Origin of the sequence: Nitrospira sp. (assembly GCA_029194665.1) — a bacterium.
Classification (GTDB): domain Bacteria; phylum Nitrospirota; class Nitrospiria; order Nitrospirales; family Nitrospiraceae; genus Nitrospira_D.
The window spans coordinates 455,578-513,248 of the sequence record JARFXO010000004.1; the positions used below are offsets into that span (position 1 = coordinate 455,578).

51 protein-coding genes, 1 tRNA gene, 1 other RNA gene and 2 pseudogenes (2 of these 55 only partly in view) are annotated in these 57,671 nt (G+C 56.1%); 44 read left to right on the forward strand and 11 right to left on the reverse strand.

The features are described 5' to 3' along the window. From hisB to P0119_15635, 13 genes and pseudogenes are all read left to right on the forward strand, one after another. Nucleotides 1–235: the 3' end of an imidazoleglycerol-phosphate dehydratase HisB gene (gene hisB, locus P0119_15575; protein MDF0667477.1), read on the forward strand. Its footprint begins 374 nt before the window's first position; the window shows 235 of its 609 coding nt (coding positions 375–609); its start codon lies beyond the left edge, outside the window; its stop codon occupies nt 233–235. Between the two features lie 565 nt (nt 236–800). Next, the gene (locus P0119_15580) at nt 801–1,886 is read left to right on the forward strand and encodes an acyltransferase (GenBank protein MDF0667478.1); all 1,086 of its coding nucleotides are present in this window, start codon (nt 801–803) and stop codon (nt 1,884–1,886) included. 300 nt (nt 1,887–2,186) lie between these two features. After that, nucleotides 2,187–2,795, forward strand: coding sequence for an imidazole glycerol phosphate synthase subunit HisH (gene hisH, locus P0119_15585; GenBank protein MDF0667479.1), 609 nt, complete (start codon nt 2,187–2,189; stop codon nt 2,793–2,795). Further along, entirely contained in the window at nt 2,792–3,544 is a 753-nt protein-coding gene (locus tag P0119_15590; GenBank protein ID MDF0667480.1) for a hypothetical protein, read from the forward strand. The genes hisH and P0119_15590 overlap by 4 nt, the downstream gene beginning before the upstream one ends. Before the next feature lie 29 nt (nt 3,545–3,573). Continuing rightward, nucleotides 3,574–4,296, forward strand: a complete 723-nt coding sequence (gene hisA / locus P0119_15595) for a 1-(5-phosphoribosyl)-5-[(5-phosphoribosylamino)methylideneamino]imidazole-4-carboxamide isomerase (GenBank protein MDF0667481.1) — start codon at nt 3,574–3,576, stop codon at nt 4,294–4,296. After that, entirely contained in the window at nt 4,232–5,086 is an 855-nt protein-coding gene (gene hisF / locus P0119_15600; GenBank protein ID MDF0667482.1) for an imidazole glycerol phosphate synthase subunit HisF, read from the forward strand. Before hisA ends, hisF begins: the two co-directional genes overlap by 65 nt. A gap of 4 nt (nt 5,087–5,090) precedes the next feature. Continuing rightward, on the forward strand, nt 5,091–5,759 hold the full coding sequence (gene hisIE, locus P0119_15605; GenBank protein ID MDF0667483.1) for a bifunctional phosphoribosyl-AMP cyclohydrolase/phosphoribosyl-ATP diphosphatase HisIE: 669 nt from the start codon (nt 5,091–5,093) through the stop codon (nt 5,757–5,759). Nucleotides 5,760–5,769: 10 nt separating this feature from the next. Beyond that, nucleotides 5,770–6,114 carry a histidine triad nucleotide-binding protein gene (locus tag P0119_15610; GenBank protein MDF0667484.1) on the forward strand — a complete coding sequence of 115 codons (345 nt, stop codon included), beginning with the start codon at nt 5,770–5,772 and terminating at the stop codon, nt 6,112–6,114. A 121-nt stretch (nt 6,115–6,235) separates the two neighbouring features. Next, nucleotides 6,236–8,059 carry a DNA primase gene (dnaG, locus tag P0119_15615; GenBank protein MDF0667485.1) on the forward strand — a complete coding sequence of 608 codons (1,824 nt, stop codon included), beginning with the start codon at nt 6,236–6,238 and terminating at the stop codon, nt 8,057–8,059. Between the two features lie 2 nt (nt 8,060–8,061). Further along, nucleotides 8,062–9,876, forward strand: coding sequence for an RNA polymerase sigma factor RpoD (gene rpoD, locus P0119_15620; protein ID MDF0667486.1), 1,815 nt, complete (start codon nt 8,062–8,064; stop codon nt 9,874–9,876). A 157-nt stretch (nt 9,877–10,033) separates the two neighbouring features. Further along, a tRNA-Ile gene (locus tag P0119_15625) sits at nt 10,034–10,110 on the forward strand. A 54-nt stretch (nt 10,111–10,164) separates the two neighbouring features. After that, nucleotides 10,165–10,938 (forward strand): C4-type zinc ribbon domain-containing protein, encoded by a 774-nt coding sequence (locus tag P0119_15630; GenBank protein ID MDF0667487.1) that lies wholly within the window; start codon nt 10,165–10,167, stop codon nt 10,936–10,938. A gap of 165 nt (nt 10,939–11,103) precedes the next feature. Next, a pseudogene (locus P0119_15635) lies at nt 11,104–11,286 on the forward strand (IS5/IS1182 family transposase). A gap of 114 nt (nt 11,287–11,400) precedes the next feature. On the opposite strand, the gene rnhC reads toward P0119_15635, so the two are convergent. Continuing rightward, complete coding sequence (rnhC, locus tag P0119_15640) at nt 11,401–12,069, reverse strand: ribonuclease HIII (protein ID MDF0667488.1); 669 nt, start codon at nt 12,067–12,069, stop codon at nt 11,401–11,403. Between the two features lie 111 nt (nt 12,070–12,180). On the opposite strand from rnhC, the gene P0119_15645 reads away from it, so the two are divergent. The 15 genes from P0119_15645 (at nt 12,181) to queA (ending at nt 27,371) form a co-directional block, all read left to right on the forward strand. Then, on the forward strand, nt 12,181–13,050 hold the full coding sequence (locus tag P0119_15645) for a M48 family metallopeptidase (GenBank protein ID MDF0667489.1): 870 nt from the start codon (nt 12,181–12,183) through the stop codon (nt 13,048–13,050). 91 nt (nt 13,051–13,141) lie between these two features. Beyond that, an RNA gene (gene rnpB, locus P0119_15650) (RNase P RNA component class A) lies at nt 13,142–13,568 on the forward strand. A gap of 225 nt (nt 13,569–13,793) precedes the next feature. After that, nucleotides 13,794–15,569: a biosynthetic-type acetolactate synthase large subunit gene (gene ilvB / locus P0119_15655; protein ID MDF0667490.1), complete on the forward strand. Its 1,776-nt coding sequence runs from the start codon at nt 13,794–13,796 to the stop codon at nt 15,567–15,569. Between the two features lie 78 nt (nt 15,570–15,647). Beyond that, nucleotides 15,648–16,166: an acetolactate synthase small subunit gene (gene ilvN / locus P0119_15660; protein ID MDF0667491.1), complete on the forward strand. Its 519-nt coding sequence runs from the start codon at nt 15,648–15,650 to the stop codon at nt 16,164–16,166. A 59-nt stretch (nt 16,167–16,225) separates the two neighbouring features. Beyond that, nucleotides 16,226–17,239, forward strand: a complete 1,014-nt coding sequence (gene ilvC, locus P0119_15665) for a ketol-acid reductoisomerase (GenBank protein ID MDF0667492.1) — start codon at nt 16,226–16,228, stop codon at nt 17,237–17,239. A gap of 191 nt (nt 17,240–17,430) precedes the next feature. Continuing rightward, complete coding sequence (locus P0119_15670; GenBank protein ID MDF0667493.1) at nt 17,431–18,081, forward strand: phosphatidylserine decarboxylase family protein; 651 nt, start codon at nt 17,431–17,433, stop codon at nt 18,079–18,081. Continuing rightward, nucleotides 18,078–18,884, forward strand: a complete 807-nt coding sequence (gene pssA, locus P0119_15675) for a CDP-diacylglycerol--serine O-phosphatidyltransferase (protein ID MDF0667494.1) — start codon at nt 18,078–18,080, stop codon at nt 18,882–18,884. The genes P0119_15670 and pssA overlap by 4 nt, the downstream gene beginning before the upstream one ends. A gap of 444 nt (nt 18,885–19,328) precedes the next feature. Further along, nucleotides 19,329–20,876 (forward strand): 2-isopropylmalate synthase, encoded by a 1,548-nt coding sequence (locus P0119_15680; GenBank protein MDF0667495.1) that lies wholly within the window; start codon nt 19,329–19,331, stop codon nt 20,874–20,876. A 59-nt stretch (nt 20,877–20,935) separates the two neighbouring features. Continuing rightward, the gene (locus tag P0119_15685; protein ID MDF0667496.1) at nt 20,936–21,304 is read left to right on the forward strand and encodes a cupin domain-containing protein; all 369 of its coding nucleotides are present in this window, start codon (nt 20,936–20,938) and stop codon (nt 21,302–21,304) included. A 35-nt stretch (nt 21,305–21,339) separates the two neighbouring features. Then, entirely contained in the window at nt 21,340–22,413 is a 1,074-nt protein-coding gene (gene leuB / locus P0119_15690; protein MDF0667497.1) for a 3-isopropylmalate dehydrogenase, read from the forward strand. 202 nt (nt 22,414–22,615) lie between these two features. Beyond that, nucleotides 22,616–23,800: an SMP-30/gluconolactonase/LRE family protein gene (locus P0119_15695; protein MDF0667498.1), complete on the forward strand. Its 1,185-nt coding sequence runs from the start codon at nt 22,616–22,618 to the stop codon at nt 23,798–23,800. 7 nt (nt 23,801–23,807) lie between these two features. Continuing rightward, nucleotides 23,808–24,830 carry an aspartate-semialdehyde dehydrogenase gene (locus P0119_15700; protein MDF0667499.1) on the forward strand — a complete coding sequence of 341 codons (1,023 nt, stop codon included), beginning with the start codon at nt 23,808–23,810 and terminating at the stop codon, nt 24,828–24,830. A gap of 56 nt (nt 24,831–24,886) precedes the next feature. Continuing rightward, entirely contained in the window at nt 24,887–25,141 is a 255-nt protein-coding gene (locus P0119_15705; protein MDF0667500.1) for a DUF2905 domain-containing protein, read from the forward strand. Next, nucleotides 25,138–26,352: a SpoIID/LytB domain-containing protein gene (locus tag P0119_15710; protein MDF0667501.1), complete on the forward strand. Its 1,215-nt coding sequence runs from the start codon at nt 25,138–25,140 to the stop codon at nt 26,350–26,352. Before P0119_15705 ends, P0119_15710 begins: the two co-directional genes overlap by 4 nt. Then, entirely contained in the window at nt 26,352–27,371 is a 1,020-nt protein-coding gene (queA, locus tag P0119_15715; protein MDF0667502.1) for a tRNA preQ1(34) S-adenosylmethionine ribosyltransferase-isomerase QueA, read from the forward strand. Before P0119_15710 ends, queA begins: the two co-directional genes overlap by 1 nt. Before the next feature lie 161 nt (nt 27,372–27,532). On the opposite strand, the gene P0119_15720 is transcribed toward queA, so the two are convergent. Next, nucleotides 27,533–28,066 (reverse strand): DUF6036 family nucleotidyltransferase, encoded by a 534-nt coding sequence (locus P0119_15720; protein ID MDF0667503.1) that lies wholly within the window; start codon nt 28,064–28,066, stop codon nt 27,533–27,535. A gap of 404 nt (nt 28,067–28,470) precedes the next feature. Beyond that, nucleotides 28,471–29,169 (reverse strand): SurA N-terminal domain-containing protein, encoded by a 699-nt coding sequence (locus P0119_15725; protein MDF0667504.1) that lies wholly within the window; start codon nt 29,167–29,169, stop codon nt 28,471–28,473. Between the two features lie 268 nt (nt 29,170–29,437). Between P0119_15725 and P0119_15730 the strand changes: the two genes are divergently transcribed. The 10 genes from P0119_15730 (at nt 29,438) to P0119_15775 (ending at nt 41,622) form a co-directional block, all read left to right on the forward strand. Beyond that, nucleotides 29,438–29,893, forward strand: a complete 456-nt coding sequence (locus tag P0119_15730) for an RDD family protein (GenBank protein ID MDF0667505.1) — start codon at nt 29,438–29,440, stop codon at nt 29,891–29,893. Between the two features lie 67 nt (nt 29,894–29,960). After that, nucleotides 29,961–31,010: a rod shape-determining protein gene (locus P0119_15735; GenBank protein MDF0667506.1), complete on the forward strand. Its 1,050-nt coding sequence runs from the start codon at nt 29,961–29,963 to the stop codon at nt 31,008–31,010. 13 nt (nt 31,011–31,023) lie between these two features. Next, on the forward strand, nt 31,024–31,896 hold the full coding sequence (mreC, locus tag P0119_15740) for a rod shape-determining protein MreC (GenBank protein ID MDF0667507.1): 873 nt from the start codon (nt 31,024–31,026) through the stop codon (nt 31,894–31,896). Beyond that, a complete protein-coding gene (locus P0119_15745; protein ID MDF0667508.1) occupies nt 31,893–32,393 on the forward strand; it encodes a hypothetical protein in 501 nt (166 codons plus the stop codon). Before mreC ends, P0119_15745 begins: the two co-directional genes overlap by 4 nt. Nucleotides 32,394–32,402: 9 nt before the next feature. Next, nucleotides 32,403–34,274 carry a penicillin-binding protein 2 gene (gene mrdA, locus P0119_15750; GenBank protein MDF0667509.1) on the forward strand — a complete coding sequence of 624 codons (1,872 nt, stop codon included), beginning with the start codon at nt 32,403–32,405 and terminating at the stop codon, nt 34,272–34,274. Beyond that, complete coding sequence (gene rodA / locus P0119_15755; GenBank protein ID MDF0667510.1) at nt 34,271–35,392, forward strand: rod shape-determining protein RodA; 1,122 nt, start codon at nt 34,271–34,273, stop codon at nt 35,390–35,392. Before mrdA ends, rodA begins: the two co-directional genes overlap by 4 nt. A 160-nt stretch (nt 35,393–35,552) precedes the next feature. Beyond that, entirely contained in the window at nt 35,553–37,061 is a 1,509-nt protein-coding gene (locus P0119_15760; GenBank protein MDF0667511.1) for an Rne/Rng family ribonuclease, read from the forward strand. A gap of 97 nt (nt 37,062–37,158) precedes the next feature. Then, a complete protein-coding gene (gene dprA / locus P0119_15765; protein ID MDF0667512.1) occupies nt 37,159–38,277 on the forward strand; it encodes a DNA-processing protein DprA in 1,119 nt (372 codons plus the stop codon). Nucleotides 38,278–38,585: 308 nt separating this feature from the next. Continuing rightward, a complete protein-coding gene (gene topA, locus P0119_15770) occupies nt 38,586–40,925 on the forward strand; it encodes a type I DNA topoisomerase (GenBank protein ID MDF0667513.1) in 2,340 nt (779 codons plus the stop codon). 91 nt (nt 40,926–41,016) lie between these two features. After that, complete coding sequence (locus tag P0119_15775) at nt 41,017–41,622, forward strand: acyloxyacyl hydrolase (protein ID MDF0667514.1); 606 nt, start codon at nt 41,017–41,019, stop codon at nt 41,620–41,622. A 227-nt stretch (nt 41,623–41,849) separates the two neighbouring features. Here P0119_15775 and P0119_15780 read toward each other — a convergent pair whose 3' ends face one another. The 4 genes from P0119_15780 to P0119_15795 form a co-directional block, all read right to left on the reverse strand. Continuing rightward, nucleotides 41,850–42,416 (reverse strand): Slp family lipoprotein, encoded by a 567-nt coding sequence (locus tag P0119_15780; protein ID MDF0667515.1) that lies wholly within the window; start codon nt 42,414–42,416, stop codon nt 41,850–41,852. 136 nt (nt 42,417–42,552) lie between these two features. After that, nucleotides 42,553–43,152, reverse strand: coding sequence for a Slp family lipoprotein (locus tag P0119_15785; GenBank protein MDF0667516.1), 600 nt, complete (start codon nt 43,150–43,152; stop codon nt 42,553–42,555). Nucleotides 43,153–43,410: 258 nt separating this feature from the next. Continuing rightward, entirely contained in the window at nt 43,411–43,986 is a 576-nt protein-coding gene (locus tag P0119_15790; GenBank protein MDF0667517.1) for a Slp family lipoprotein, read from the reverse strand. 223 nt (nt 43,987–44,209) lie between these two features. Beyond that, the gene (locus P0119_15795) at nt 44,210–44,902 is read right to left on the reverse strand and encodes a hypothetical protein (GenBank protein ID MDF0667518.1); all 693 of its coding nucleotides are present in this window, start codon (nt 44,900–44,902) and stop codon (nt 44,210–44,212) included. Nucleotides 44,903–45,224: 322 nt separating this feature from the next. On the opposite strand from P0119_15795, the gene P0119_15800 reads away from it, so the two are divergent. Continuing rightward, nucleotides 45,225–46,514, forward strand: a complete 1,290-nt coding sequence (locus tag P0119_15800; GenBank protein MDF0667519.1) for an MFS transporter — start codon at nt 45,225–45,227, stop codon at nt 46,512–46,514. Between the two features lies 1 nt (nt 46,515). Here the strand turns inward: P0119_15800 and P0119_15805 are convergent. Further along, nucleotides 46,516–46,760, reverse strand: a pseudogene (locus P0119_15805) (transposase). A 386-nt stretch (nt 46,761–47,146) separates the two neighbouring features. On the opposite strand from P0119_15805, the gene P0119_15810 reads away from it, so the two are divergent. Beyond that, complete coding sequence (locus tag P0119_15810) at nt 47,147–48,412, forward strand: hemolysin family protein (GenBank protein MDF0667520.1); 1,266 nt, start codon at nt 47,147–47,149, stop codon at nt 48,410–48,412. Here the strand turns inward: P0119_15810 and ligA are convergent, their stop codons facing one another. After that, nucleotides 48,413–50,473, reverse strand: a complete 2,061-nt coding sequence (ligA, locus tag P0119_15815; protein MDF0667521.1) for an NAD-dependent DNA ligase LigA — start codon at nt 50,471–50,473, stop codon at nt 48,413–48,415. Between the two features lie 332 nt (nt 50,474–50,805). After that, nucleotides 50,806–52,101: a hypothetical protein gene (locus tag P0119_15820; protein MDF0667522.1), complete on the reverse strand. Its 1,296-nt coding sequence runs from the start codon at nt 52,099–52,101 to the stop codon at nt 50,806–50,808. Between the two features lie 190 nt (nt 52,102–52,291). Between P0119_15820 and P0119_15825 the strand changes: the two genes are divergently transcribed. Continuing rightward, nucleotides 52,292–52,936: a LysM peptidoglycan-binding domain-containing protein gene (locus tag P0119_15825; GenBank protein MDF0667523.1), complete on the forward strand. Its 645-nt coding sequence runs from the start codon at nt 52,292–52,294 to the stop codon at nt 52,934–52,936. A 10-nt stretch (nt 52,937–52,946) separates the two neighbouring features. Further along, nucleotides 52,947–54,443 (forward strand): anthranilate synthase component I, encoded by a 1,497-nt coding sequence (gene trpE / locus P0119_15830; protein ID MDF0667524.1) that lies wholly within the window; start codon nt 52,947–52,949, stop codon nt 54,441–54,443. Nucleotides 54,444–54,607: 164 nt separating this feature from the next. Here trpE and P0119_15835 read toward each other — a convergent pair whose 3' ends face one another. After that, a complete protein-coding gene (locus P0119_15835; GenBank protein ID MDF0667525.1) occupies nt 54,608–55,660 on the reverse strand; it encodes an isocitrate/isopropylmalate family dehydrogenase in 1,053 nt (350 codons plus the stop codon). Nucleotides 55,661–56,135: 475 nt separating this feature from the next. Between P0119_15835 and P0119_15840 the strand changes: the two genes are divergently transcribed. Next, on the forward strand, nt 56,136–56,699 hold the full coding sequence (locus P0119_15840) for an aminodeoxychorismate/anthranilate synthase component II (protein MDF0667526.1): 564 nt from the start codon (nt 56,136–56,138) through the stop codon (nt 56,697–56,699). A gap of 21 nt (nt 56,700–56,720) precedes the next feature. Continuing rightward, a protein-coding gene (trpD, locus tag P0119_15845) for an anthranilate phosphoribosyltransferase (GenBank protein MDF0667527.1) crosses the window boundary here: on the forward strand, nt 56,721–57,671 show its 5' portion. 63 nt of this gene lie beyond the right edge of the window; 951 of the gene's 1,014 nt are visible here — the first part of the coding sequence; it begins with the start codon at nt 56,721–56,723; its stop codon lies beyond the right edge, outside the window.

Sequence of the window (57,671 nt, forward strand, 5' to 3'; positions counted from 1 at the left end):
CGTGGTGCTGCCGGATCGAAAGATCAAATCGTTCGATCTCGGTCTGTTCGAAGATTTCTTCCAAGCCTTTGTCACCCACGGAGGCCTCAACCTGCATGTGAACCTACTCTATGGCCGGAACCCCCACCACATCATGGAAGCCATCTTCAAAGGATTCGCCAAGGCACTCGATCAAGCGACGATGCTGGAAGAGCGGCTGGCGGGAAAGGTCCTTTCGACGAAGGGGATGCTGTAGACGCGGCAGGTTCTCCCTCGATCCAATTGAACCAAGCGCCTTCGTCAGGGGTTGACCCCAACGATTGGTCGATGCGGAGAGTTGCGTTTCTTCTTCCTTTCCCGTGAAGAATCCCGTATCCATATCCATGTGCATTGCGAGCGCGGTGAAGGAAGTTCTGATTGGAACCGGGTATCGAATTGGCAAAAATTCCGGTCTGTATGCCAGGAAGGTCGAGTCATGCCCAGATTGATCGAGGAGCACGAAGATGAAATCCGCCGCGCTTGGCAAACGCACTTGGGACGTCGAGGTTTCGAACATTCGAAGCATGGATTTTGACTGCTCCCGGGTAATGATGAGGTTTTCGTTCCCTTCAAAGGTTTCCCTTGGTTCAACGAGGCGCCATCAGCCGAAATTCTAAAGGTTGAGTGGCCGGGATCAAATCACCTCTATTGGCTTGTGGATCTTGCCGTGGAGTCCATCAAGCATCCAGAGAATTTCCCGCTGATCTTAAGACTGTCTCGCGAATGCAGACGTCGGTGGGCCTGTTCGAATGCCTCGTTCAGTCTGGCGAGAGAGGTATGAGATGACCACACGTATAGCCAGTATTGAAAGTTTCCGGGTGCTTGCCATCTTCGCAGTGATCCTTTGGCATACCGGCTTTGTCTCAGGTCTCTCTCGGCTGGCGGGTGAGAGCCTTCCCGTTGTTCTCACTGGTTATCTGGTTTGGTGGGTGGGGGTGCCGTACTTCTTTATCACGGCAGGATATTTTTTCCATCGATCTGTACTGGCACACGGAAATCCCATTGCTCAATTTCGTCGGCATGTTTTTCCTCTGGTATGGGTATTCCTCGGGTGGATGTGTATCTACATTATGGTCCCGCCAGGTTGGCCCGCCGAGGTCCTTCGAAACGGCTTATGGCAGCCGTTTTACTTGACGGCTCTGAAAAACGTAGACCTACTGGCGACCCAACATATCAGCCTCTTCCTTAAGGGGCATGTTCCCGTTTTTCACCTGTGGTTTCTCCCTGCGCTGATGTTCAGCCTTGCCGTCCTGGCTTTCGTGGCGATCTGCCGGTTGCAGAGATATTTAATCTTCTTAATTATATGTCTATGCGTATTGGCTTTTACTGAAAAAACGGTTGGTAGATTGTTCTCCAACACCGATCTTCCCCTTGGAATGTGGTCAATAGCGATTCTCCTCACCGCCATGGGGTGGTTGGCTGCAGAACGTGAACAGCCCTCGGCGACTGTGGCCTGGAGTTTGATTGTTAGTGGGTATGCCTTCGCATTAATGGAAGGGGGGGTCATGAATGTCGTTTTTCACATTTCACTCCAGGACCTCAAGTGGCACTATTTCCTGGGAGGGATTATCCTAGGGTTGGGGGTTTTTCTGCTCGCACTTGCGAAGCCGACGCTTGGCCAATCAACTCCCTTCCCCTTCCTAGCCCAATTCACTCTGGGCGTCTATGTATCCCATATTCTCGTGCTGTATACGCTTAGTCCACTGAGCTGGAGGGTACAAGGCCATGTTCCATTGTGGGGAGCTTTTATGGGCATCATCGTGTACGTCTTTTCCGTGTTGTTAACGATTGCCCTGGCGCGGATACCCATGGTTAGGCACTTAGTGGTGAGGCCCGGCTGGATGAGATATCAATCAAAAGGTGCCTAGGTTGGACAACTGACCAATCCTCAGAATCAAGTCAGTGGCCCACGCTTCGTAATGCTCTTGACGGTTTCACTTCGATCCTCATTCAGCCTGACAAAATCCGCATAGGGAGTACGTTCAAACCCTTGACGCGCTCCCTCTCGCCGGTGGTCAAGCCGGCACTAGTGAAGAGGACCTGTCTCCGTATGAATGTGGTTTACGTAGATCCACAAGGTCACGCCGCCGCTTGAAAGATGGAGATCGCTAGTGGCAGGATCATCCCAGTTGCGGTATGGTTACGACTTCCTAAATCTGGAAGGATGCATGATTGCTATTATCGACTACGGCATGGGAAACCTACGTAGTGTCTCCAAGGCCTTCGAGGTGATGGGGCATCAGGCCATTGTCACACGCGATGCAGCCTCACTTCAGAATGCGAGTCATGTCGTCTTGCCGGGAGTCGGAGCGTTCGGCGACTGCATGTCGAACTTGAGGCAGTATGGGTTGATCGAGCCCATCAGAACCGCGATCCAATCGGGAAAGCCCTTCCTGGGGATTTGCTTGGGTTTTCAACTACTGTTTACCGAAAGTGAAGAGTTCGGGCGGCATCAAGGGCTCGATATCTTTCCCGGGAAAGTTCGCGCTTTCTCAAAGGATCAGCCGTTGAAGGTTCCGCACATGGGATGGAACCAGGTCCACATCCAACGGCCTTGCCCGCTGTTCGATGGGATTGCCGATGGAGCCCATTGGTATTTCGTTCATTCTTTTTTCGTGGATCCAGGTGACAAGCAGGTGACGGCCACGACGACGACGTACGGCATTCCTTTCGCGTCGAGCATCTGGAAAGACAATGTGGTAGCGTGCCAGTTTCATCCGGAAAAAAGCCAGAGATCTGGTTTGCGATTGATGAAGAATTTCGGTAATTGGAAATGATCAGGACATCGAAGCTCTATTATTACGGACGTGTTCCTTTACTCACTTCGATCATCGCGCTTATTGTTTTGCAGGGGTGCAGCGGCCCCAAGGTGTCGACGAAGACGTCGGCCCAGCTCGATCGGTATACGATTACTTCGCTCGTGGTGGTTCCTTTTACCGCTATTGAGTCGCCACAGCTCATTGAGTCGGCCGATCCATACATGGGAGTACCGGAAGGGGCCAAGAGGTCGGATATCTCGCCGACGGGCATCGCTCCTCCCAGGGGACGATTGGCGCAAACCACATCCTCCATTCCCCCTCATGTCCCGGAGCGGATCACCGAATTGGTTTGGAATCGCCTGCGCAACAAACAGGGCATCAGGGTCATCGCTCCTCGTGAAGCGATGAAAACCGCCGAAGCCTCGTCAGGCGAAAGCGAAGCGATGACGGAGGAAACGGCTGCGTCGCGCGCGGCGAAAAGGCTGGTCGTCGATGCTGCCCTGATCGGCAGGGTGCTCGTGTATCAAGAACGAGTCGGAGGTCCTCTCGGTGCGAGTCCGCCCGCTGCGGTTGGATTTGAAGTGAAAGTCATCTCTGCCGATGGGGCGGTCCTCTGGGAAGGTGGGTATTATGAACGGCAGAGACCGATGAATGAAGATTTCATTGACGCCATACATCGACGCGGACGTTATGTCACGGCCGATGAGCTGGCTCAATTTGGCGCGGAAAAACTCGTCAAGGCGATGCCGTTTGGGACGAGCCGATAGGTCGACAGTCAAGGGGAACTGCGGAGATCATGATCATCATTCCGGCAATTGATCTGAAGGATGGGCGCTGCGTTCGGTTGCGTCAAGGCGATATGGCTGCAGAAACCGTCTATGCTTATGACGTTGCCGAGGTTGCCCGTAAGTGGCAACAGAGTGGAGCCAGTCTGATCCATGTGGTCGATCTGAACGGAGCGGTTGACGGCGAACCCAAAAACTTAGGGCAGATCCAGTCCATCATAAAATCGGTCACTGCGCTTGTTCAGGTCGGTGGCGGCATCAGAACCGTTGAGACAGTTCGGCAGTATCTGCATGCCGGTGTCTCCCGCGTGGTGCTCGGCACGGCTGCACTCACCAATCGGGCGCTCCTCGATCAAGCTTGCCGGGAATTTCCTCGGCGGATCGTGCTCGGCCTCGATGCGCGCGAGGGACGAGTTGCCGTCAAGGGCTGGACCGCGGTGTCGGATATCAAAGCGATGGATCTGTTGAAAGAACTAGCGGGCTGTCCGATTGCTGCCGTCATCTATACGGATATCGCGCGTGATGGAATGCTGAATGGCCCCAACCTTTCCACGCTGAAAGAAATCGTTGAATTCTCCTCGTTTCCGGTGATTGCATCGGGAGGGATCACGTCTCTGGATGATCTGAAAGCTGTACGATCGATCGGCCCTAAAATCGAGGGAGCGATCATTGGCAAAGCACTCTATGACGGCAAACTGGATTACCAAGCCGCTGTGGCGGCGCTTTCTCGCTAACCAGCGCCACATGCTGACCAAGCGCATCATTCCCTGTCTGGACGTCAAAGAGGGCCGCGTAGTCAAGGGTGTCAGTTTTGTGAATCTTCGCGATGCCGGCGATCCGGTCGAAGCGGCAGCGGGGTATGATCATGAAGGAGCGGACGAACTCTGTTTTCTCGATATTACAGCCTCACATGAAAATCGGAAGACGATCATCGACGTCGTCGAACGCACGGCTGCGCGGGTCTTTATGCCGGTGACGGTCGGTGGGGGCGTGGGAACCCTCGACGATATTCGGGCCTTGTTGAACGCCGGAGCAGATAAGGTCAGCATCAATACCGCGGCAGTTCGACGGCCCGAGTTTGTCAGGGAAGCCGCTCAACGTTTCGGGACGCAATGCATCGTCGTTGCCATCGACGCCAAGCGTGTAGCGAGTGATCGCTGGGAGGTCTTCACGCACGGCGGTCGCCATGCGACGGGACTTGATGCGGTCGAGTGGGCAAAGCGGATGGACCAATACGGGGCTGGAGAGATCTTATTGACCAGCATGGATCAGGATGGCCGGCAAACCGGGTACGATTTGGACCTGACGGCTGCCGTGTCCGGCGCTCTGTCCATTCCTGTCATCGCATCGGGCGGAGTCGGGACGCTCGACCACCTCTACGATGGTTTTGTGAAAGGGAAAGCGGACGCAGTCCTGGCCGCTTCGATTTTTCATTTTCGGACCTATACGATCTCCCAGGCGAAAGCGTATCTACGGGAACGTGGTGTCCCCGTCCGATCAGATCATCTTCCTCGAGAGGCATGACACGATGGGGCAGGGAATGGCAGGTCAGTTCCAGTTCGACAGCGAGAGTCTTCTCCCGGCCGTCATTCAGGATTGGCTCGACGGGACAGTGCTGATGCTCGGGTACATGAACCAAGAAGCTCTCGCGAAGACGGTTGCGACCAGGAGGGTGCACTTCTGGAGTCGGTCTCGAAACAAACTCTGGGAAAAAGGCGAAACATCCGGTCATACGCTACACGTGAAAGAACTCTTTATTGACTGCGATTGCGATACCATTTTGGTGAAGGCCCAACCAGCTGGGCCCACTTGTCATACAGGCGAGCGAGCCTGCTTCTTCTCTGGAATAGACGAACAAGGCCACGTTGTTCATCGAACGGCGCAAGATGCGCAGGGTGGAATTCTTGAAAGTGTCCTGCGGACGATACGGGAGCGCCGCGCCGCCCCTCAGACCGGTTCCTATACCTCAAAGCTATTCGAGGGAGGGCATGACAAGATTCTGAAAAAGGTGGCGGAGGAGGCGGGCGAGGTGCTATTGGCCTCGAAAGGCGGCAAGAAAGAAGAAGTCGTCTATGAGGTGGCGGATCTGTTTTTCCATATCCTGATGGTACTGGGGTATCATGATCTGGCGCTACCAGATGTCTATCAAGAGTTAGGGAAGCGATTCGGCAAGTCCGGGTTGAGGACGGAGAAGTGAGGAACCGGCTATGAGCGACTGTTTGTTCTGCAGGGTTGTGGCGAAGACCATCCCGGCCAAGGTTGTTCATGAGGACGACCAGACCCTGGCCTTTGACGACATCCATCCCCAGGCACCGGTGCATACCCTGGTGATTCCCAAACGACATGTGGCCTCTATTCAAGACCTGGGCGAGTCAGATCAGGCGCTGCTGGCACAATTGCTGCTCGCCTGTAGGAAAGTCGCGAATGACAAAGGGTTAGCCGACTCGGGGTTCCGTCTCGTAGCGAACACCGGACGAAATGGAGGTCAAACCGTCTTCCATCTGCATTTCCACGTGATGGGCGGCCGTCATATGGCCTGGCCTCCAGGGTGACAGAATTCTCTGAATTGACAGATTTTGAGCCCGTCTGTTAATCTGACCGGTCAATATTCCTATTACTTATCAACCGACTCGTCCGGTCGTGCACGACGGGAATGTAGGAGCTGCGACTCTGGTGGGCCGAGGCTTGATTGCGGACGAGATCAAGAATCGAATAAAAGATCGGGTAGATATTGCGGATGTCGTCGGGCGCCATATCTCGCTGAGGAGGGCAGGTCAGAACCTCGTGGGGTTGTGCCCGTTTCATCAGGAAAAGAGCCCCTCTTTCTCCGTTAGTCCATCCAAACAAATGTTTTACTGTTTCGGCTGCAAGGCTGGGGGAGATGTCTTTGCCTTTCTGACCAAAATTACCGGGGCAACCTTTCCGGAGGTGCTTCGGGAGCTTGGAGACAAGGTGGGCATCGTGTTGGAAGAGTCTCCTGCGGAACGAATGCAACGTGGGCAGACCCATCGCATTGAAGAAATGAACCGCGCTTCCATGACGTGGTTTCAAGACAATCTTCGCGATCCGCAAATCGGTGCCACGGCTCGTGAATACCTGAACAGACGAGGCATCCTACAATCGACCGTGGAGTCGTTCCAACTTGGAGTGTCGTCCGCAGAGTGGGACGGGTTGTTCAAGTCCCTTACTCGAAAAGGATTCTCTCACAGCGAGATCATGACGGCTGGGCTCGGAAGCCCGAGATCAAACGGTAACGGCTATTACGACAAGTTTCATGGGCGGCTCATGTTCACAATCACCGATCTGCGCAAGCGCGTGGTGGGATTCGGCGGCCGTGTGTTGGACGACCGCACGCCCAAGTACCTCAATTCGCCCGATACGCCGTTGTTTAAGAAGGGCCAGACCCTCTTCGCCTTCGATCAGGCGCGTGAGGCGATCGGGCGGACCAAGACGGTGATCGTCGTCGAAGGGTATTTCGACGCGATCGCGCTCCACCAGGCTGGGCTCACCCATACCGTCGCCACGCTGGGGACGGCCTTGACGGCTGAACATATTCATGCCCTGCGGCGGTTTGCCGACAAGGTTGTGTTGCTCTTTGACCCTGATGCAGCCGGTGTGCGAGCCGCCTTGAGAGGATTGGATCTTTTCGTCAACAGCGGATTGGGCGTCAAAGTCGTCACCCTTCCGGTTGGTGAGGACCCTGATACGTTTGTGCACAAGGAAGGTGCCGGGGCGTTTACCCAGCTGGAAGCGGCAGCTCCGAGTCTCTTGGACTATGCGCTGAATCACAGAATCAAGGAGGCCGACGATGGCTCGCTGGAAAGCCGCATCCGAAGCGTCGATGAGGTGCTGCGAATTCTGCAGAAGAGCGAGCATCCGATCGAGCGGCAGGAGCGCATCAAAATCGTGTCGGAACGACTGAGGATCAGCGAGGCCCGGCTGATCGAGCGCTATCCGGCGCTGCTGGCTCAGCCCAAAGGAGGCGCGGAAGCGCCGCGCGCGCAGCCCGCACGGGGAACTCCGCACAATGCCCTATTCAAAGGGCTCCCTGAAGAGCGGGATCTGCTCTTACTGTTGCTGCACGGAAAACTAGCGCCTGCCGATGTCCGTCGCCTGCGGCCGGAGTCCTTTACCGTCGCGCCTTGCCGCAAGCTCGTCGAGATCGCGCTCGCCCATGTGGATCGTGACGGGCGTATTCAGGTCCAGCCGGTATTGGATGAGTCGGTGGCCGATCTCGATTGTGGTGCTCTGGCGACGGAATTGTCGATGCGCGAAGATCATTTCGACGATGTGCCGGCGCACATTGCGGCTTGTTTTGACCGTCTGGACCGAAAGCGATCGGAGCAGGTCATGGGCGAGCTCATTGCCAGACTGAAAACGGCTGAACGCGAAGGCCGGGTTGACGAGGCGCGCCTACTGAATATGCAGATCAATGAGGTACGGATGCGGAAAGCCGGCACGCCGACCGCCGGTGTGGTTTCATTGGTGAAGGAGTAGTCATGTCGAAACAAGAGTTGCTCGGTGAGGTGAAGAAGCTGATCACGATGGGAAAGGAAAAGGGGTTTCTGACGTATGACGAGCTCAACAGCACCTTGCCCGCTGAAGTTGTGTCGTCTGATCAGTTCGGCAGCATAATGGCGATGTTCGGTGAAATGGATATCGAGATCATCGAGGCGGGCGATGGGGATCGGTCTCAGAAACGATCCGATGGCGAAGTGGGCGAAGATGTGGAAGATGTCGAATCGGATTCCGAGGAGGAAAACGATAAGGCAATTGATCTGACGCCTGGCGCCCTCAGTCGCACCGACGATCCCGTGCGGCTTTATCTCAAGGAAATGGGGAGTGTGGCTCTCCTCAGCCGCGAAGGCGAGATCGAAATCGCAAAGCGGATTGAAGAGGGGAAAAACGATATTGCTTCGGTGATCTATGGCATGCCGATGACCATCGAATTCGTCTTGGCTCTTCGGGATCAGCTCAAGAACGCCAAAATCGACGTGCGCGAGATCGTGCCGGTCCAGGAGACCGAAGAGGATTTTGAGGAAGACCAGCCACCGGTGGAGCGGGATTATGAGGAATTGCGAGTCAAGACGCTGGAGTCGTTGAATGCCGTGCGGAAGGTCTCGCTTGCGCTGAAGGCGATGGCCGAAAAGAGCAAGCCTCTCGGCAATGATCCGGTCAAGCAAAAGAAGTTCAAGAAGCAGTTCGATGCGATCCGCCAGCAAGTGGTGAACAAAATCGAATCGGTCAACCTCCATGGGGTGCTCAAAGACCGAATGGTCCAGCGTGTCCGCGATCTGGCGGTACAGATCCGCGTCGCCGAACGGGAAGCGATCAGCTGCCAACGGCGGATCGGTGTGGGGGGCGAGGCCGGTGCCGAACTGCTGAGGAAGATGTGCCGGAGCCGTCAGGACTTCATGGCGGTCAGGCGGAAGACCGGAGTGTCGGAAGAAGCTCTGGTCGAGATTCGGAAGGTTTACCAAACCGCCAAGGCGAAGATACGCCAGCTGGAAACGGAAGAGGCGCTTGTTCCGGCTGAAGAAATCAAGGATGCGGTCAAGCATCTCGATTTGGCCGAAGAGAGGGTGAAGCGTGGGAAGGCGGAGTTGGTCGAGGCGAATTTGAGGCTCGTGGTCAGCATCGCAAAGAAATACACGAACCGAGGGCTTCAGTTCCTCGATTTGATTCAGGAAGGCAATATCGGGTTGATGAAGGCGGTGGACAAGTTCGAATATAAGCGCGGGTATAAGTTCAGCACCTACGCGACTTGGTGGATTCGTCAGGCGATCACCCGAGCCATTGCGGACCAAGCACGCACGATCAGGATTCCGGTTCACATGATCGAAACAATCAATAAGCTCATTCGGACCTCCCGGCACCTCGTGCAGAAGTTGGGTCGCGAGCCTCTGCCCGAAGAGATCGCCGAGCGCATGGATCTGCCGTTGGACAAAGTCCGGAAGATCCTCAAAATCGCCCGCGAGCCCATCTCGCTCGAAACGCCGATCGGTGAGGAGGAAGACAGCCATCTGGGCGATTTCATCGAGGACAAGAAGGCCGTGTCTCCGCTGGAAGCGGCTATTCGCTACGACTTGCAACGACAGATCAACAGCGCCTTGGAAACCTTGACGCCTCGTGAGGAGAAGGTGCTGCGCAAGCGGTTCGGTATCGGCGAAGCAACCGATCATACCTTGGAAGAAGTCGGACAGGATTTTGAAGTCACCCGTGAACGCATCAGGCAAATCGAAGCCAAGGCCTTGAGGAAATTACGACATCCGAGCCGTAGTAAAAAGCTGAGGAGTTTTGTCGAGACTTTATAGGTTTCAGAGTTCAAGACGGCGTGATTTGACTCTGCTCGAAGCAGCAGCCTAGAATCCGTTTCAGGCCGAGGTTGAGGTTGAGGATGAAGCTTGAAGAAAGTCTGAGGATCCGGTTCCTAATGGTCGACCTCAGCCTGAGTTTTGAACTTTCTGAAGGGGGCCCATAGCTCAGGTGGTTAGAGCGGCTGACTCATAATCAGCTGGTCCTAGGTTCAAGTCCTAGTGGGCCCACCAGTCTGGGCGGGTGCCTGACTCCTTCAGTGCCCCGGCATCGATGGAACGGATACGTTGAACCAAAAACTTTCCCCGCTCATTGAACTGCAAAAGCTCGATCTCCGAATCATGGAGATCGGTGAAATCCGCCGAAAAATCCCCGAACGTCTCGATGCTGCCGAGGCTCCTCTTCGAGAGGCAACGCAGGTCCTACGCGACACGAAGGTCGCCGTTGAGGCTGCCGTTAAAGAACGTCGCTCGCATGAAAAGGACCTGGAGGCGCATGAGGCGCACACAGACAAGATGAAATCGCACGCGACAAGTCTGAAGACCAACAAGGAGTATCAGGCGCACTTGTTCGAGCTGGAGTTGGCGAGTAAGAAACGAGGAGATTTTGAAGAAAAGATCCTGTTGACGATGGAGAAGATCGACGAGTTACAGAAGACGCTCACGGAGCTTCAGGAAAAAGGAACAGCGCTTGAGCAGGTGTTCACACAGGAGAAGCAGAGACTGGACGCACAGGACAAGGAGCTTGCGACGGAATTGGCTCAACTCCAACTTCGTCATCGCGAGGCTTCAGTGCTGGTTGAGAAAGCTCTGCTCGATCGGTACAACCAGGTCAAGGCCTCGCGGAAAGACCACCCCCTTGCTGCCGTGCGTGACGGCATTTGTCTCGGGTGCCGTCTCCAGATCCCGCCGCAGCTTATCGCGCAGGTCAAACGGTCGGACGACTTGCATCTCTGCCCCTATTGCCGCCGGATCTTGTATTGGGAAGGGGAACCGATCACGGAAGGCGCTTCCGCCTTAGCAAACAAGCCCTCGGACCTCGAGGTGGGTGAATCGGCTTAGGTCAGTCGTATCCCGCTCAGCCAGTATCCCACTCTGCACCGGGGGAAATACTCCATGAGGGTAGAATCGCCCGATCCACGTTGAATCTAATCTAACGTGACACAAGGGTATCTTGTCCGATACGGGCAATGATCGCCCTCTCACGGCAGTAGCTTCCTGACACAGCCCAAGCAGAATCGCCGCACGCCATGGGACTGCGATCGCGCCCTGCATACGCGATGCAATGAGATCGAACGGCTGTTCCGCTGGCTCAAGGGATTTCGGCGCATCTCCTCGCGGTTTGACAAGCTCGATGTCATGTTCGTCGCGTTCATCACGTTCGTGTTGATCGTTGATGACGTACGCTAGCGTTAACAGATCCTAGAAGAGGACCACCTGCGTATCAATTTCGATGCGGTCGTATCTGAATGGGATGCAGGAACGTAGCGGGCCGTCTGCAGGTAGTCAATCCTCAAGGAAAATCTAGCTCAGCCCAGCCAGGACGGCTTGCGTAGTTTTAAAATGCAGTTTTGCCACTGATCCCAGTCGCTCCTGTCCGTGTTTCTTGATGATCATCCTGGCAGCGCGTTCGACGGCTGGAGAGGCGCCTTTGGGCAGTGTGGTTCCGACTTCGCCGGAAAGTTGTTTCAGCCGTATCAGAAACTCCGCTCGTGCTAGGACGGATGCCGCGGCGACTGCCAAATCCGATTCTGCTTTAGTCCGCTGCTCCAGCACGATCTTCCGCCCCTTTTCCTGCAGCGCATTGAGAATCAGCCGTTCGTCGCCGAACTGATCGGAGATGGCTCGCTCACAGGCCACGCCTCGCTCCAGCAGATTCTCCAACGCCTTGGCATGGCCCCAGGCGAGCAAGCGATTCAGATTTTTGATCTTGCTATAGAGTTCGTTATACTTCTTCGGCCCGATCGCGATGATGCTGTGCGGGCAAATGGTCTTAATGTCGGGAGCGAGTTCCAAAATTCGGCCGTCGGAAATCTTCTTGCTGTCGCGGACTCCCATCAGCTTCAATTCGCCTTGCGTCGTTGCATCGACGAACACGGCTGCGATGACGAGGGGGCCAAAGTAATCGCCCTTTCCGGATTCGTCGATGCCGATGCGTGCAATGGTGTTGCGAGGGTGTGACGCAGTCATCATGTTCGTGTTCTAGCTAGAAATCCCATTGAGGCGACGGTAATCTATCAACCGATTCTAGAGTGGTCAATCATGGGAGGATTTGTCGACCCAGACTTTGGCTGGAGGTTGTGGATGAGGATGTGTGCCCAGAAGCTCATACGCACGACGACGGTCTTCTGTCTCCTGATGGGGGGAATCGGCCTCGCAGGGTGCGAAACCAACCCCTATACAGGCCGGTCACAACTGCTGATGACGTCGGTCAGCCAAGAAATGCAAATGGGGGCTCAGGCGTACAATCAGGTTAAGAGTGATCCAAAGCTGAGACCTTCCCAGGATCCGCGAGAGGTTGAACCGGTGAAACGGGTGGCGGCTCGGATCGTCGAGGCCGCGAAACGGTCGAAATACGCAGAGATGGCTCAACAGTTTCAGTGGGAAGTCACGGTCATCAAGGATGATAAAACGGCGAACGCCTTTGCATTGCCTGGCGGGAAAATGGCGGTCTATACAGGTATTTTCCCCATGGCCAAAACGGAAGCCGGCTTGGCGGCGGTGATGGGGCATGAAGTGGTGCATGCCTTGGCTCGCCATGGCGCGGAACGCATGAGTCAAGGGCAAGTCGCGAAGATCGGGCTTCAGGTCGTCGGTGGGGCAGTCGGGATGTACAGCAAGAATCCCGCCCTGAGCCAGGCGACGATGGCGGCGTTGGGTGCAGGAGCGCAGGTCGGCGTGCTGCTCCCTTTCAGCCGGAAACATGAATCGGAGGCAGATTACGTGGGAATCCTTTTAGCCGCGGATGCCGGGTATGATCCACGTGAATCGGTTGCACTCTGGGAACGGATGGCGCAGGTATCGGGCGGTGAAGGTCCGGCAGAATTCTTGTCGACCCATCCGAGCCACGACACTCGAATCGAGCAATTGAAAGAGTGGATGCCTGAGGCGCTGGCCATCTATCACAAAAGAAAGCCGGTTCCCGCTGCTCCCTTACCGGAGGTTGGGAGGTAACCGGTTTCTAAACTTCCTGGAGCGACTGCGAATTGCCCTGATGAGTCTTCTTGTCACGACCTTCGGTATTGCTTATACTGATTCGGCGTGGGTGGAGGACTGGATGGTCGCTCGGTGTCTCTAAACATCGAGAGGAAAGTCCGGACTCCATGGGCAGGGCGCTGGATAACGTCCAGGCGGAGCAATCCGACACCAGCACCACAGAAATCAAACCGCCGATGGCCAAGGCGATGGGATCCCATCTGGTCGCTGCGACTCAGGCAAGGGTGAAACGGTGGGGTAAGAGCCCACCGCGGTGGTGGCGACATCACCGGCACGGTAAGCGTCGCCCGGAGCAAGGCCAAATAGGAAGACATGGGCGGGCTCTTCATGGGGCTCGTCGCACCGACTGGCCCGGTCGAGGTCTTCGGGTAGGTCGCTTGAGGTTCGAGGCAACTCGAATCCTAGAGAAATGATCATCCAAGCAAAGGGGAAACTTCTTTGCGGGACAGAATCCGGCTTATAGGTCTTCCGTCCACGCTCTTTATTCATGGAAGCTCCTTGTGCGAGGCCTTCGTTCTTTCTCTCAGAGGCCCACTGAGGGCGGCTGTATTGACGGTCCTTCGTGAGGATGCTAGGATCTCAAATCTTACCCCTTGATTCCAAACACATTTCTGCACGATGATGTGTGCTTCACGAGGGGTGCCGTCTTACGGTTTCACTATCGACAGTAGACCTTATGCTTGCGGTTGGAGGGGGTTGTCATGAAACTCACCGGTGCTGAAATCTTCATCGAATGCCTGAAGCGGGAAGGGGTGAAGACGGTCTTTGCGCTTCCGGGCGGAGTCGTGTTGAAGATATTCGATACGCTTCACCAGCAGAGAGATATTGAAGTCATCCTGACGCGCCACGAACAGGGCGCGGGTCATATGGCGGAAGGATATGCGAAGGCGACTGGGAAGGCCGGCGTGTGTCTGGTCACCTCAGGTCCCGGCATGACCAACGTCATTACGGCGTTAGCCGATGCGTATATGGATTCTGTTCCGGTGGTCTGCTTCAGCGGCCAAGTCCCGACCAGTTTGATCGGGAACGATGCCTTTCAGGAAGCCGACAACGTGGGTTTGAGCCGACCATGCACGAAGTACAATTTTCTCGTCAAAGACGTGAACGACTTGGCGGCAACGATCAAAGAGGCGTTCTATATCGCGACGACCGGACGCCCTGGCCCGGTCTTGGTGGATATCCCGAAAGACGTATCGATGGCCAAAGCAGAATTCATCTATCCGAATTCTGTCTCGATTCGCGGCTACAACCCCACCTACGAAGGGAACAAGTGGCAGATCAAACAGGCGGCCGAAGCGATCACGAAGGCCAAGAAGCCGATACTCTACGTCGGTGGTGGGGTGATCTTCTCCGGAGCCTCACAGGAACTGCTTGAGCTGGCCGAGATGACACAGATTCCGGTGGACATGACGTTGATGGGGCTTGGCGCGTTCCCAGGAGAGCATCCTCTGTCGCTGGGGATGCTCGGGATGCACGGCACGTATCAGGCCAACATGGCCATGCATTATTCCGATCTGGTGATCGCCATCGGCGCCCGGTTTGATGATCGAGTGACGGGAAAACCGTCTGAATTCTGTCCCTCTGCCAAAATAATTCATGTCGATATCGATCCGACCTCTATCCGGAAAAACATCCATGTGGATATTCCGATCGTCGGCGATTGCAGGGCGGTGCTCCGTGAGTTGAACCAGATCTTGCGCGCGACGGTCAATGGAGAGCAGAAAGACCTCCGGAAGCCCTGGTGGGATCAGATCCGAGAATGGGAACAGGCCCATCCGTTGACCTATCACCAAGAGAAAGATGGGCCGATCAAGCCGCAACAGGTGGTCAAGCGGCTGTATGAACTGACAAAGGACCGGGACCCGATCGTTTCGACGGATGTCGGGCAACACCAAATGTGGGCCGCACAGTATTTCAAGCTGACGAAGCCGAATCGATGGTTGACCTCAGGTGGACTCGGCACCATGGGGTTTGGATTTCCCGCGGCGATGGGCGCACAGGCTGCCTTTCGAGACCGACTGGTCCTGTGTATCGCGGGAGACGGCAGCATCCAGATGAACATGCAAGAAATGGCCACGGCGGTGGTGAACAAGCTGCCGGTCAAGATCGTCATCTTGAACAACGGATTTCACGGCATGGTGCGACAATGGCAGGACCTGTTCTACGAAGGCCGCTATGCGTCGAGCTATCTGGATACCACGCCGGATTTTGTCAAATTGGCGGATGCGTATGGAGCGGTCGGCTTGCGAGTCAAGAAGGTCGGTGACCTTGATACCGTCCTGAAAGAAGCCTTGGTCACGGATAAACCCGTCATCGTGGATGTGCCGACCTATCCCTATGAGAATTGCTATCCGATGATCCCGGCCGGCGGCTGTAACCATGAGATGCTTCTTGAGGATCCACCTGAGTTGAAGCAGAAACAATCCGGTGCGGCGAAGGTGGCGCCGGAAGATAAAGATACGGTGTTAACGGCATAAAGGAAGTGCTGAGCTGCAAGTGCTCAACGCTGAGAAGTGTACTCGGTTTTCAGCACTCAGCACTCGGGACTACGAGAAATGGAACACATCATCTCAGTGACTGTGGAGAATAAGTTCGGGGTGCTGTCACGGGTCGCAGGCTTATTCAGCGGCCGTGGATTTAATATCGAGAGTCTGTCGGTCGCTCCGACGCTTGATCCATCCATGTCTCAGATGACGATTGTGACATCGGGTGATGAGCGGATCATCGAGCAGATCGTGAAACAGCTGAATAAACTCATCGATGTCATCAAGGTCGTGGACTTGAACGAAACGGAGTTTGTTTCACGAGAGACGGCGATCATCAAGGTGCATACGAAGGATGCGGATCGAGCCGAGGCGCTCAGAATCGTGGATATCTTTCGGGCGAACGTCGTCGATTCGACGCCGAGCACCTACACCATCGAAGTCTCGGGAGATCCCAAGAAGATTGAAGCGATCATCAACTTGCTTCAGCCGCTTGGGATCAAAGAGTTGGTCCGCACCGGTCGGGTTGCCGTCGCGCGCGAACCGGTCCGTTCCGTTGCCGTCCAAGCGAAGAAAGTGGCGCGCGAGTAGCATCCTGCTGGGACTCGAAGACTTGCTATATAAAAATAAAATGAGCGAAAGGGCTGGTCATGAAAATTTACTACGAGAAGGATGCCGATATTCAACAGATCCGAAACAAGACCGTGGCCGTGATCGGCTATGGGAGTCAGGGCCATGCGCATGCGTTGAACCTCAAAGAAAGCGGTGTGTCGGTCGTCATCGGGTTGCGTGAGGGCGCCTCGTGGAAAAAGGCCGAGCAGAGCGGGCTAAAAGTAATGCCCGTCGGCGATGCCGTGAAGACTTCCGATGTCGTGATGATTCTGGCACCCGATGAAGCGCAGGCCGCCATCTATCGACAGGAAGTGGCCCCCAATCTTAAGGCGGGATCCTATTTGGCGTTCGGTCATGGTTTCAATATTCACTTTGGACAGATTGTGCCGTCGGCCTCCATCAATGTCTTCATGGTAGCCCCGAAAGGGCCGGGACATCTTGTTCGTTCCGAGTATGCGAAAGGCAGCGGGGTGCCTTGCCTCTTGGCGATCCATCAGGACCCCAGCGGCACCACAAAGCAGGTCGGATTGGCCTACGCGAGCGCGATCGGCGGTGGACGCGCGGGTGTCATCGAGACGAATTTTCGCGAGGAAACCGAGACCGATCTCTTCGGCGAACAAGCCGTGCTCTGCGGAGGGCTGACGTCGCTGATCCAGGCCGGGTACGAGACCCTGGTCGAAGCCGGGTACTCGCCGGAGATGGCCTACTTCGAATGCCTCCACGAAGTGAAGCTCATCGTCGACTTGATCTATCAGGGCGGGATCGCCAACATGCGCTACTCGATCAGCACAACGGCGAAATACGGTGATGTGACCAGAGGTCCGCGTGTGGTGACCGAACAGACGAAGCAGGAGATGAAGAGGATTCTCGAAGAGATCCAGACAGGACGGTTTGCCAAAGAATGGGTCTTGGAGAATCAAGCCAATCGACCGGTCTACAACGCACTCCTTGCCAAGGGCGAGGCCCATCCCATCGAAGCCGTCGGGGCCAAGCTTCGGGGCATGATGCCCTGGCTGAAGAAGGATCAACTCGTCGATAAGACGAAAAACTAGGTCTGTTGAAGCATACGACCAGCTTTCGTTCTTGCATCGCCCAAGGGTGCAAGGTACGATGAGGATGTATGCCGCTTCCCATTTTTCACGCGCGGCGGTCTTGCCCCCGGAGAGGCGCCACCTTGGGCTAAGGTGGGCTGGTGAAAAGCGACAGCCCGTTTGAACATCATTCTTAAGAGTGAGGCAATTCTGTGGCGGATCGAGCGGTCGGCGTCCCCTTCGCCAAAGAAGGAATTCCCTTCATCGCGGTTCCTGCCGGCGTGACCCTGTTGACGGGATTGCTGGGCTGGCCGGTCGTCGCTGGGGCCGGCGCCGTCGCGACGTTGTTTGTTGCCTGGTTTTTTCGGAATCCCGCCCGGGTTGTACCGCAAGGACAAAAGCTTGTGGTCGCTCCCGGCGATGGGAAAGTGATCGCCGTCGAGGAAGAGTTTGAGCCGCGCTACCTAAAGGAACGCTGCATCAGACTCACGATCTTTTTGAATGTCTTCGATGTCCACATCAATAGGACTCCCTGTGACGGAGTGATCGAAGATGTGCAATATCAACCGGGTCTGTTTTTGGTCGCCAGCAAGCCGGAAGCGACGTTGAGGAACGAACAGAACGCCATGATGATCAAGACGTCTGAAGGCATGAAGGTTCTCTGTGTGCAAGTGGCTGGTTTGATCGCTCGACGTATTGTGTGTTGGATCTCGCCAAGGGATCGAGCCATCCGTGGTGAACGATATGGGTTGATCCGTTTCGGATCGCGCATGGATACCTTTCTACCGATGGGCACGAAACTCCGAGTGGCCGTTGGTGAACGTGTGAAGGGTGGAGAAACCATCCTGGGAGAGTTGCCATGAAAACGGCAGGATTCAGAAGTTCATTTGGGAAAGAAGGGAAGCGGCGGAAAGCCGCCATGCATCTCATCCCGAATTTGTTCACCACCGGCAATTTGTTTTGCGGTGTATTTGCGATACTGGCAGTCTTCAACGCCAACTACATGGAAGCGGCCATTGCGATTCTTGTCGCCATGATTTTTGACGTGTTGGACGGCAAGTCTGCCAGACTGACCAATAGTACGAGTCAGTTCGGACTGGAATATGACTCGCTGTCCGATGTCGTGTCATTCGGTGTCGCGCCAGGTTTATTGATATACTCCTGGGCGTTGAGCGGACAGGGTACGTTCGGCGTGGCCGTGATGTTCGCCTACGTGGCCATGGGAGCCGTGCGTTTGGCACGATTCAACTCTACTGTCACGCAGTCGGACGGGAAGTACTTTACCGGTCTGGCTATTCCAGCTGCTGCCGGGGTGGTGGCGTCTCTGGTGGTCTTTGATCATAACCTCCTCAAGATGGCAGGAGACGTCAGGCCGATCGTGGTATTGATCATGACGTTGGCGCTCTCGTTTTTAATGGTCAGCACGATCAAGTATCGCAGCTTTAAGGAACTGAAATTCAAGGGCCACCGGCAGATCACTTACCTGGTCTGGGGTATTCTTACCCTGATGATGGTGGCGGCCTGGCCGGCGGTGATGTTATTTGTTATCTTTGCCGGCTACGCAGTGATGGGGCCGGTCGAGAAGGTCTTTTGGTTAGCTGCTCCGGCAGCCGGGAAAAAAAGCCTTGGAAAAGTCGAGTCTCCACCGGTCGAATCCAACTCCTAACGGGGAACTGCAGCGGGAGGAGCTGAAACAGTCGTGAACGGCTAAGACGAGGAGTAGTACGCGAGTGGTCTAGAAAACAGAATGTTCAAAGCGGTTATCCAGCAAGGCCGCAGCGAGTGAAAAGGCGAGGCGTACGGTTTTGAGATGTACGTTGAGCCTTTGAACGATGCGAGAACGAAGCTGGGAACCGGTTTCAACATTCTGGAGAGAGCTGGTGGGTGGTGCAAACCAGCCTGAACCCCGCCGAACTCGCCTCCGAGCCGAATCTCCGAACATGAAGTAGGAGATTCCGCATTGCCTCCGTAAGAGGCAGAATGAAGGGTCTGACGACCGGTCGGTCCTCAGGCCGAATCAGGGTGGTACCACGGAGTGCGTGAAGCCTTCGTCCCTGGGTAAGTGAGGGGTCGAAGGCTTTTGTGTTTCTAGAGGGAGAAAGGTGGCACCATGACACGCATGATCAGAATTTTCGATACGACGTTGAGGGACGGCGAGCAGTCGCCCGGCGCCAGCATGAATGTGGAAGAAAAGGTCATGGTGGCCAAACAGCTGGCGCGGCTCGGCGTCGATATTATTGAAGCGGGATTTGCCTATAGTTCGCCCGGAGACTTTGAAGCGGTGCGGCGTATTGCCCAGGAGGTCGAAGGACCGACGATCTGCAGTCTGGCGCGGGCTCGACCGGAAGATATCGATCGAGCATGGGAGGCTTTGAAAGGTGCGCCGAAGGTACGCATCCATACGTTTCTTTCAACATCCGATATTCACCTGAAGCACCAGTTTCGGATGACGCGGGAACAGGCCAAGCAGCGTGCCGTGGAGATGGTCCAGCGGGCACGGACTTATGTTGATGATGTCGAATTCTCTCCAATGGATGCGAGCCGGTCAGACCCCTCGTTCCTCCATGAGGTTATTGAGGCGGTCATCGCGGCCGGGGCCGGTACGGTGAATATACCCGACACGGTAGGGTATGCCGTCCCGCAAGAATTCGGCGCGTTGATCAAGGGGATTTGCGACAAGGTCCCCAATGCCGACCAAGCCGTGATTTCCGTCCATTGCCACAACGATCTGGGCGTCGCGGTGGCGAACAGTTTGGCGGCAATTATGAATGGAGCCGGCCAGGTGGAATGCACGATCAACGGAATCGGAGAGCGCGCGGGCAATACGTCCTTGGAAGAGATCGTGATGGGACTCCGCACTAGAACGGATTTTTACCGAGCGGATACTCGTATCCGAACCGAGGAAATTGCGAAGACCAGCCGTTTGGTCAGCAAGATCACGGGGATGGTGGTGCAACCCAATAAGGCGATCGTGGGGGCGAACGCGTTTGCCCATACGTCGGGCATTCATCAGGATGGCTTGCTCAAAGAGAAGACGACCTATGAAATTATGCGCCCGGATTCGATCGGATTGGTCGAAAGCCAGATGGTGATGGGCAAGTTGTCCGGGCGTCATGCCTTCCGGCAGCGTTTGGAAGAATTGGGTTACAAACTCGGCGAGGCAGAGATCAACCACGCCTTCGAGCGGTTCAAGAAACTTGCAGACCAAAAGAAGGAGGTTTTCGAGGAAGACCTCGAAGTTATTGTCTCCGAAGAGTTGTCGAAGATGGCCGAGCGCATCATCTTAAAGGGACTGCAAGTATCGAGTGGAACAGATCGGGTTCCAACCGCCACGGTTGAACTGGGAATCGACGGCACACCCACCGCTCAAACCGGGACCGGCGATGGGCCGGTGGATGCCGTGTACCGCACCATTGCCGCTATGACGCAGACGAAGAGCAAGTTGCTGATGTATGTCGTGAAGGCCATCACCGGTGGGACGGATGCACAAGGAGAAGTGTCGGTGCGCGTGCAAGAAGATGGTCGGACGGTCACAGGCCACGGCTCCGATACCGATATCATCACGGCCTCTGCTCGGGCATACATCAGCGCCCTGAATAAGCTGGCTTATCTGGCGACGAAACAGGCGCAAGGCGAGCAGAAGGTGAACTTGATTTGACACGGATCTCCACAGTACAGTTTCACCTTCCCTGGTGGGGTCTGAGAGATTGAGGGGGCTTGTCCTTGTTCAAGGTGACGCCGGCGGATCGTCCCGAGTTTCTGGCGGGAGATGAGACTCGCTTGCGGGAGCTTTTTCATCCTGCCAAGCATCAGCTCAAATTGAGCTATAGTCTTGCCCACGGGACATTACCGTCCGGTCAACGCTCGAAGCGTCACGTCTTGGCCTCGGCGGAAGTCTATTACTTCATTGCAGGGCGGGGCCGCTTCACGATCGACGATCAGGTCGCGCTGATCGAAGCCGGCACGACCATCTACGTGCCGCCGGGAGGACAACAGTTTGTCGAAAATACCGGGGAGACCGACGTCGAGTTCTTGTGTCTCGTTGATCCTGCCTGGCGGATGGAAGACGAAACGATACTGGAATAGGCCATGAGCCGATTGGATTATCGAAAGGAGCGACAGTGAAGGCCAAGATTGCGGTGCTGGCCGGTGACGGAGTCGGACGCGAGATCGTTCCTGAAGCCGTGAAGGTCTTGAAGATCATTGCCGAGAAGTACGGGCACTCGTTCGAGTTTGTCGCAGCCGATATCGGGGGGCAGGCGATCGACAAGTTTGGCGTACCGCTGCCGAATGACACATTGGCTCTTGCCAAGCAAAGCAATGCTGTCTTGCTCGGCGCCGTCGGGGGACCTCGATGGGAAAGCTTGGAGTACAGCCTGCGACCGGAGCGCGCGCTGCTGGGAATCCGCGAGGCCTTAGCGCTCTATGCCAACTTGAGGCCTGCCAAGCTCTATGCGAATCTGGTGGATGCGTCCACGTTGAAGCGCGAGGTTGTCGAGGGGATCGACATCCTCGTGATCCGCGAGCTCACCGGTGGTATCTATTTCGGCAAACCAAAGGGGATCGAAAAGTTGCCAAACGGTGAAGAGCGCGGAGTCAATACGGAAGTCTATACGACGGAAGAAGTCAGGCGGATCGCCAAGGTTGCGTTCGAGGCGGCACGAAAACGGCGCAAGAAGGTCACCTCGGTCGACAAGGCGAATGTGTTGGAATCATCCGAGCTTTGGCGCAAGGTGGTCATCGACGTCCACGCGTCCTATCCGGACGTCGAACTGGGCCATATCTACGTGGATAACGCTGCCATGCAGTTGGTGCGGAATCCGCGACAATTCGATGTCTTGCTCTGCAACAACATGTTCGGAGACATTCTCAGCGATGAAGCGGCGATGTTGACCGGTTCGATCGGGATGTTGCCGTCTGCGAGTATCGGGGCCAAGGTCGGCCTCTTTGAACCGATTCATGGAAGCGCTCCGGACATTGCAGGGAGAAATATTGCCAATCCCATTGCCACGATCTCATCAGTCGCCATGATGCTGTCGTATGCCTTTCAACTGGAGAAGGAAGCGGAAGCTATCGAACAGGCCATCGTGAAAACGCTCGATCTTGGATATCGGACCAAAGATATTCAGAGTCCAGGAGCGAAGATCGTCGGCACTGTGGAGATGGGTGAGGCGATTGTCCGAAACCTGAATTAGTAGGATATTAAAAGACTACTCCGAATGATGTTAGCTTGCAGGATGGTCAAAAAGGCCGTCCAGCAAGGCCGCAGCGAGCGAGGAGGTGAGGCATACATTGAGTCGTATGTTGAACCTCTGAGCGATGCGAGAACGAAGCTGGCGGACTTTTTCAGCATCCTGTCATCGGCTCTGAACTATGGCAGCTACTCTTTCGACTTGGATGATCAGAACACTCGCCGGCAACGGCGAGTCCGGTTATACCGGAGATGGCGGACCTTCAATACAGGCCCGCTTGAACGAGCCGAAAGGCGTGACGATCGATTTCCATGGCAACGTCTATGTGGCCGATTCCGAAAATCATGTCGTTCGCAAAGTCGACCGTGCGACCGGTGTCATCTCAACGGTAGCCGGCATGTCCGGGGATGACCACATAGGCTCGGCTGTGGAACGGGACCCACCCGCCCAGCCTACGGATGAAGACCCTTTGGCCGATGGTGCCGGAGAAACCGGTTCGGCGAAATTTACTCAGCAAGCCGATTTGAGTGGAACCGTCCGGTATTGGATGAATCAACCAGCCACGTCTATCAAGCGGTATGGCGGGGACGGGAAGACCGCGGTGCATGCGCAGCTGAACTTCCCCACGGCAGTCGCGGTGGATCGCGAGGGGAATTTATATATTGCCGATACCATGAACCATCGCGTGCGGATGGTCGATTCAGAAACCGGCATCATCACAACAGTGGCCGGAACTGGTCAAGCGCGATTCTCCGGTGATGGCGGCCCTGCGTACCAGGCTGCGCTCAATGAACCGGCAGCGCTGGTTGTGGACGACGAAGGTCGACTCTATATCGCCGATCAGAGCAATCATCGTGTGCGGATGGTCGATCTCAAGACAGGCGTGATTCATACGGTTGCGGGAACCGGGATGGCAACGTACGACGGAGATGGCAAGCCGGCTAGCGACGCAGCCCTTGCTGGTCCGAGTGGATTGGCGCTCGCGGGCGACCACCTCTATATCGCCGATACCTTCAACGGCCGAGTCAGATGCGTCGATCTGCCATCAGGGCTGATCACCACGGTGGCCGGCGACGGTGGAGTCTATCGCTATGAGTCGTCGTCAGATGCGCCGTCACCCAGCCTTTCGCGGCCGACGGGAATCGCATTGGACCAGGAGGGACGCCTTTTCCTGACCGATTCAGACAATCACCTCATCAGACAATGGGATCGAACATCCGGAGAGGCGTTCTGCCTGGCGGGGCAAGGAGTTCCATCCTATTCCGGCGACGACGGCCTCGCAAAAGAAGCAAGCTTATGTTACCCATTCGGTATCGTTGCGGATCGCGATGGAATGCTGCTGGTGGCCGACACCTTTAATCATCGCATTCGTGTATTAGCATCGGAGTAGGCCGTTCATGATCAAGAAGAAACCAGGGTATACGGTGGCGGTCCTTGGCGCGACCGGCGCGGTGGGCAAGGAGACTCTTGAGATCTTGGAGGAGCGCAAATTTCCGTTGATGAACCTCCGGCTCTTTGCGTCCAAACGAACGGCCGGCGAAGTGATGACATGCCAGGGCAAGGAGTGGAAAGTTGAAGAGCTGACTGAATCCTCGTCGTTCGTGGGTGTCGATCTGGCGTTTATCTCAGCCACGGATGCCATCAGCAAAGACTACGGTCAACGACTGGGCGCCGCCGGCATTGCGGTGATCGACGATAGTGCGGTGTTCCGCATGGATGATCAGGTTCCCTTGGTGGTTCCGGAGGTGAATGCGGCTGCCTTGAGCGCCATGCCTCGTGGAATCGTCTCCATTCCCAACTGTACGACCACGCCCTTGGTCATGGCGCTCAAGCCCCTTCATGATGCCGTGGGGGTGAAGCGTGTAGTGGTCACCACCTTTCAATCGGTTTCGGGGACCGGCGCTGCGGCCATGGATGAGCTGATGGATCAAACGAAGGATTTGCTCGCGTTTCGCGACGTCACCGCCAACGTCTATCCCTATCAGATTGCCTTCAATCTGTTGCCGCACATCGGCTCGTTCAATGAGGGGGGCGACTGCTCGGAGGAAGTCAAGATCGCGAAAGAGACTCGAAAGATACTCGGTGCGCCGAAGCTCAAGGTGACGGCCACGACGGTGCGTGTGCCCGTGTTGCGCTGTCATTCGGAGGCGATTAATGTTGAACTAGAGCGTCCATTGAAGGCGAATGAGGCGCGTGCTGCGCTGGCGGCCATGCCCGGCGTGATTGTCTATGACGATCCAGTGAAGAAGCTGTACCCGATGCCGCTCGATGCAACCGGAAAAGATGAGGTCTATATCGGTCGTGTTCGGGAGGATGAATCGATCGCAAACGGCCTCAATCTTTGGGTCGTCTCCGACAATCTTCGCAAGGGGGCGGCGCTGAATGCTATTCAGATCGCCGAATGTCTGGTGAATAGCTAGCGCCCGGTGTTGTATTACCAGACTGATTGGATATTCTGCTCATGGGATGAAAGTTGATGCCGGAATGGAGCGCTTTCGGCAAGGTTCTTATCGGCCTGGGGCTTGGAATCGTTGCGCTTGGGGCCCTGTTGGTCGCTGTGGACCGACTTCCTGGATTAGGGAATGTCTTCAGCTGGCTCGGCAAACTTCCCGGTGATATCTCCATCAAACGTGATAACTTCAGCTTCTATTTCCCCGTCGCGACGAGCATCGTTCTCAGTGTCCTTCTGAGTCTGCTATTCTATCTCGTAGGATGGTTCTTCCGCCGATGATGACAGCACCGTTCCGGGCTCGCGCAGCTGGATTGGGGATCTGCCTCGGCTTGATTATGATGCCGGAGGCAGAGGCGGCGCAATCGATTCGCGTGCTGTTGGCTCCTGATGTTCAGCAGCTGGAAGTACAGACGGATCAGACCATTTGGGTGACTGACGAACATGGTCAGGCCTGGTCCTATCGGCCTGTTCTGCGAATCAAGGTGCGTGGCCATGCGTTGATCCTCAACGGCAAACCGGTGGTGACTGATCAACTGATGTTACGGGCGGGAATTCACGACCTTAAACTCCGGCTGAATCAGAATGGTAACCGGACGGCGCTTCATACAGGTGATGAGAAGGGTGCCCTCCAAGTCAGTGGATTGATTCAGCTCGTTCGGCGAGGAAAGGGATTGCTCCTCGTCAATCATGTCGATTTGGAAGAGTATGTCAAAGGTGTCGTACCGGCAGAGGTGAACCCGGCCTGGCATCGTGAGCTGCTGAAGGTGCAGGCAGTCGCAACTCGAACCTATGCATTGTACCAGCGCATGCTCAGCTCCACTCGGGATTATGATGTGGTCGCAGGGATTCAGGATCAGGTATATCGCGGCCGCCAAGGCATCGACGCACGGGTGGTGGAGGCGGTGGAAGCTACAAGGGGACTTGTAGTGACCTATCAAGGCGCTCCGATCTATGCTGCCTTCTCTTCGACCGCTGCGGGAATTACGGAAGATGCCATGACTGTGTGGTCGAAGGATCTCCCTTATTTGAAGGGTGTGGAATGCCCGTTCGACATCGAGTCTCCGTACTATCAGTGGAAGGCATCCTTGAAGATCGACACCTTGGAGAAGAATTTGCGCCAGCAAGGGTATGCCGTAGGAACAATCTCGGCGATTACGCCGCTTGCTTATAGCCGCGCTGGACGAGTTGCGACATTGCAGATCGTGCACTCGAGCGGCGAGTTAACGATCCGGGGCGAAGACCTGCGTAAAGCGGTCGGGTATACGGTGGTACCCAGCACGCAATTTACGATTGAGTCGGTCGGGGAGGACGTCGTCATCTCCGGTTACGGAGCCGGTCATGCGGTTGGTCTTTGCCAGTGGGGCGCAAAGGAGCTGGCTGACTTGGGCTACTCCTTTTCGAGCATTCTTCGCTATTACTATCCTGGGACGGAGCTTCAGGATGCGTCATTGACCCAAGCACCTCCGGTACCGTCGCCGCCTCCCTCCTGATGCAACTCTCTGAGTTCGACTTCCCTTTCGATTCTTCCCTGGTCGCGTTGCAGCCGATTAGCCCTCGTGATCGGGCTCGGTTGCTGCTCCTGGATCGAACGACGGAACAACTCGTTCATCGTCATGTTTCTGAACTTCCACATCTCCTGGAACCGGGTGATCTGCTGGTGGTGAACGATACCAAGGTGATGGCCGCACGAGTGCCTGGAATCAAGAAACCGACCGGCACGCGGGTCGAAGTGTTGTTCGTGAAAGATCTTGGTGAGAGGCGATGGGAGGTTATGGTCAAAGGCACATTTCGTGTCGGCCAGGTCATCGAGTTCGATCAACAGTCTCGCGCGACCATCGTGAAACGTGATGCGATAGGCACTGAGGTGGTGGTGGATAGTCCTGCGCCGGTCACACAATTATTCGAAATACGAGGGGTGATGCCCCTTCCACCGTACATCAAGCGTGCGGCGACCCAGGAAGATCATCGCTGGTATCAGACAGTCTTTGCCAAACATGACGGAGCGATTGCCGCGCCGACTGCCGGGCTTCACTTCACGGAAGAACTGTTTCGACGACTGCGCGAAGCCGCAATCAACGTTGCCACGGTGACGCTCCATGTCGGTCCTGGTACGTTCAAGCCGGTAACGACTGAGCGGATTGAAGATCATCAAATGGGATCAGAAAGTTTTACAATCAGCGAGGGGACTGTGAGAGCCATCCAAGAGACCAAACGAACTGGTGGCCGGGTGGTGGCCGTCGGTACGACGGTTGTCCGCACGCTTGAAACCGTCGTCAAAGAAAAGGGGGAGATGGTCCCGATGAGTGGCGAGAGCCGGCTCTTCATTACCCCAGGGTTTCAGTTTCAGGTCGTCGATGCCCTCATGACGAACTTTCACCTACCGCGGACCACATTGTTGATGCTGGTGTCGGCCTTCGCCGGAATCGATCCGATTCGCAGGGCCTACGAAGAAGCAGTCAAAGAACGATACCGCTTCTACAGCTACGGCGATGCGATGCTGATTCTTTGAATTCCAATGGCGCGCGATAGGATACCGTTACTCTTCGTGAGTGGCGTCGTATCAGTGGTAATCAGTCGTGAGTAGCGATGAGCTGTTCGTGAGCGACAGACGTCCGTTGCGATGTGACTCGTTCCTGCCCAGAAGCTCTCCACTTGTGTTTTGGGTCAGAATTAGTTTTCTGTGCTTTGAGGTAAATTCTGGCAAAACAGTTCGACAGTCTTGCGGAATAGAAAGAGGGCGGTATCTTGTGGAGAGGCTGCGAGAGCTGATCGTGCGTTGATACGGATGTCCTCGGCGCTGATCCGGTGCTGTTGGGCGACAAGCAAGGCATCTTCCAAATCCACATCGGTGCCACGACGTAGTTTCGCGAGTACGAAGTCAATTGGTGCAAGGATTCGGATGCGAAGATTCGGCTGATCAATCAACATGGTCGCCCGGTCTCGGTATCCTGGAGGCATTGCGACAATCGACCAGCCTGAAAAGTTTTGCGTCAGATCCGCCGGAACCTGTGCGCTGGTCAGAAAGCCCAATAAGTTCCCAATCGGGCCTGCTACTTCAGCATCCACATCGTGAGTGGCGCGACCTGAAATTCCATAGGCCGGTAACGCCAGCGCGCCGATGAGGAGAAGATCAAGCGTTTCTCCGGTCTCGGTGACATAGCGTGTGAGAAGGGAGACCAGCTGGTCAAGGGTGAGAGTAGGCAAAGTAGAGCGCCTCGGCAAAGGTCCGGTAATCCCGAGAGTCGATTGGTCCGGAATTGGTAGGAAGGGGTGCACGGTTCAGGACGAACGTGATCAGCTGCCGATAGTGGGTGTACCACCGGCATGCAGTGAGGAATGCCGCATGCACGGCTGGTTCTGAGAGCCACGGTGTAAGGTCCAGCTGATCATTGACTAGAATTTCAAGCCAAAGAACTCGCCGGCCTCGGGCTGTGCGAATGGCTTCTTCAATGGATGATGTGCCTAGGTAAGCCGGTAACAGCAGCAGCGGCGGAGCTACAGTTCGAGGAGGAATCATGGACGCAGTGTAGCATAGCACGAAGATGATATGTGGCTGTCGGCCTCTACACAGCAATTGCCGTCAGCCGGCAATGGTTACCGGCTGGGTCTTACAGCAGTTCTCGGCGGACCGTGATCGGGAGCTTGGCTTTCATGGATTGTTGGAATGAGATCAGGGCCCGTTGCTGCTTCTGCAGGAGCATGTCATCCAGCACCCGCTGCTTGGCTTCTGCTGCCTTAGCGGGATCGGAATCCTGTGGCCTGGTCATGAGAGACTGTCCTTCGGCAATCTCAGCTGGGGTTAGGCCGACGGAGTCTCGGACGATCATGCGAGCCTTATTGGCCAGGACTTCCTGATGCTGGATCGACTCAAACGCGGCTGGGGTGAGATGATTGGCGGCTAGGACGCGCTTGTAGAGATCGGGGTCAAAGGCGCCGTTTTTCTGAAAGACCGGCGTTTGCATGATCAGTTCGCGCAAATCGGCATCGGAAACCCGCACGCCCATTTCTTCGGCTGCGATAATCCACACACGACTGTCGACGAGTTGCCCGACGACGAATTCTTTGAACTCTTCCTCTTTGAAATCGGTTTTGACGTTTTCTTTGTAAATGCGGTGCATGTTTTCATAGGTACGTTTGAACTCATCGAGCGACACTGATTGATCACCGACCTTGGCGACTGGTCCACCGGCTTGTTCCCCGAAGCCCCACCAGCCCATGGTTATCACGAAGGCTATAGCTAGGATACCCATGATGGATTTGAGCAACCAAGGGTAGTTGTGGGATGCGTCGCGCATTGTCTTGATCATGTCATTCCTCTTCTTTTGTGAATCAACAGTCTACTTGTGGACCGGACGGAAGGCAAGGGTGGTTAGTGCGGGGTGGTTAGTGCGGGGCAGTACGAGGGCGGGGTGCAAACGTTGATTGTCTGAGAGACCAGCTTCCTTTGCATCTGCTTCCAGGAGGCAGAAAGCCGGTTCAGGAAGGTTTCGAAAAGAAAACCAGGGAAAGATCGGTCTTTGTTTGTGCAAGTTGATGCATTTTGTTATACTTTGCCACCAATTAGAAGGAGATTCCTTGGCAGGGGGGCCAACCTCGACGGCGCTGGAAACGAGAGTCTATCCGAAGGCCCATGTCCTGAATCGGTTCATCGCGAAATTGATCGATCTGTTCGTTGTCGTCGCCGCCGACGAAATTGCTCCTCCGGTCGGCTTTCTTTCCGGCTTGGCCTACATCTTGATTGCCGACGGGTTTGCGGGCGGAAAAAGTATCGGCAAACGGCTGGTGGGTCTGCAAACCATGCAATTGGATGGCCGGGATACGGCCGGTTTCCGAGAGTCGATCATCCGGAATCTTCCGCTGGGTGTCGCACAGATCGCATATGCGGTCCCATACATCGGATGGCTCGTATCTCTTGCCATTTTAGCGTTTGAGAGTTTTTTGATCATTGGGAATGAGCAGGGTCGTCGACTTGGCGATGAAGTAGCAAGGACTCAGGTATTAGATGCCGGTCAACTTGCGGTCCCAGATTAGGTAAGTCGTACAGGAAGCACACAAGCCGGGCGCTGGATCGCCAGGCCAAGATGAAGGGAGAGACGTCGTGGGGTTCCCAGGAGATGTATTCGGTTGGTTCTCCGATGACCTGGCGATTGACTTAGGCACCGCAACCACGCTCGTCTATGTTCACGGGAAGGGGATCGTGCTGAACGAGCCCTCCGTCGTGGCCGTTGAAAAGAAGAGCGAAAAGGTACTGGCCGTCGGAGCAGATGCGAAGAAAATGCTCGGTCGCACCCCGGGGAATATTGTCGCGATTCGGCCGATGAAGGAAGGGGTGATCGCCGACTTCGAGATGGCTGAGCAAATGCTGAAACATTTTATCCGGAAGGCCCACAATCGCAGCGCGTTTGTGCGGCCTCGCATCATCATCGGCGTGCCCTCCCGCATCACGCAGGTCGAGCAACGCGCCGTACGCGATTCAGCCGAATTGGCCGGGGCGCGAGAAGTGTATCTGATCGAAGAGCCCGTCGCCGCGGCCATAGGGTCCGGGTTGCCGATCACGGAGCCATCGGGCAACATGGTCGTCGATGTGGGAGGCGGCACGACGGATATCGCCGTCATTTCGCTGGGCGGCATCGTGTACAGCGAGTCGGTCAAGGTTGCCGGTGATCGCATGGACGAAGCGATCATGAATTACATCAAGAAAAAGTATAACTTATTGATCGGCGAGCACATGGCGGAACGGATCAAGTTTGAAATCGGATCTGCTTATCCGTTCGAGGAGCGGAAAACCATGATGATCAAGGGCCGGGATTTGATTTCCGGCATTCCGCGCACGTTGGTCATCGATGACGCCGAGGTTCGTGAAGCGTTGCAAGAACCCATTGGAACGATCGTGAACGCGATCAAGATTGCATTGGAAAACACCCCGCCCGAGCTGGCAGGGGATATTATCGATCGCGGGATCGTGTTGACGGGGGGAGGTTCCCTCCTGAAAGGGATGGACACACGATTCCGAGAAGAAACGAACTTACCGATCATTACGGTGGACGATCCGCTGACCTCCGTGGTGTTGGGAGTCGGCAAGATTCTGGATGAGCTGGATCTCCTCCGAAAGGTATCGGTGATGTCTCAAGCGAACAACCTCCGGTAAGGTGCCATCCCTCATGCGGATGGTCAATTTTCGCGTACCGTACAGCGCTAGGCGTGGTGCCCTCTTCCTTGTCGTCGTTCTCGTAATCGGCTTCTTGCTTCTACCCGGTCAACTCCAAAGTGTATTTCAGGAAGTGGGCGGTCCCTTAGGATGGATTATCAGTTGGCCTCTCCAGGCCGTGGCCGGAATCCAAGATCGAATTGCCGGTGTCTGGGGACGATATGTGGCCCTGCAAGGGGTTGAAGAAGAAAATCAACAGTTGAGGAGAGAGCTGGACCTTCTCAAGGAACAAAACGGGCAGCTGCGAGAAGCTTCGGTGGCGACGGAGCGGCTCTCGGCACTGCTGGAGTTTAAGAAACAAGTCCTTCCCACATCCGTGGCCGCCCAAGTCATCGGGCGCGATACCGGCAATTGGTACAAGACGATTATTTTGAACAAAGGGGCCTCCGACGGGCTTCAATCGGACCAGGGAGTGATCACTCCGGCAGGTGTGGTCGGTCGCGTCGTCAAGACCACGGCCTCGACCGCCGTCGTCCTGCTCGTGACGGATCCCAATAATGCGATCGCCGGATTAATCCAGCGCACCAGAGATGAGGGAATAGTCGAAGGGACGACGCAGGGACAAGCTCGGCTCAAGTACATTCCGTTGCTGTCCAACGCGCGGCCGGGCGACCACGTCGTCACGTCAGGATTAGTGGAGGGGTTTCCTCGCGGTATACCGATCGGCACGATCATCAGAATCGATAAGGAAGAGGAAGCGCTGTTCCAATCGGCAGAACTTTCTCCGGAGGTCGATCCGAATCGGGTCGAGGAAGTGCTGGTCATTCGGTCTCCCTCTATTCCGACCGAAGGGGAGCGGTTTGGCGTCCCGAAGCGCAAGCCATGAAAGCCCTCATCTATTCGACCATGATCGTTGGTCTGGTGCCGATACAGTCCGTTCTTTTGCCTCACATCAGTTTCTGGGGCGTCAGGCCGGATCTTGGTTTTGTGGCAGTGTGCTTGATCGGTCTCATAGCAGGAGAGCTTGATGGCTTGTTGATGGGGCTTGCGCTCGGATGGGCGGTGAGCCTGTTCTCGGCGCAAGATCTGATTTCCAGTGTGGTCTTGAAGGGAACCGTGGGGTTCGTAGCAGGCCTCGCGGGCCGGCAGGTCGTCTACCTGAGTCCTGTCGTCTTGGTGGCGGGACTGCTGGTGGTCTCCTGTTTGGCTGGGCTGGTTGCTCCGTTCGCTCTACAGCTCAGCGTGCAACAGGATTGGTGGTGGGCCGTCTGGAACGTGGTGCTGCCGCAAGCCTGTCTTGATGCGGTGATCGGAGGGCTGATCTACTGGATCATGTGGAGTCGTTGGAGTATCGAGCAGTTGATGTCAGAGTCTCGAATGTAGGCGTTCAGTATGGTGACGGTGCATTCTTCAGAATCAGAATTCGGCGACCTTCATCGGCGGCTCTTCATTCTCCGGGTGGGACTGTTGTTGGTGGTGGTGTTGCTCGGCCTGCGGCTCTGGCATCTTCAAATCCGCGAAGGGCCGTATTATCGAGATTTATCGGAGAACAATCGGACCAGATTGGTCTTGCTCGAACCAGCACGTGGTCTGATCTATGACCGGCACGGTGTCCTTCTGGCGAATAACGTCCCGAGCTTCAGTCTCTACGTCACGCTTGAAGACGTGAAGGATCGCGAAGCCTTGATTCAGCAGCTGACTGATTTGCTCGGTCTCGACCCGACCATCGTGCGGAAAAAAATGACGGCCAAAGGCAGCAATTTGCTTCCGCGCAAAATCAAAGACCACATGACGCTGCGCGATGCCACGCTGGTCGAATCCCATCGTCTCGACATGCCCGGGGTCATGATTCAGGTTGAGTCGCAGCGCAACTATCCAGGCGGCGTGACGGCGGCCCATCTCCTCGGCTATGTCGGAGAAATTTCAGCAGATCAGTTGGAGAAGCCCGAATTTATCGATCTCCATCAAGGCAGCATCGTGGGGCAATATGGTGTGGAAAAGTCGTATGATCGGCACGTGCGAGGAATGGCCGGTCAGAAGAGCGTGGAAGTCGACGCACTCGGCCACGAGAAGAAAGCCTCGGTTGTCGAGAGGCCGCAGGCGGGAAACGACCTCTATCTCACCATTGATGTACGGCTCCAAAAGCTCGCCGAAGATCTGCTGGGGCAAGAACAGGGCGCCATCGTTGCGCTCGATCCGAACAGCGGCGATATTCTGGCTATGGCCAGTCGTCCAGGGTTTGACCCGAACATGCTTTCGCGAGAACTGACCGCGAAGCAATGGGTGGAAATCGTGCAAGACGAAGGGCGTCCGTTGAACAATCGTGCCTCACAGGGGCAGTATCCTCCCGGGTCAACCTTCAAGATCCCGATGGCCGTTGCCGCGTTGGAGACAAAAACCATGTTGCCTTCCAGCACCGTGTACTGTAATGGGGGGTACCAGTTCGGGAAGCGGCTGTATCATGACTGGAAAGCCAGCGGGCATGGGTACGTCAATCTACACAATGCATTGGTCCATTCCTGTGACGTGTACTTTTATACGATCGGCCAACGGATGGGGATCGATGTGATTGCCGAGTTTGGGAAGGACTTCGGGCTTGGGAAGGTCACCGGAGTAGAATTACCGTCGGAACGATCCGGGATCATGCCATCCACTGCATGGAAGCAAAAAGCCAAGAACGAACAGTGGTTGCCCGGAGAGACCATTTCAGCCGCCATCGGACAGGGGTATGTGACCGTGACGCCGTTACAAATGGCGAGTCTCGTCGGCACAGTCGCCAACGATGGAATCAACTACCGCCCTCGTCTGGTGTTGGCGGTGATGGATCGAACTTCGGGAAACCTTCAAGAATTGCCGGCTGTTCCACGCGGAAAAATGAATGCAAAGCCGGAAACGTTCCGCATCATCAAGGACGCCCTTGCTGACGTCGTCACGAAGGGAACGGCAACGAAAGCCAAATCCTCCATGGTGACGATCGGCGGAAAAACAGGCACGGCTCAAGTCGCGGCGCTCCGGACCGGACCGGAAGAAAGCATTCCCAAAAAGTTCCGAGACCATGCGTGGTTTGTCGCTTTTGCGCCGGTGGAATCGCCGAAGATCGCCGTTGCCGTGCTCGCCGAACATATGGGGCACGGTGGGGCCACCGCTGCTCCTCTTGCGAAAGAAATCATTGAAACGTATCTGAAGCTCACCAGCCAGGCGCCCGTCGTCACCTCGGATCTCCCCAGCGTGAATGGGCTCGGGCGCTCATCGAAAGACTCATGATCGATCGATTGACCGAGCATCGAGGCCTCGATAGTTTCGATATCCGCTATGTCGCCTTGATCCTTGCCATCCTGGGGATCGGGGTGATGTCCATTTATAGTGTCACGCGCGGGCAGCAAGGTGGGGCGGCGCCGTATTATCTCAAACAGTTGATATGGATCGGTCTCGGTGCGGCGGCTTTCATCATCATGTGGGCATCGGACTACCATCAACTTGCGCGGTTTGCCTATCCTGCCTACGTCTTTATCTTGCTGATGCTGGTCTTTGTGTTATTCGACGGGCGAACGAGCAAAGGGGCTCAGCGGTGGATCGCATTGGGTCCATTCAGTTTCCAGCCGTCTGAATTCGCCAAGCTCATCCTCGTCTTGGTGTTGGCCCACTATTATTCAAAAGCCCCTCGTGTGGGGTGGCTGCAGCGTGTTATTATCCCAGGACTCTTGGTGCTGCCAGGCCTCCTCCTTATCTTGAAACAACCTGATTTGGGCAGTGGACTCAGCTTTGTCGCGGTGTATGCCGCCATGCTCCTCATGGTGGGCATTCGTTCGCAAGCCCTAGGGTTTATTCTGCTCTTCTCGATCATGTTGTTTCCGTTTGCGTGGGAGGGCGTGTGGGGGTCCTTGCATGATTACCAGCGACAGCGCATTATGGCGTTCGTCGACCCCGAATACGACCCGGGTGGAAAGGGCTACCATGCCCTTCAATCGAAAATCGCGATCGGGTCTGGGGAACTGTTGGGGAAAGGGCTCTACGGCGGCACCCAGAGTCAACTGAAGTTTTTGCCTGAGGGGCATACCGATTTTGTGTTCGCTGTCTTCGCGGAAGAATGGGGATTTCTGGGCGTGGTCGTACTTTTGACGTTGTTTGTGGCGCTGATTTGGTTGTCGTTGGAAATCGCGTCCAAAGCGAAGGATCAGCTTGGAGCGCTGCTCGCCGTGGGGATCGTGGCGATGTTGTGTTTCTGCATCGTGGTCAATATCGGTATGACGGCGGGGATGTTTCCGATCGTCGGCATTCCTTTGCCGCTGGTGAGTTATGGCGGAAGCGCCACGATCATGACCATGGCGGCCTTGGGCTTGCTGTTGAACGTCAAACGGAAGCGGTTAAGTCTGTTTTATTGAGCGATGGCCGAACAGGTGGAACGTTCGTGTTCCATCGTTCGGAGAAAAGAATACGGAAAGTCGGTGCGGCCGACGTGCGGAGTGCGTGTTGGACCTGGTCTTGGACCCGCGTCCATCCCTCTCAGCCGGCTCACCCGGCTTGTAGTTCAAAGGAGTCAATATGGGTAGTGAGATTGCGATAACCGTCGCGCGGGAGGAAACCCGTGTGGCCGTGCTTGACAGTGGAGTCGTCACCGATTTGTTCGGAGACCGCACGAAGCATAAGGATTTTGTCGGAAATATCTATAAGGGAAAGGTTGCCAAGGTGTTGCCGGGCATGCAAGCCGCGTTTGTGGACATCGGCTTGGAAAAAGCGGCGTTTATGCACGTTTCCGATCTGTTGGTGGATGCAGAGCCAGGCGATATGTTGGTTGAGGCTGAGGAAGACGAAAAAGATTCGGAGATGCTCCGGCCGAAGCGCCAGAGCGCGAAACCGATCGAACAGCTGCTGAGTGAGGGGCAGGAGTTGATGGTCCAGATTTCGAAGGGGCCGATCGGCACCAAGGGGTCGAGAGTGACGACGTATGTCTCACTTCCTGGGCGGTACCTGGTTTTTATGCCCAACGTTGACCATATCGGTGTGTCTCGGCGGATTCCGCGGGATGAAGAACGGGCTCGACTGAAGGAGATTATGCGCCGTGTTAGGCGCCCCGGCTTCGGCTATATCGTGCGGACGGTCAGTGAAGGCGTTAAGGAAGACGAGTTAAGATCCGATGTCGACTTTCTACACGTCCTCTGGCAAGACATTTTGACCAAGCGGGAACAAATGCCCGCCCCGGCATTACTGCATTCTGATTTGAGCCTGAGCTTCCGTGTCGTGAGGGACCTGTTCGGCAAAAAGGTAGATCGACTGTGGATCGATTCGCGAGAGGAATACGAAGCCATTCGGGACTTCGTGCAGCGATTTTCTCCTGAGCAGACCTCGCGGATTCATTTCTACGATAAGGATGAGCCCTTGTTCGATCATCTGGGGGTGGAACAGGAAATTGCACGCGCCTTGAGCCGGAAAGTCTGGCTTAAGTCGGGGGGCTATCTCGTGATCGATCATACTGAAGCGATGACTGTGATTGACGTCAATACGGGGCGGTTCGTGGGGAAACGGGATCAGGAAGAGACCATCTTACGCAACAACCTCGAGGCCGCCAAAGAGGTCGCCTATCAGCTGAAGTTGCGTGGAATCGGCGGCATCATCATTGTCGACTTCATCGACATGGAGCGGGAGAAGAATCGGGATAAGGTCTACCATGCGTTGGTGGAAGCCATGGCGTCGGATAAGGCGAGAACGAGGATATCCAGGATTTCGGATCTCGGCTTGATCGAGATCTCCCGCGAACGGGTGCGGGAGGACCTGTTACGTTCGCTGTCGGAACCATGTCGCTACTGCGACGGCCGTGGATATACGAAGTCTCCCACGACCGTGGTGTACGAAATTTTCCGCGAAATCCGACGGATTGAGCCGGCTGCCGATCAGCAACGGATTATTGTGGGAGCCCATCCGACGGTGGCAGAATTGTTGCAGGACGAGGAACGCCACGGAGTGGAAGTATTGGAGCGAGACTGTTCAGCGAAAATCATCGTCACACCGGACAATCAGTTGCATCTTGAGCAGTACGATCTGGTCGTGCTCTAGTGCCGCGACGGCCGCCGCTCTTTGTCGCGAGGATGTTCTACACGCCGGATTCCCCCTATTGTTGAAACCGATTCCCTCCCGAGGATTGAGAGCGATCATGGATGAATCATCCTTGACCTTTTGGCTCACGCTCCAAGCCGTTGATGGTGTCGGAGATCGCACTCTTCTGAAGTTGATTCACGCGTTTGGAACCCCCGACGCAGTGCTTGGTGCAACGATTGACGACTTGATCACTGGCGGTTGCAGTCCTGAATTGGCCGAATCCGTGCGGCGTGGGCCAGAGTCGAGTATCCGGCGACAGATCGATCGCCAGGTGAAGATGGTTGAACGCCTCGCGATCCAAACGGTCACCGTATTTGATCGATCCTATCCAGCTCGACTCAAAACCATTCCTGACCCGCCGCCGTTGTTGTATGTGAGCGGGAGCTTCTCGCCGAGCGATGAGGTTGCGGTGGCGATTGTGGGTGGACGACGGGCGACTTCCTCCGGAAGAGTCATTACGGAGGAGATTGCGAAGAACCTGGCTGGATGTGGAGTGACGATCGTGAGCGGTCTGGCTCGGGGAATCGATGCAGCGGCGCACCGTGGAGCGTTGATGGGTAAGGGGCGAACGATCGCGGTTCTCGGTTGCGGCATCGATCGGACCTACCCGTGGGAACATCACACGCTCCGGCGGAACATCGAATCGCGCGGTGCCGTTATCTCGGAGCTGCCGATCGGCGCTGCTCCCCAAAGTCATCACTTCCCGCGAAGGAATCGGATTATCAGCGGGCTTTCGTTGGGCGTGCTGGTCGGCGAAGCCGCGACCGACAGCGGCTCATTGATCACGGCAAAACTGGCGTTGGAACAAGGTCGAGAGGTATTTGCCGTACCCGGTTCCCTCAAGGAAGAAGCCTGTCGAGGATCGAATCGCCTGATCAAGGAAGGGGCGAAACTGATCGAAGGAGCTCAAGACATTCTCGATGAGATTCTTCCGCAGGTCGATGCTCGGCAACGTGCCACACTGCATCTTGACAGCACGTTGATAGAAGTGCGTGCACCGCTCGGGAAGGAGGAAACAGTGGTGTACGAAGCCCTGTCCTATGAAGCCCGATCCATTGATACGATAATCGGGCGCACTGGGCTGACTGCTGCGGCGGTGTCGGCGGTGTTGCTCTCATTGGAATTGAACGGACGGATTCGCCAACTGCCCGGGCAGCAATACATCCGTCTCTAGCAGGATGTTGAAAAAGCCCGCCAGCTTCGTTCTCGCATGGCTCAAGGCCTCAACGTACCACCGGGCAAGAGCTGCCAGGGGCAGCTCGGGGGTGGGTGGGTGATAACGACGGCCTTTTTGACCATCCTGCACATGTGAGGAATGAGAGGTGAGGAACATCGCCAGTAAGCCTTGTCGTCGGTGTCCTTTCCTATCGTCACCTACGTTTCCTAACCTCTCGCTGACGGTTGCCGACTGCCATTCTAGTTGCACGAATCTCTGATATTTGGTACGGATGATACCATTCTGGGGAGGTAGACGGAGTCGTTATGGGAAAATCGTTGATCATCGTTGAGTCGCCGACGAAGGCGAGGACCATCACCAAATATTTAGGACGTGGCTATACCGTGATGGCGTCGGTCGGCCACATCAAGGATCTGCCGACCAGCAAGTTGGGTGTCGATCTCGAGAACGATTTCGAACCGCAGTATGTCACCATCAAGGGCAAGTCGAAGGTGTTGGCCGAGATCAAGAAAAAGGCCGAGGAAGCTGACAAAGTTTTTCTGGCACCGGACCCGGATCGTGAAGGGGAAGCAATCGCCTGGCACATTGAGCAAGAACTGCTCGGCAAGTCGAAGAAGAAAAGGAAGGATGGGAAGATCTTTCGGGTGTTGTTCAATGAAATCACGGAATCAGCCATCAAGCGCGCCCTGCAATCGCCGGGCGAGATCGATATGAAGCTCGTGAATGCTCAGCAGGCTCGCCGCGTGCTGGATCGCATCGTGGGGTATCAAGGCAGTCAGTTGCTCTGGAACAAGGTCCGTCGAGGGCTCAGCATGGGGCGTGTGCAGTCGGTGGCCATGCGGCTGATTTGCGAGCGTGAAGCGGAGCGTGAAGCGTTCCGATCCGAAGAGTACTGGTCCATCACCGCACTGTTGGCGGGAACCAATCCACCGGCGTTTGAGGCCAAGCTCCACAGTATCAACGGTGAGGAGGCCTCGATTGAAAACGCTGAGCAAGCCGGCCGCATCGTCGGCGAGATTCAAGGGAAGACATTCGTCGTTCAATCGATCGAGCGTCGTGAGAAGAAACGCAATCCGGTCGCGCCGTTCATCACGAGCCGGTTGCAGCAGGAAGCCTCACGAAAGCTGCACTTCTCGCCGAAAAAAACGATGACGCTGGCCCAGCAGTTGTACGAAGGCATCGAAATCGGCGCCGAAGGGGCGACCGGTCTGATCACCTATATGAGGACCGACTCGCCTCGCATTTCCACCGAAGCCATGAACGACGCGCGCGAGCTGATTCAATCGCGATTCGGGGCGGACTATCTCCCGGGCACGCCGAATGTCTACAAGACCTCGAAGGCGGCGCAGGAAGCGCACGAGGCGATCAGGCCGACCTCAGCGGGACGCGACCCTGAATCGATCCGCCAGTACTTGGATCAAGACCAGTACAATCTCTACAAGCTGATTTGGAACCGATTCATTGCGTCGCAGATGGTGCCGGCGATTTTGGATGTGACACGGATCGATACGTCACCGCTCGGAACACCAGGTAGATATATCTTCCGCTCGACCGGAACGGTCGTGAAGTTCCCCGGTCATACGATTGTGTACATGGAGGGTGTCGATAAGGAGTTGCCGTCGCAGAAGCCCAAGGCTGATCAGGAGGCGGACGACGACGAGCGCCAACTGCCGGCTCTGTCCGAAGGAGAACAATTGCGGCTCGTTGAGCAGGAGGGGCAGACGGTGCCGGGTATGTTGTCAAAGCAACATTTCACCCAGCCGCCGCCACGCTATAACGAAGCGCTGTTGATCAAGGAGCTGGAGGAAAAAGGTATCGGGCGACCGTCGACCTATGCCGCCATTATTTCTACGATCCAGGATCGTAAGTACGTGGAAAAGACCGAGGGACGCTTGGTCCCGACGGAGACCGGGAAAACGGTGAACGATTTCCTGATGAAGGGATTCCCTGAACTCATCAACGTCGACTTCACCTCACAGCTCGAAGAACAACTGGATGAGGTGGAGGAGGGGAACAAACAGTGGGTTGCGGCGGTGCGCGATTTTTATATGCCGTTCACCAGAGAAATGGAACGGGCAAAGACGATTCCCGGTCCCAAAGACACGGTCGAACCTCCGACCAACATTCCTTGTGAGAAGTGCGGACGGATGATGGAGATCAAGTGGGGCCGTAACGGCAAGTTTCTCGCCTGTCCTGCGTACAAGGACGATCCCCCTTGCAAGAACACCCAAAACTTTGAAAAGCTTCCGGACGGTACCATCAAGATCGTGCCCAAGCAGGAACTCACCACCGATCAGGTCTGTGACAAGTGCGGAAGCCCAATGGTAGTGAAGACCGGACGGTTCGGCAAGTTCATCGCCTGTTCAGGCTATCCCCAGTGTAAGACGACCAAGCCGATGGCTCTCGGCGTCAAATGTCCTCAACCAGATTGCGGTGGTGATCTTGTGCAGAAGCGGACGCGCAAAGGCCGGTCGTTTTTTGCCTGCAGTAATTATCCCAAGTGTGAATTTGCCCTCTGGGATCGCCCGGTACCCAAAGCTTGCCCGACCTGCCAGGCCCCGTTTTTGATTGAGAAAATCAGCAAGCAAGACGGCCGAAGCGTCCAATGCCGCAATCAGGACTGCGGCTACCGCGAAGCAGGGTGATGATTCGAGATAGTTTCCTTCACCTCCCTTGCAGTCCATCAATGATCAAAGTCCTTGCTTCACGTGAATTACGATTAACCTGACAAGATTGATGTCCATCCATCATCTTCGCGCAGTGCTGGTGTTGTTGTGTGCAGGTCTGATCTGGCTGCCGCCAGTTTCTGCGGAAGAACCATCCTCTAGGACGGTTGGAAAACAGACTGTCGGCGTGGTGATCGGCGGAATGCTGCCGGTTCGAGTGATGGAGGGACAGACATCTACGTTGAATGGGGTTGCCGTGCATCCCTCCTGGCAAATTGAGTTGACTGATCCGATCGGCTCCAAATGGTGGAGTGGCTCGATTGCATTGGGGGCCGAGTTGGCTGTGTTAGGGATCACGCAACCGACCGGCGCCTACGGCATTGGCTTCACGCCGAAGGTAGGCTATACGTTTGCTTCGTTCGGCCGGGTGAAGCCCTATCTCGAAGCCGGTGGCGGCCCGATCTGGACGAATTTCGACGGCCGCATTCCCGAGCAGGGATCGAATTTCAATTTTCTGGCCTGGGGCGGTGGGGGCGTGACCTATGATTTGACGGAACGATGGGCGCTGAACGCTGGAGTCCGCTTCAGCCACATCTCCAACGCCGGTACCGCTAACCCAAACGCTGGGGTCAATTACCTGCTGCCGTTTGTCGGAGTGACCGCTAAGCTTTTCTGATGAAAAGTGATGGTTGGGCATGATCGAACAAGTCGGCAGACAAGACGGTCGGAGCGTTCAAGGCCTCAATCAGGATCGTGACTCCGGGAATGATATGGGGTCCAAGCTCTTCAATAGGCTTCTGACGAGCAGCTCAAGGGCATCGTTCGGGAGACGTTGCACTACTTTCCGTCCGCGCAGACCCACCGAAAAACGGGTATCGGGCCGCTTCCTCTTGTCGCTGGTACCTACCGTTGTCTCGGGGCGACGCCTGGTGCCTTCGGGACCGTACTGATGCCTCCGGGAGGAGCGGGCGCATAATTGGGATTGACGTGCTCCCAGACCCCGGCATGTTTCCCCTCCACCCCCCATCCTCGCACGTACAGCAGTGCCAGCACCGGCTCGGTCTGGAATCTCGTGGTCCCGGTCACTCGTCCAGCCACTGTCATCCGCCCCCATTCGCGATAGGTCTGAGGCAGTTTATTCTGCTCCACCATCACCCAGTAGCATCCCGCTTCGGGGCCGTTCCGATCTAAGGGAAGCTGGGGCGCGTAATCCTGGTCCAGCGGCCGATTCCTCAGGCGCAGCCAGACGTACTGTTCGTTCGCTTCTTCTTCGATCAGGGTCCCACCCAGTAGCAGCACCTTCCCGTCGTACTTCTCCGGATCGGCCATAAGATCCGTGAGCGTCGCGCCGCGTTCAGACATCCATATGTACTGACGCGGAACTTTGGAACAGCCTCCCGCCGCCAGCGTGAGGCTGACGGCTAGAAGAAAGCAGAAAGACCCCCGCTGGAGTCGGCCGCAAGTGGTCATCGGTTGTCGTCCTTGGTTTGATCGCACGAAACACCACGAAGGTCGGGATGCTTCTATCAGCGTTATCGCCGGTACGCTGGGGTACCACCCACGTCGGCGCACCGGGAAGCGGGTATCGGGTCGCTTCCCCTTATCGTCACGGGTACATACCCGGTCGCCCGTACCTGTAATTACCCGGAGCGGCGCCGGGCGCATTCGGGTACTTGGTCCCCCCGGGAGGCGTGGGCATATAATTGGGATCGGCGTGCTCCCAGACCCCGGCATGTTTCCCCTCCACCCCCCACCCCCGCACGTACAGCAGTGCCAGCACCGGCTCGGTCTGGAATCTCGTGGTCCCGGTCACTCGTCCAGCCACTGTCATCCGCCCCCACTCGCGATAGGTCTGAGGCAGTTTATTCTGCTCCACCATCACCCAGTAGCATCCCGCTTCGAGGCCACTCCGATCGGCGGGAAGCTGAGGCGCGTAATCCTGGTCCAGCGGCCGATTCCTCAGGCGCAGCCAGAGGTACCGTTCGCTCGCTTCTTCTTCGAGCAGGGTCCCACCCAGTAGCATCACCTTCCCGTCGTACTTCTCTGGATCGGCCATAAGATCCGTGAGCGTCGCGCCACGTTCAGACATCCATACGTACTGACGCGGAACTTTGGAACAGCCTCCCGCCGCCAGTGTGAGGCTGACGGCTAGAAAAAAGCAGAAAGACCTACGCTGGAGTCGGCCGCAAGTAGTCCAAGTAGTCATCGGTTGTTGCCCTTGGTTGGTTGCATGAAGCACCACGGTGACCGAGATGTGTCAATCATGGTTACTCCCGGTACAGTATCTGCTCGTTCGCTCTGTCTTCCAGCACGCAGGAAGCAATACCTGAATCCCCCATTCACTATGAGTGCATTGCGATAGTAAGATGGAATGCCTACTCCAGAATCCCGCACCAGGAGGGATACCACTCACGTCGGCACACCGGAAAGTGAGTATCGAGTCGCTTTCACCTATCGCCGGTACCTACCGAGGCTTCGGGGAGACGCCGGGTGCATTCGGGAACTCACTGATGCCTCCGGGAGCCGCGGGCCTATAATTGGGATCGACATGCTCCCAGACCCCAGCATCTTTGCCGTCCACCCCCCACCCTTGCACGTACAGCAGTGCCAGCACCGGCTCGGTCTGGAATCTCGTGGTCCCGGTCACTCGTCCGGCCACTGTCATCCGCCCCCACCCGCGATAGGTCTGAGGCAGCTTATTCTTCTCCACCATCACCCAGTAGCATCCCGCTTCGTCACCGCCTAGATCGGCGGGAAGGTGGGGCGCGTAATCTTGGTCCAGCGGCCGATTCCTCAGGCGCAGCCAGAGATACTGTTCGCTCGCTTCTTCTTCGATCAGGGTCCCACCCAGTAGTATCACCTTCCCGTCGTACTTTTGCGGATCAACCATAAGATCTGTGAGCGTCGCGCCACGTTCAGACATCCATATGTACTGACGCGGAACTTTGGAACAGCCTCCCGCCGCCAGCGTGAGGCTGACGGCTAGAAAAAAGCAGAAAGACCCACGCCGGAGTCGGCCGCAAGTAGTCCAAGTAGTCATCGGTTGTTGCCCTTGGTTGGTTGCATGAAGCACCACGGTGACCGAGATGTGTCAATCATGGTTACTCCCGGTACAGTATCTGCTCGTTCGCTCTGTCGTCCAGCACGCAGGAAGCAATACCTGAATCCCCCATTCACTATGAGTGCATTGCGATAGTAAGATGGAAGGCCTACTCCAGAATCCCGCACCCCGAGGGATACCACCCTTGAGAACGTGCCGTCCCTTATCTGGTCTGCATCGGAGCATTCACCACCCGCTGGCTCAGGTGAGGGTACTGGTTCTGGATGACAGCCAATGTTGTCTCGCGCGCGTCCTGCACCTGGTAAGTGTACGACGTCCCCATGGCTACGCGTCCGGGGAGATCCAGAACCAGGCGCCCGATATAGACCGTGGTCTCAGGCGCAACCGAAAAGTTCACGCCCACGTCGCCCCCCATAGCCGACAACCCTTCATGGTGAAATGTTTTGAATAGATAGGTGCCAACCGGTAGGCGCGCGACGAAGATCCGCTCCTCTCCCGGTTTTGCATCTAATTCATACCGAGCTAGGTAGGGGTGCCTGCCTTTCGGATCAGTGGCCTGCACTCTCAGAATCTCAAATTGATACGTGAACCCAGCCGCTTTACGACCGAAAAGTTGGTTAAACCAGGAGTCGGGCGCATCCTGCTCCGCTTGCACAAGAACGGATCCGATCACGACCCCCCCGTCCGGCCCAGCCGGTACAATGGGGCCTCCGGCCATATCGAGCGAAGGTGTGCTACAGCCCACTAGGACGGCGATCATGGTGAGGCAGAGTGCTTGAACGAAATAGGTGGGCTGTCGCAACATCAGGCCGCTTTTCCAGGACATCCCGATGGTCCGTCGAGGATGGATGGTCATCGGGCGCACAGACTGCCACCGATCCTGAGGAAGAGTCAAGGTCTCCTCCAATAAGATTTTCTTAGGGTTAGGATTGGAGGGCATTGTTCCGTGCCTAAATCAGGCATGCATGAAGGAGAAGAATCTGTTCATTTTTCACCCAACAAGCGACGGATTCCTAGATCGATGTTGATGAAAGGACACCCACCTTTTTTAGGTTTGGCACCGATAGCAGGCCTGCTCTGCTATTGCAACGCCCAATGTGACCGTCTCGCAGGACAAAAATCCTTTTTGAACCGACTATTTGTCCGAGCTCAACTAGGGTCATTCCGAGCCTTCCCTTCTCATCGAAATGCTTTAATGTCTTCAGTAAGGCTATGCGATGAGCGAACACTTATCCAGGAGCAAGGAAGTGGAAGGTGGCGGTGAACAGGATAGACGGGGTTGGTATCTGATCCGCACCCGGAACTTTGGGTTGCTCTGGTGGGGTCAAATGACCTCTCAAATTGGAGAAGGTCTCAATAAAGTCGCTTTACTCTGGTTCGTGTATACCCTCACCGGGTCGGCCCTCAAAATGACGATCGTCGGATTGCTCCAAACCGTTCCGCCTTTGCTGTTCGGTCCAGTGATCGGAGTTTTTCTTGATCGCCTGCCGAAGAAGATCGTGATGGTCTGGGTAGACTTGATTCGCACCGTCATGACCTTTCTCATCCCGGCTTTATTCGCTCTCGACCTCCTCTCTCTAGAAGGCTTGTATGTCTTGATCTTCTTGACATCGATCGTCTCGACCATCTTTGGACCGGCCTTGGTGTCGGCTGTCCCGCGCTTGGTCCGTCCGTCTGAATTGGTGACGGCGAATGCCTTGATCCAAGGCACGAATAACATTGGGTTGTTGCTGGGGCCGGCAATCAGTGGCGTGCTCATCGCGATGATAGGCGCGGAGAATGTCTTGTATGTAAATTCGGCCACCTTCTTCATATCGGCCCTTTGTCTCATCCCTATGCGGTTTCATGAAACGCTCAAGATTGCCGAAGAGGCCTGTAGCATATCCGCCTCCGTACTCGACGACCTAAAAGTAGGATTTCGATTTGTCTTCGGCACGCAATCTACGGTTTTTCTTCTGGTCATAATCTCGGCTTTGTACAACCTGGGTGCGAGCGCCTTTGTTTTTATTCTGCCGGTGTATGCGAAAGAGTTTCTCCAGGTCGGTCCCGTTCAGCTGGGTTGGCTCTGGTCCGGCCTCGGGGTCGGTATGCTGGCTGTGTCCACCTGGCTCGCCTGGCGATATCACGGAGATCTGCATAGCCGCTTGCGTCTCATCGTCCGTGGGATGACGGTGGGGGGCCTGGCGGTCTGCAGTCTTAGTCTGCTCGAAACACCGCTGGTCGCTGCTGCGGTGGTCATTGTTGTCGGAGGCAGCACGGCGGTCATGAATCCCGTTGTGTGGACCCTGCTGCAGGAGGCCACCCCAGCACACCTCATGGGACGTGTGCTCACGACGTTCAGCACGGGATCGATGGCCGCTGCTATGGCCGGCATGACCGGATTTGGGTGGATTGCCGACGCCGTCGGCCCGGCGCAAAGCCTTATCGGACTTGGTCTGGTTCTGTTGCTCACGGCAGCCGTGGCGCTCCGGTTTATGCGTCAAGCAGTCACTTGCTTCTCCGCTTAAGTCAGGATGTCTCATACGGTGGGGCATCTTTTGATTGTGAATTGAGACAACTTTCGTGCGTGGCGGGTAACGCGGCCGACGTTTGGCTGTGCGTTCTGCCGATCCCGAGCAACGTCTGAAACGCAGCCATCGGTGTCTTCCGGCGGTTCTGCCGGAATGCGAACTCGGCCAGGTAGAGCTGCAGATGGTGCCTGCCGACCTTAGGTATGTCCCGATGAGCCATGGTTGCAGATTTCGGATGGCCCGATCTGACAAGGGTACGTCCGCGGAGTGCCACGCCGCAGGGCGCTTCTGGTTGAATCTTGACTGAACCGGAAGCTCAGGTGGCTTCGGCTCGTCTTGATCGTACGTTAAGTCTACAATCGTTTGTTGTTCAGGACGATGGCTAAACACTGAAGGGTCGGCGTCTTGGATCAGTTGGAACTGGTTGATTTTTAAACAACATTTCTTGGATGACTTGCTTGCGTGTGATCTCTGTGATAAACCTATCAGTTGTGAAGTCTATTCTAAGCGGTCAGGCTTTCCTAATCTTACGATCCGCTGAAGGGTGGGCCGAGTGGTCTCTGCTGCGAGACGCTCGACTTTTCATCAGGCCAGCCATACTGGTTCAACGTCCCTAATATACGATTGCGATGGACATCCTCATCCTTTTAGGATTGATAGGGTTATCCGCTATTATTTCAACGGCCGAGATCGGTTTCTTCTCGGTCAACGAAACTCGCCTGAAAGCCTTAGCGCAGAACGGCAGCAAACGGGCAGCCAAAGCCCTTCAATTGAGGAGCGACCCCCAAAAGCTCCTCTCGACCATTCTGGTAGGTGACCGCCTCGTCAGCACTGCGACACCTATGTTGGCCACCTTCATCACATTGAATGCCTACGGGGGCAAGAGTGTATTCGAAGAAGCGATCGCGGTCATGGTCGGTATCTTGACCTTTGTTCTCTTAGTGTCAGTGGATGTCATCCCAAAGACTCTAGCGGCAAAGTTCTCCGTACCCGTCACGCTGAACATGGCCTACCCTATCTATTGGGTCCAGGTCATGTTGAGGCCTCTGCTTTTTCTGATCGTCCCCCTGATCTACAGTTTGACGGGGGGAAAGGGGTTGACGCTTCCCTTGGTGACTGAGGAAGAGCTGAAAATCATGCTGGACCAAGGGGGAAAAGCCGGGGAAATAGAATCGGAAGAAGTCAAAATGATCAAGAACGTGTTTCAACTGAAGGATATTACGGCGGAAGATGCGATGACGCCGCGCATCTATGTGTTTTCTCTCGATGGGAACCTTCGACTCAGTGAAGCACAAGAGCTGCTCTATAATTCCAAGTATTCCAGAATCCCGCTCTTTGACGGCATGCTCGATAACATCACGGGGATTCTCTACAAGGCGAAGGCGCTGACTGAGTTGGCCAAAGGGAAAACCGATTTGCGCCTTCGGGATATCGCCCATCCTCCGCTCTTCGTCCCGGCAGGGAAAACGGCGGACGACTTAATGAAGCAGTTCCAGCAGGAAAAGCGGCATATGGGAGTCGTCGTCAACGAATTCGGTGGCGTCATGGGGTTGGTGACGCTCGAAGATCTCCTCGAGGAAGTCGTGGGTGAGATCGTCGATGAAACGGATATCACGGAAGAACTCATCAAACGCATCGGAAAGAACCAAATCCTGGTCCATGGACGGACGGAAGTTCGAAAGGTGAACGACTTCTTGAAAGTCGAGCTTGGCGATGAAGCCCTGACAATCGGAGGGCTGATCCAGGAAAATCTTGGTCGCATTCCTCGGGCAGGAGAAGAACTCCGCATCGAGAATTGCCGTCTGGTGGTCCATGAGGCGGACCCGCGATCGATACGAAGCGTACAAATTTTCAAAGTCGAAAAAGTGCCTGTCCCGGTCGAAGCCTCGGTGTGACTAACTCTCCCTCTGTTGCTCTATCAAGTCCAGGAAGGCCTTCTCGTCAAGGACCGTCACCCCTAATTCTGCAGCCAGATCGAGTTTAGAGCCAGGGTCTGTGCCGGCTACGACGTAGCTTGTCTTCTTGCTGACGCTGGAGGACACAGTGGCGCCCAACCGTTCGACCAACGCCTTGGCCTCATCCCTCGTCAGCCGCATCAATCCACCGGTGAACACGAAGCTCTTACCCGAGAAAAGCAACGCTGCCCGATTCTGAGATGAGGGCGTGTCGATGATCGACAGGCCCAGGGCGTGCAGTTGGTCGATGACCCGTCGGTTCGAGTTTTCTTGGAAGTAGGAGACCAAACTTTCGGAGATTTCGGGACCGATCTCTCGGATTTCTTGAAAACGGTCACGGTCAGCCGACATGATGGCATCAAGAGAGCCGAACTCTTTCGCGAGCACTTTTGCGACGTGTCGCCCTACTTGCCGGATTCCCAGGCCCATCAAAAATCGGTCGAGCGAGACGTTTTTGCTCCGAGTGATGGCGTCAAGGAGAAGGGTCGACGATCGTTCCGCAAAACCCTCGAGCTCAAGAAGTTGTTCAGGCCTCAGCCGATACAGGTCGGAGAGATTCTTCACAAGGCCGTGGTCGACCAATTGAGCAACCGTTTTCTTACCCAGTCCGTCGATATTGAGCGCGGCCTTGGACGCGAAGTGTTCAATGGCGCCTTTCAGTTGGGCTGGACAGGCGGCTTGGCCTGTGCAGTAGAAGTAGGCACCCTCTCTTGCCACGGCAGAACCGCATATCGGACAGTGAGACGGCATATGGAAAGGGTCTGACCTGACTTCATTCGAGACGGGGATACGCTCAGCGATCGCTGGAATGACATCCCCTGCGCGCTCGACTCGCACCCTGTCGCCTATGCGGATGTCCTTTCTAGCCACCTCATCGGCATTGTGTAGGGTTGCTCGGCTGATGGTAACCCCGCCCACCTCCACCGGCTTCAGTAGGGCGAGAGGAGTCAAGGTTCCGGTCCGGCCGACGGAGATGGCAATGTCATGTACCTCCGTGATTTCCTTCCGAGGAGCAAACTTGAACGCGATGGCCCAACGAGGGCTTCTGGATTTCATTCCAAGTCGCGCCTGCCAATCCGCACGATCGACTTTCACCACGACCCCATCAATTTCATAGGGGAGATTCTCGCGATGCTCTGCCGTTTCCCGGTGAAATGCCAGGACCTGGTCGATGGTCTCGCATCGTCGGCGAAGGGTAGGGACCGGAAGTCCACAGGCAGCCAACATTTCCAATTCGGCCCAGTGCGACAGGGGATGGCTTCCGGTCATCGCCATCACTTCATAGCAAGTGACGACAAGGGGCCGAGAGGCGGTAATTTGCGAATCGAGTTGTCGAAGAGAGCCGGCGGCGGCGTTGCGTGGGTTTGCAAAGGCGTCGTCCCCCCGTTCGGTCATTCGGCGGTTGAGCGCATGAAAGTCGGAGAGACGCATGTACACTTCGCCACGCACGGCTAGATGATCCGGGTACGTGCCGGCCTGCAACTGTAGAGGTAGCGATCGAATTGTGCGAAGATTAATGGTGATATCCTCGCCGACATTGCCATCCCCACGGGTTGAACCACGAACAAACGTCCCGTGGTCGTAGACTATTTCAACCGACAGACCGTCGAATTTTGGCTCGACCGTGTACTCGACTTGATCCGTGCTCAGCTCCCGTTTCATCCGCTGGTCGAAGGCCAGAACCTCCTCAGAATTCACCAAGGAATCAAGGCTCAACATGGGCCGTTCGTGTTGTACCTTGCCGAGTTCGTCCAGAGGAGGGGCACCGACGCGCTGTGTCGGGGAATCGGGGGTGACCAGCTCCGGGTAAGCCAGTTCGAGGGCGACCAAATCTTGGAACAACCGATCGTACTCCCCATCGGAGATCTGAGGGTGGTCCTTGACGTAGTAGAGATAATCGTGATGCCTGATCTGGTCCTTCAGTTGAGCGAGCCGCTCTTGCTCCGAGCGAGTGGCTCTGGAAGAGGACGGAGCGTCGTCATAGAGTGAATCCTTTCGCATCGCTGTTCTTAACGAGATGAAGCCTCGACGATCATCCTATAGGCTGCAATGAGGGATAACATTTGGCATGAACGAGGAAAGCGGCCGGAGCTGTGCCGACCCTAGCATAGCGATCCTGAAACGGTCAAACCCGACCAGTCTGGTCCGCTCCTATCAAGCCATTTAAAAATCTTACCTACCGGGGGATCGTTGGGTCATTTGTGAATCTTACCGAGCGGCTCATCGCTCCTTGCACACAGGAGCATCTTTGGGGCGGTCCGTCTGGGAAATCGACCGCTGTATGTGGCCCAGGATCAACGATCGCCCTGGCGTCCATGCCGGAGTAGCCTCACTTATGAGCGTCCTGTGCCGCGTAGGGTCTGGTTCTGGCGCGGGACATTGGGGTTGAAGGTCCAGCCACGCCACGGCGTACTCGCCCGAGGCTGCGGCGGCCGGGGCGCTGGCTCGCGCGGCGTGCGACTGGCCCGTGTGGCGAGTGCCCAGAGCTGTTCCAGGCGCTGATCAATGCGCTGGGAGAGGATGAAGGGATCCGTGGTCTCCAGCACGCGCTGCAGGGCCGCGACCTTCGCCGGATCTGCCGCTGGACACACTCGTACCCGCTCGAACGGCGTCTGTGGGGCATCATAGCGGCGAATCCGTCGCGAGCCCACGCGCTCCTTGCGCACGAGTTTCATGGAGGGCTGAAAGAGGTTCTGAAAGAGCCGCAAGTCCGCATACAGGGCGTTCAGCGCCGCCAAGGCTTCCCGACTCTCGTACCGCTCCCAGCCGACCAACTTACGCACATGCGTCCAGTTCTTCTGCTCCACATGCGCGTTGTCATCCTTCTTGTAGGGCCGCGAGCGGGTAAACTGGACCTGCCGACCGGTGGGCCGCTTCTGACACCAGGCCAGCAGATGGTCGTTGATAAACTCGCTCCCGTTGTCGGAATCCACGCCCCGCAGAGAGAACGGGAGCTGTGACTCGATGATGGTCAGGGCCTGCACCACCCCGTGCCGACTCTTGCCCCGCACCGCCTGCCGCTCCACCCACGTGGTGTGAATATCGACCCCGTCCAGCGTGTGCAGAAACTCCCCGGCGGCCGAGGCGCCGGAATGCGAGACCAGATCGATCTCCAGATAGCCCGGCTTGCTGACGTCCCAGTGCTCCGTTTTGATGGGAATCAGGTGCTTCAACAAGGACCCTGGCCGCGTCGTCCCATACAGCCGCCGCTTGATTCGGCGCTTCCGTTCCCCTAGCCGTCGGTCGATCTGCCGGGCACTGATTCGCCGAAGCTGGGCTTCCAGCGCCGGGGGGACTGTGGTTCGCCGTTTCAACCAGGGCAGCCAGTGCGGAATCGCGGCCTGCAACCGTTGGCCACAGAGATACCCGGCGGCTTGCCAGATCTCAGCAAGCAGGCGGATCACTGGCTCGCCATAGGTCGGTCGCCGTCGGCCCGCCCGGCGCACCGGCGGCTGGGGCGGCCGCTGCTGGCGCAACACCCCGATCGCATATTTGCGATGATACCCACACACGCGCGTCACTTCGTCGAGCAACGCCGAGCGCTCCGAGCGACTGGCTCGTTGATACCGCTGCCACATGATTCGCAGATACTCGCCCTTCGCCCGTCGCGCCATCGGCTCTGCCTCCATCGGCCCCCTCCTCTGGGCCCGCACCATGCGGCCCCGGAGGGTAAGATTGACAAATGACGCAACGATCGGTGGCCCGGTAAGATTTTAGATGACTCAATACGCCGCTTTGACTTTCGCTTCCGTGGCCACTATTCTAAGAATCTCTTCGGCAGGTCTGAAGTCAGCAGAAAGCCTGGGCAAAGGAGGATGTATGCAGAAGGGAGAGCAGCAGGGCTGTGAGCGTGTGCGGAGGATTCCTTTAGTGGGAGTACTGCTCTGTACTGGTTTGCTGGTCAGTGGGTGTGTCGTGTTAGAGGAAAAGTACAACGCAGAAAAAGCCAGAAGTCTGAATTTTCAACGCCTGCTCGCTCAGGAAGAAAAGCGGACGGCTGAGCTCGACAGCGAAATCAGGCATACCAAGGCTGAACTGGCTGAATATGAGGCGAGGAATCGTGAGCTGTCTACTCAGGTGCAAATGACACGAGAGCAGATGGCACGGCTCCAAGAAGAGACCGAAGCGATCCGGGAAGCGACCCTGCTGGAACGAAAAGCCTTGGAGGATATGCAGCGGAAAGGCCATTCTCCTTCAGCCAAACCGAAAAAAGCTGAACCGCCGAAAGCTGCTTCCGGCGGTCGTGGGGGAGCCATTCTGCCGGACAAGGGGATGGTGGCTGTGACCGAGCCGCCTCCTCCGTCTAAGGTAGCAGCGGGAACTGTGCATGTGGTGAAGCCTGGGGAAACCCTGTTCAGCATCAGCAAGCGGTATGGAATTGAGGTCGATAAGCTGAAGAAGCTGAATAATCTGCCGGATGACATCGTCGAGATCGGACAGAAGCTCCAGGTAGGAGCAGAGTAAGCGGAACGACATGCGAACCGCGACCTATTCACTCACGCTGGATGAGTTTCGCTCGTACGCAAAGCAGGGCAATCTCATTCCGTTATTCCGTGAAGTCTTGGCGGACCATGATACTCCGGTCTCAGCCTTTGACAAGATCGACCACGGTCCTTCGGCCTATCTGTTGGAAAGTATTCAAGGGGGAGAAAAGTGGGCCAGATACTCATTTCTTGGGAGTGGGTCTCCGCTCGTCATCTACGAAGATCGTGGCGATCTTTGCCTGAAGAAGGGCTCGGAGTGCCGTCGGATCCCTAGTCGAGGAGCGCCACTGGACCGTCTCCATGAAATCATGGAGACCTATCGCACCGTGACCGTTCCGGATTTGCCTCGCTTCGTGGGTGGAGCCGTCGGTTACCTCGGCTATGACATCGTCAAGACATTTGAGGATCTTCCTTCTCGCGGAAAGGACCGCCTCGATCCACCGGAGTTTGCCTTTCTCCTGACGGAGACGCTGCTCATTTTCGATAACGTCTCGCAGAAAATCAAAGTCGTGGCTAATGCGCACGTGAAGTCAACATCGGACAGGGACGTTCGCGCCGCCTATCGTGAAGCGACAGACAGGATTGAAGAGATGATTGCGAGAATCCGGCGGCCTCTGAGGCGTGTCAGGCCGAAGCGTCGCCGCGCTCCAATTCGGTTTACCGCAAACATGAGCAGGGCGGATTTTGAGAAAATGGTGTCTCGCGCCAAGGAATACATCAGTGCCGGGGATATCTTTCAGTGCGTCCTGTCGCAGCGATGGGAAACGAATCTCCAGGCTTCCCCGTTTCAACTCTATAGGGCCTTGCGACTCGTGAATCCGTCGCCGTACATGTATTACCTCAGGCTGGCTGGTGTTGAACTTGTGGGCTCGTCTCCCGAAATTCTTGTGCGTTGTGAGGACGGGCTTGTCTCGGTACGCCCCATTGCCGGCACCAGACGGCGTGGCGCGACGTTGGATGAGGACTCGGAGTTAGAACGCCGTCTCCTTGCCGATGCCAAGGAACGGGCTGAACATATCATGTTGGTGGACCTCGGACGCAACGATGTTGGCCGTGTGGCTGAACAGGGGTCCGTCCAGGTCGAGTCATTGATGAATGTCGAGCGATACTCGCACGTCATGCATATGGTCTCGAATGTCACAGGCAAGCTGCGTGCGAACCGGACGGTATATGATGTGCTGAAGGCCTGCTTCCCCGCCGGTACCGTGTCCGGTGCCCCTAAGATCAGAGCGATGGAAATCATCGAGGAACTTGAGCCGACCAGGCGCGGACCCTACGCCGGCGCCGTCGGCTATGTCGGGTTTTCAGGGAATATGGATATGTGCATCAATATCCGCACGGTCGTTGTCTCTCGGCATCGGGCCTTCATCCAGGCCGGCGCTGGCATCGTCGCCGACTCGAACCCAGAACATGAGTACGAAGAAACCTGCAATAAGGCCCGCGCCATGATGAAGGCGATCGAACTGGCGGAACAGGGGTTGGAATAGAGGCCAAACCAACAATCCGCTGAACACCGTCAAATGGTACAAGCGCTCTTTTCAGACCTCTCAACCTTTTTTGGTGCGCTGTGCTTTTCAATCAGCCGGGTGGGGTAACCCTAATCCACCGAAAGGTGCTGAGCCTCACTTCTTTTGACCCTTCTTATCGAACCCTACTCCAGCTTCTTCCTGACACGGCGAATCACTTCGTCTGTAAATTCCGTGGTTGTCGCCCGTCCCTGTAGATCGACTGTCCGTATGCCGTCCGAGACCACCTCGAAGACTGAGTTTTCAACGGCACGTGCAACGACGGCTTCCGGTTTGCCCATATAGGAAAGCGCTGAGGCGCCAGCCAGAATCATAGCCATGGGGTTGGCGAGGTTCTTGCCGAACAGCATGGGCGCCGTACCGTGCGGGGCTTCCGACATGACGACACGGACACGCCAGTCCTGGTCTAGGCTGAGAAGAAGCGATTCCGATCCGGCGATGGAACCGAACAGTTGCAAGACCAGGTCGCTTAGGCAGTCGCCATCCCGATTCAGAGCGGGGATGACGAGCGCCTCACCGGAATGAGCCAGCAGCAGTGCATACGTTGCATCAATCAATTGAGGCTCGTAACGGATGTTGGGGTGACGGCGGGCTGCGGCGTCCATCTCCTCCTTCAGCAGGCCTTCGTAAATCGGGCTGACGGTGTATTTGGGACCGCCGAAGACTTTGGCAATGAGCTTCTCAGCGTGATGGAATGCATATTCAGCGACCGCACGGCAGTGCCACCGCGTTATCCGTTCCGTCCGATAGGCTACTTCCTGGAGCCCTTCTCCTTCGCGCCATTCCTTTGCCCCATATGCCCCACCGACGGCCATACGAATCACCGCAATCGGTCCGTGGATGCCACCGACGGGAGTGATTCCCGGAATGCGTCGCCCGGTGCGGACAATGACGCTCCCGTTGATTCGCTCACGCACGATCGTGTTCGGGCTGCCGACGTCTCCTGTCGTTTCGGGAGTGATCGTGGCGGCTTTCAATCCATAACCAGCCGCCGCCATGGCAGCAGCGGCCTCTTCGACGACCCGGTTGTGGGTCGCGCGTCGATTGCCGAGGCTCAAATCGAAATGCTGGAAGCTGACTCTGAGGCCGATAACGTCAGGATCAAGGACCCGGAGCGCCTGAGCCAGGAGTTCTTCTCCGGTCTGGTCCCCGTGGAGCACGACGATGGAGTTGGGCATCACAACCTCGCTGGGAGATCACCTTCCTTACCCGGTGAAACATTTTGGGAGCGACGATCGCCCTCAGTTGAGGGACCTCTGCGCGTATTCCCGGACTTCGACAAAATAAATACCATAGCCAACATTGCGGTGCCAGAGCCAATCGTGAAGAAGCTTCTAGCTTCCAAGGGGATAGCTCGGTGCTGTGGTTTTTGAACGAGTCTTGAGACCTGCCGTTCCCGCAGGCTGACATTGCCGCGTTGGCTCCGTGTAAGGCCGGATTAGGTGGGTTAATGGTGATGGGACGTCCCGGGCAGGAGATCAACACAGGATCGGAGCCTCCAGCGTGAGAGATGCGCTCAGCAGGGGGAAGGCTGGTGTCCTCGACAGGGAAGGCACCTGTGCCCGCTCTAGGAAGTCTGCTGTGTCATAGGACTGGAGCGGGACACAGCGTTTCTGTTATCGTGCTAGCGCTACAGGGTAGGTTCAGCCAATTATGCTCCTCGTCATCGATAACTACGACTCCTTCACCTACAACCTTGTTCAGTATCTCGGAGAATTAGGGGAGGATGTGCAAGTCTACCGAAACGACAAGATTACGCTCGCCCAGATCGAGGAATTGCGTCCGAGCCGTCTCGTGATTTCGCCGGGACCCTGCACGCCGAAAGAAGCCGGTATTTCAGTCGAGGCAGTTCGACGGTTCGGAGGGAAGATTCCCATTCTCGGCGTCTGTTTGGGGCATCAGTCGATGGCCGTCGCCTACGGAGGAGAAGTCATCCGTGCCCCCCGCTTGATGCATGGAAAGACGTCACAGATCAAGCACGACGGCAAGACGATCTTTCAATCGTTACCCAATCCATTTGAAGCGACACGCTATCATTCTCTCATCGTGAATCGGGTCAATCTTCCCGATTGTTGCGTGATTTCCGCCGAGACCGCCGAGGGTGAAATCATGGGGCTCCGCCATAAAACACTTGGCGTGGAAGGGGTTCAATTCCACCCCGAATCGATTCTGACGACTGTCGGAAAAGATCTGCTCCGCAACTTCCTAAAACTCTAACCTGTCCTCATCTGTATGACCATGATCAAAGACGCGCTTGCCAAATTGGCCGACCGAACCGACCTTTCCACGCAAGAGGCCGAGACGGTCATGCTGGAGATCATGGACGGAGCTGCAACCTCGGCTCAGATGGCCGCCTATCTCATGGGACTCAGGCAAAAAGGTGAAACAGTCGCTGAAATCGTCGGTTCGGTTACTGCTATGCGATCGCGAGCGACCAGAATCATGGTCGGGTCGCGGATCGTTGTCGATACCTGCGGAACTGGTGGGGATGGGGCCGAGACGTTCAATATCTCCACGACCGCGGCATTCGTGGTCGCAGGGGCCGGCATTGTCGTGGCTAAGCACGGGAATCGTTCCGTTTCGTCTCGATCCGGTAGCGCGGATGTTCTGAACATGCTCGGTGTGAAGATCGACCTCGATCCGGGCCGCGTGGCAGATTGTATCGACGAAGTCGGTATCGGGTTTTTGTTTGCGCCGCTCTATCACGGTGCTATGAAACAGTGTGCCGGTGTCCGACATGAGATGGGAATCAGGACCATTCTGAACGTGCTTGGCCCACTGGCGAATCCGGCAGGCGCCACGCATCAAGTGCTGGGAGTCTATGATGCGAAGTGGACGGATATCCTCGGGCGGGTTCTCTTGGAACTCGGATCGCAACATTGCTTCGTGATTCATGGTTTGGATGGTTTGGACGAGATCACCTTGTCTGACCGGACGAAAGTATCCGAAGGGAAAGGTGGGGTGGTGTCGAGCTATTTTGTTTCGCCGGAGGAGTTCGAGATCCGGCGTACGGCGCGAAAGGAAATCGTCGGCGGCTCGCCGGAGGAAAATGCACGGATGACGAAGGAAGTTCTCCAGGGCCGGAAGGGTCCGAGACGGGACATCGTCTGTTTGAACGCCGCGCCTGCGATGGTCGTCGGCCAAAAAGCGAAAACACTCAAAGACGGATTCCGTCTTGCGCAACAAGCG

What these genes read in the sequence shown, in the direction of transcription:
- P0119_15580 (MDF0667478.1), top strand. Translation starts at nt 801, where the DNA reads ATGACCACACGTATAGCCAGTATTGAAAGTTTCCGGGTGCTTGCCATC.
- hisH (MDF0667479.1), top strand. Translation starts at nt 2,187, where the DNA reads ATGATTGCTATTATCGACTACGGCATGGGAAACCTACGTAGTGTCTCC.
- P0119_15590 (MDF0667480.1), top strand. Translation starts at nt 2,792, where the DNA reads ATGATCAGGACATCGAAGCTCTATTATTACGGACGTGTTCCTTTACTC.
- hisA (MDF0667481.1), top strand. Translation starts at nt 3,574, where the DNA reads ATGATCATCATTCCGGCAATTGATCTGAAGGATGGGCGCTGCGTTCGG.
- hisIE (MDF0667483.1), top strand. Translation starts at nt 5,091, where the DNA reads ATGGGGCAGGGAATGGCAGGTCAGTTCCAGTTCGACAGCGAGAGTCTT.
- P0119_15610 (MDF0667484.1), top strand. Translation starts at nt 5,770, where the DNA reads ATGAGCGACTGTTTGTTCTGCAGGGTTGTGGCGAAGACCATCCCGGCC.
- rpoD (MDF0667486.1), top strand. Translation starts at nt 8,062, where the DNA reads ATGTCGAAACAAGAGTTGCTCGGTGAGGTGAAGAAGCTGATCACGATG.
- rnhC (MDF0667488.1), bottom strand. Translation starts at nt 12,069, where the DNA reads ATGATGACTGCGTCACACCCTCGCAACACCATTGCACGCATCGGCATC.
- P0119_15645 (MDF0667489.1), top strand. Translation starts at nt 12,181, where the DNA reads ATGAGGATGTGTGCCCAGAAGCTCATACGCACGACGACGGTCTTCTGT.
- ilvB (MDF0667490.1), top strand. Translation starts at nt 13,794, where the DNA reads ATGAAACTCACCGGTGCTGAAATCTTCATCGAATGCCTGAAGCGGGAA.
- ilvN (MDF0667491.1), top strand. Translation starts at nt 15,648, where the DNA reads ATGGAACACATCATCTCAGTGACTGTGGAGAATAAGTTCGGGGTGCTG.
- ilvC (MDF0667492.1), top strand. Translation starts at nt 16,226, where the DNA reads ATGAAAATTTACTACGAGAAGGATGCCGATATTCAACAGATCCGAAAC.
- pssA (MDF0667494.1), top strand. Translation starts at nt 18,078, where the DNA reads ATGAAAACGGCAGGATTCAGAAGTTCATTTGGGAAAGAAGGGAAGCGG.
- P0119_15680 (MDF0667495.1), top strand. Translation starts at nt 19,329, where the DNA reads ATGACACGCATGATCAGAATTTTCGATACGACGTTGAGGGACGGCGAG.
- P0119_15695 (MDF0667498.1), top strand. Translation starts at nt 22,616, where the DNA reads ATGATCAGAACACTCGCCGGCAACGGCGAGTCCGGTTATACCGGAGAT.
- P0119_15700 (MDF0667499.1), top strand. Translation starts at nt 23,808, where the DNA reads ATGATCAAGAAGAAACCAGGGTATACGGTGGCGGTCCTTGGCGCGACC.
- P0119_15705 (MDF0667500.1), top strand. Translation starts at nt 24,887, where the DNA reads ATGCCGGAATGGAGCGCTTTCGGCAAGGTTCTTATCGGCCTGGGGCTT.
- P0119_15710 (MDF0667501.1), top strand. Translation starts at nt 25,138, where the DNA reads ATGATGACAGCACCGTTCCGGGCTCGCGCAGCTGGATTGGGGATCTGC.
- queA (MDF0667502.1), top strand. Translation starts at nt 26,352, where the DNA reads ATGCAACTCTCTGAGTTCGACTTCCCTTTCGATTCTTCCCTGGTCGCG.
- P0119_15725 (MDF0667504.1), bottom strand. Translation starts at nt 29,169, where the DNA reads ATGATCAAGACAATGCGCGACGCATCCCACAACTACCCTTGGTTGCTC.
- mreC (MDF0667507.1), top strand. Translation starts at nt 31,024, where the DNA reads ATGCGGATGGTCAATTTTCGCGTACCGTACAGCGCTAGGCGTGGTGCC.
- P0119_15745 (MDF0667508.1), top strand. Translation starts at nt 31,893, where the DNA reads ATGAAAGCCCTCATCTATTCGACCATGATCGTTGGTCTGGTGCCGATA.
- mrdA (MDF0667509.1), top strand. Translation starts at nt 32,403, where the DNA reads ATGGTGACGGTGCATTCTTCAGAATCAGAATTCGGCGACCTTCATCGG.
- rodA (MDF0667510.1), top strand. Translation starts at nt 34,271, where the DNA reads ATGATCGATCGATTGACCGAGCATCGAGGCCTCGATAGTTTCGATATC.
- P0119_15760 (MDF0667511.1), top strand. Translation starts at nt 35,553, where the DNA reads ATGGGTAGTGAGATTGCGATAACCGTCGCGCGGGAGGAAACCCGTGTG.
- dprA (MDF0667512.1), top strand. Translation starts at nt 37,159, where the DNA reads ATGGATGAATCATCCTTGACCTTTTGGCTCACGCTCCAAGCCGTTGAT.
- topA (MDF0667513.1), top strand. Translation starts at nt 38,586, where the DNA reads ATGGGAAAATCGTTGATCATCGTTGAGTCGCCGACGAAGGCGAGGACC.
- P0119_15775 (MDF0667514.1), top strand. Translation starts at nt 41,017, where the DNA reads ATGTCCATCCATCATCTTCGCGCAGTGCTGGTGTTGTTGTGTGCAGGT.
- P0119_15780 (MDF0667515.1), bottom strand. Translation starts at nt 42,416, where the DNA reads ATGACCACTTGCGGCCGACTCCAGCGGGGGTCTTTCTGCTTTCTTCTA.
- P0119_15785 (MDF0667516.1), bottom strand. Translation starts at nt 43,152, where the DNA reads ATGACTACTTGGACTACTTGCGGCCGACTCCAGCGTAGGTCTTTCTGC.
- P0119_15790 (MDF0667517.1), bottom strand. Translation starts at nt 43,986, where the DNA reads ATGACTACTTGGACTACTTGCGGCCGACTCCGGCGTGGGTCTTTCTGC.
- P0119_15800 (MDF0667519.1), top strand. Translation starts at nt 45,225, where the DNA reads ATGAGCGAACACTTATCCAGGAGCAAGGAAGTGGAAGGTGGCGGTGAA.
- P0119_15810 (MDF0667520.1), top strand. Translation starts at nt 47,147, where the DNA reads ATGGACATCCTCATCCTTTTAGGATTGATAGGGTTATCCGCTATTATT.
- ligA (MDF0667521.1), bottom strand. Translation starts at nt 50,473, where the DNA reads ATGCGAAAGGATTCACTCTATGACGACGCTCCGTCCTCTTCCAGAGCC.
- P0119_15820 (MDF0667522.1), bottom strand. Translation starts at nt 52,101, where the DNA reads ATGGAGGCAGAGCCGATGGCGCGACGGGCGAAGGGCGAGTATCTGCGA.
- P0119_15825 (MDF0667523.1), top strand. Translation starts at nt 52,292, where the DNA reads ATGCAGAAGGGAGAGCAGCAGGGCTGTGAGCGTGTGCGGAGGATTCCT.
- trpE (MDF0667524.1), top strand. Translation starts at nt 52,947, where the DNA reads ATGCGAACCGCGACCTATTCACTCACGCTGGATGAGTTTCGCTCGTAC.
- P0119_15835 (MDF0667525.1), bottom strand. Translation starts at nt 55,660, where the DNA reads ATGCCCAACTCCATCGTCGTGCTCCACGGGGACCAGACCGGAGAAGAA.
- P0119_15840 (MDF0667526.1), top strand. Translation starts at nt 56,136, where the DNA reads ATGCTCCTCGTCATCGATAACTACGACTCCTTCACCTACAACCTTGTT.